This window comes from Candidatus Bandiella woodruffii, from assembly GCF_034359465.1.
GTDB lineage: Bacteria > Pseudomonadota > Alphaproteobacteria > Rickettsiales > Midichloriaceae > NDG2.
The window spans coordinates 668,077-725,247 of the sequence record NZ_CP110820.1; the positions used below are offsets into that span (position 1 = coordinate 668,077).

The following is a 57,171-nucleotide window of genomic DNA, read 5'->3' on the forward strand; positions in this document are numbered from 1 at the left end:
TAGAAGATTTTGCCCTAAACAAGGCAATAGCAAATATCAGAAAGCTTAGCAATAAGCTATTTGCAAGCAATGTTTCATTTGAATTAACAAAAGAAGTAATTGAAATGCTGTTAAAATTGATCTCTGCCTTCACACCTCATCTTGCAGCAGAATTATGGGAGAAAATAGGACATAAGCAAAGTTTACACGAACAAAGTTGGCCTATTGCTGATGCCGGACTTTTAGACAATGAAACTGCGAAGGTTGCTGTCCAAATCAACGGCAAGACCAGAGCACTAATCGAATTGCCGTATGATTGCTCAGAAGAACATGCTTTGGCATTGGTTAATGATACTGAATCACTCAATAAATACTTATCAGGTGTTCAAGTGAAAAAATTGATATACGTGAGCAACAAAATAATCAATTTCGTAGTTTAGTTAACGTTGGCAAAATTTTATAGACGACAGACAGCTTTAAAAAGCGTCTTTGAAAGTTGCTGCCGTCATTTTTGCAATTTTTTCACAAAAATAAAATTCGTTATAGTGAAGAGAATTATGTTGCCAATCACCAGACTTCCAAATGATAGAAAATGAAATTCCCCAATCCCTATTAAATTATACCTGAAGATATCAACAAAATGATAGATAGGATTGAACATAACGATTTTCTTCCAAAAATCAGGTAACGCGTTGACCGAGAAAAACACTCCCCCAAGATACACCATAGGCGTTAAAATAAAAGCTGGAACCCATGAAACATCATCAAAATTTCTTGCAAAAATCGCATTAACAATCCCAACAAGTGAAAAAAACATCGATATGAGGAATGCTATAAATAGTGCTATCAACGATGCATGAATATCAATCGGCTCAAAAAAATATGCGGTTGCAAGAACCATTACTCCATTGATAAGTCCGCGAAACACACCTCCCAAAGTAAATCCCAATATTATCATCCACGTTGGAATTGGCGCTATTAATAGTTCCTCTATATTTTTTTGGAATTTAGCACCAAAAAGGGAGAAGGATGTGTTGCCATACGAATTGTTAATTACAGCCATAACCACTAAACCCGGTACTAAATAATGTACATAGCTTACGCTCACACCAGATATTACCATTTCCCTGTCATCAAATAATATCTTCCCAAATATCAAAAAATATAGACTTGTAGTGATCATTGGTGGGATAAGTGTTTGCGGCCACATGCGCAGCATGCGTTTTATCTCTTTGCTAACTATTGTTTTTAGAGCTATAAATTTTTCCTTAATCTGCATGACCTAATTCACTATATTTAAAAATAATTCCTCTAGCCTATTACTCTGCGGCTGAATATTTTCAATTTCACCGCCTTGTGCGATAATATAAGCTATAACTTTGTTCAAGCTAGTCGTTTTATCTATTTTGACCTCAAACTTAGTGTTTGACAGTGGAGTTATATTGCAATCCATAAGTGGGATTCCCTGCTTTAGTTCGACAAGGTATTTTTTCTCTGGGTACGTATGAAAAATATTACTGAGGGAATCATTAACTATAATTTCACCCTTATTGATAATCGCTAAGCTGTCGCATAGCTTTTCAGCTTCCTCAAAATAATGGGTTGTTAAGATTATAGTTTTACCTTCTGCATTTAGGTTTTTTAGAATTGCCCAAATTTTCTGCCTCACTTCAATATCAACTCCAGCTGTTGGCTCGTCGAAGAATATGATCTGCGGGTCATGCATCAAGGCCCTTGCTATCATAAGCCTACGTTTCATCCCACCCGACAAAGCAACAGTGGTTTGCCCTCTTTTGTCCCATAAATCCAAACTTTTTAGATGCTTTTCTGCAATCTTTAATGCAGACTTTCTACCTATCCCAAAATATCCGGCTTGCGTTACTAAAACCTGTATAACACTCTCAAAAATTGCCAGATTGAACTCTTGTGGGACTATACCTACACACGCCCTGACAAATTCGTTATCACGTTCTAAATCTCTGCCCATAACCAGAATTTCTCCTGATGTTTTTTTAGTCAATGAAGATAATATCTCAACAAAAGTTGTCTTACCAGCACCGTTTTTTCCAAGTAATGCTAAAAATTGGCCTTTTTCCACATTCAAGCATATATTCTTTAGGGCCTGCCCACCATTCTGGTAAGTTTTTGATACCCCCTGCACACTTATAGCAAACACCTTTTTTTACCAATCCCTTTATTCAACATGGCTAAACTATACACTAAAATATATTTTTTGCATAAGTTTAAAATCAAGAGTTGGCAAATTTATAGGCGACAGAGAACTTGGAAAAGAGCGATGAATACAAGTGATGAGCATGAGGAGCGTACTATTTATACGTGATAAAATGCGAAGTCTGAAGTATTTTGAGGCCAATTTTTCAAGTTATCAGAGCATACCTCTGATGCTATAATCACCGACGAGACACAACTTCTTCAAATTCATCCTCTGTCATGGTTTTTACACCTAAACCTTGTGCTTTTTGCAACTTTGACCCTGGGTTCGCCCCAACAACTACTATATCTGTGTTTTTTGAAATTGAGGAAGTGACTTTAGCCCCAAATTTTTTAGCAATATCTTGCGCATCATCTCTGCTATATTTACTGAGTGTTCCTGTAAAAACCATAACCTTGCCATAAAGTTCTGATTCTATTGTAGCCTGAGTTTTGGTATGCCTTATGTTAACATACTGCAAAAGATTTTTCACCAATTGCTGGTTGTAACTATCTTGAGAAAATTCATGTAGGCTTCTAGCGATCACAGGGCCAATGCCGTCAATAGTTTCTAGCGTCTCTACACTATTGCATACCATAAGATTGCCTATTTCTTTAAAGTAATCAGCAATAATCTCGGCTGTAACAACACCAACATGCCTAATACCTAATGCGTAGATAAACCTGTGAAGCTCTATGTTCTTGGCCTTTTCAATTGCCTCCATTAAATTTTCAGCAGACTGTTCACCCCAACCATCCAGTTTCTCTAATACGTGACTTTGCAGACGGAATATGTCGCAGGGCGATTCCACCAACAACTCGGCATGAAACTGCGTTATAGACTGTCTGGACAAACCAACAATGTCAAAGGCTTCTTTTGAAACAAAATGGCATATTCTCTCTATTACTTGCGCCTCACATCTTATACCCCCGGTACACCTTTTGACAACGTCACCATCAATGCCTTCTATCAAGCTACCACAAACTGGACAATTTTGTGGAAAATTAAATTCACGAACATTATTTTTCCTCTGCTCTGCGTGCACTTGTACCACCTGTGGGATGACATCCCCAGACCTTTTGATTGACACAACGTCACCAATTCTTATGTCTTTCCTCAAAATTTCATCCTCATTATGAAGTGACGCTCTTGTGACCAATACCCCACCTAAATTTACCGGTTTTAACTTTGCAACTGGAGTGATGGCCCCAGTCCTACCTACCTGTACAAATATGTCCTCCACTTCTGTTTGAGCGTGCTCAGCAGGGAATTTATGTGCAAGTGCCCATCTAGGGGCACGGCTTATACTTCCCATTGCTTCTTGTAATTTTATGCTATTCACCTTGTAAACAAGGCCATCTATATCATAATTAAGTTCCGCTCTTTTCTTATACATCACCTCATAATACTCCATTATCTCTTCCTGTTGGCTGCAAATCTGCGTGTTGACGTTAACGAGGAATCCAAGTGATTTAAATCTGGACATCATCTCGCTTTGCGTGCCTATGCCTGAGATTCTTCCACCCCAAACAAAGTAACTCAGCCTTCTTTCTTTAGTAACATTTGGATCAAGTTGTCTTAAAGAACCAGAAGCAGCATTCCTAGGGTTGGCGAAAAGCGCCTTATTTTGCGCAGCACACATGCCATTTAAAACAAGGAAGTCTTGTTTACCCATGTAAACCTCTCCACGCACTTCAAATTCCTCTCTAGTAGGAACATTCAGAGGAAAGTCTGGCAGTGTTAGAATATTTTTTGTGATATCTTCTCCCACCTCGCCATCACCGCGAGTTGCGGCAACTTTTAATTCCCCATCCTTGTAACGCGCCGCAAAAGAGAGACCGTCTATTTTTGGTTCACAATAAAGTTCTACATTTTCAGTAGTTAATCTTCTGACCCTTAATAAAAAATCAGCAACTTCATCCGCTGTAAACGCGTTGCTAAGAGATAGCATAGGATATGTATGTTTTATTTTTCTAAAGCCTTTAGCTACCCCCCCACCCACAGTTTGAACTGAACTTAACTGTGGGTACAGCTCTTCAAGTTTCTGTAGTTCCTGCTTTAATTCATCATACTGTTGATCTGTGATAACAGGAGCGCTTTTTATATAATACAACTCATCATGCTTTTTAATTTCGTTCTTTAGCTTTTGCACCTTATTTTGTATTTCTAATATATCCACAACGACACTACGATATTTTTCTTATTTTTATAGAATAATCTATGTACAATATCAACAATAAACACCCTCGTCTAGCGTTGTAAATCCCATACTTTGCTCGTGGTTAGATCGGGTCACAGAATATTACCAAGGCTGATTAGGTTAAAATAAGGGCCATGGTTTGCGATTAGCTCCTGATGAGAACCTTCCTCAACCAAGCCCCCATCGCTAATCACAAATATCCTATCCGCATTTATTACAGTTGATAGCCTATGGGCAACAGTGATTGTAACCCTATTCTTAGATACTATACTTATCGCCTCTTTCACAATTGCTTCATTCTCATAGTCCAGCGAAGAAGTTGCTTCATCTAATAATAAAATCTCCGAGTTCTTTAGGATTGCTCTTGCAAGCGCTATCCTCTGTTTTTGCCCACCAGAGAGCATTATCCCCTTTTGACCCACAAAACTGTTGTATCTATGTGGAAGTTTAGAAGCAAATTCATCAACAGCAGCAATCTTAGCTGCATTTATAACCTCATCATAATTTGCTTGCGGGTTACCAAATAATATATTGTCATAAATTGTGCCGGAGAATATGGTGGGGTCTTGCGGAATATATGCAAACTTTCCTCTCAGGCTTTTTATATTTGCATTTTTTAAAGCAATATTATTGAACAATATTTCACCGTTATCTACATCATAAAACCTCATCAACAGCTGAAGAATAGTCGACTTACCGGCACCGGATTTGCCAACTATTGCTATTTTCTCATTTGCTTTTATGGTGAAACTCAAATTCTTCAGAACAAATATATCCTTCTTTGAAGGATAAGAAAAACTAACATTTCTGAACTCTATATCTTTAAAGCGTGTATTGTGCAAATCCAATGCGTTAGGAAGCTCTTTGATATCGGGTTTCAACTCAAGAAATGCAGCTGCTCTTTCACATGCCACTGCTGATTTAATTATCTCCCCAGATATCTCTGCAAGCCCACCTATAGAACCTGCACAAACCACAGCCAAAAAAACAAACGATGATAGCTCACCAGGTGACATTTGACCATTTACGACGTCATATCCCCCGTACCATAAAATTAACCCAACACCACAAAAAATCAAAAAAATAACTGCGAAAGTTAACAATGCCCTTGCCCTTGCTAGCCTCAGAGAAGTTGTTAAACCTGATTGTATACTTGCCTGGCACTTGTCTATCTCGCTCCTCTCACTGCAGTATGACTGAATTGTTTTTATTGAATGAATCGATTCTTCGCATACTGAGGTGAGCAAACCCTGTTGGATTTGGCTTTCTTTAGATAATTTCTTTATTTTTCTGCCGAATATAATTATAGGGATTACTATAATCGGCGTAAGCACAACTATGAACAATGTAAGCTTTGAACTCATTGAAACAAGCATAACACCAGCTCCTAAAAACATTACAAGGTTTCTAAGGGCCACCGACATATTACTTCCTATCAAATTTTGAATAATAAGCGTATCATTCTGGATTTGAGATAGAATATCTCCAGTCTTATTGACTTCAAAGTAAGCAGGGGATAACCACATAGAGTGAGCAAACATATCTTTCTTGATATTTGAAGCAACGTTTTCGCCAATTGATGCCGTAAAATAATATCTTGCTGCAGTACCAATGGCTAAGAGTAAAATCAAAGCATTTTGAAAAATAAAAAACTTTAAAAATTCTGGGTTTAATGAATTGGAAAAAAAATTATCGATAACGTAACTTAGGTATCTGCTAAAAACTAATATGGATGATGAAGTGACCGCTAAAGAAATCAGCATTATCAATACTTTTATTTTTTGTTTCTGCAGATATGGTTTTAAAAACTTTAAACTTGAAATTGATTGCATATTATCCTATTTAACTTCTATACTTACGAGTATATTATAAGCCACTGTGTATACTGATAGTATTTCGAAGATTGTTTGAAAATTAAAAACCAGAGACTGGGGTGCAATTACCTCCACGAAAAGCCAAAATTTCAAAAGCAATTCTTGAAAGACAATGAGTATACAAAGGAAGCTACCATTATTTTTAGTATATATTTATGTATATTTCACTACTTTTTTATAAATTCAGAAAAATATCTCTTCTGTGTTTTGGCCTGATGACACTTTTTTTTAACTCCCAGGTGTTTGCAGAACAGAACAATAGCAACTCTATAGCAGACGTAATTGAAAAGTTAACCCCCGCAGTTGTTAATATCTCAACAACACAACTAATAGAGGGGAAAAATAATGATAACATCCCGCAAGACTTGCCAGAAGAATTTTATAAGTTCTTTGAAGAGTTTAACAACAACAGGGAAGGATTTGATAACAAGCCAACAAAAGTGTTGTCTTTGGGATCAGGCTTTTTTATCGACGATAAAGGCCACATAGTAACTAATAATCATGTAATTGACAACGCAGAAGAAATTAACATAACCATCGGTGACAATGATGGAAAAGTATACAAAGCAAAAGTGATAGGCAAAGATAAAAAAACTGATTTAGCCTTATTAAAGATAGAGGTAAAAGAGAAACTCCCTTTTGTCCGTTTCGGAGATTCTGATAGGATAAGAGTCGGAGATTCTGTGATAGCAATAGGAAATGCATTTGGATTTGGCGGGACCGTAACTTCAGGTATTGTATCTGCCAAAGGTCGGCATTTAGACGGCATATTTTATGAAGAGTTCATTCAAACTGATGCTTCTATCAATAGAGGCAACTCAGGCGGTCCCATGTTTAACATGAATGGCGAAGTTATCGGCGTGAACACAGCTATAGTTTCCCCTAGTGGTGGAAATGTTGGTATTGGATTCGCCATACCTTCAAATACGGCAAAATCCATTATCAATCAGCTTATAAAAGGGGGAAAGATTCAACGTGGTTGGTTAGGCATACAATTTCTACCAATTAATCAAAAAATTGCCAAAGCATTTGGATTGGGAGATGACGTACGAGGAGCAATAGTTGTTGATGTACTAAAAGGAAGCCCAGCAGAAAAGGCTGGGATTAAGATGAGTGACATAATAGTTAAATTCAACGGCATCGCATTAGACAAAGCTAACAAGTTTCCAAAAGTTGTTGCAAGCGCTCCTGTGAATAAAAAGATTCCATTAGACGTAATCAGAAAAGGAAATATTGTGACTTTATATGTGAGCCTGGAGTTTCAAAAAAATGATGATCAAATAGTTAGCAAGAGAGCCGAAACAACGGTAGGCACTACTTCATATGGGATTAGCGTTGCAAATTTAACAAGCGAAATCAGAAAACATTATAATATTGATGAAAGTATAAAAGCAGGCGTCGTTATCACAAAACTTGACAAAAACTCAAATGCTTTTAAAAATGGGGCAAAAGAAGGTGATGTCATCATAACAATCAACCAAGATGAAGTGAATTCTGCCAAACAGTTTAAAACATTACTTACAAATATAAAATTAAGATCACCTAAAGGAGAGGCTGTGGCTATATTGTTTATTTCCAGAAAAAACAACAATTCTATTATGCCCATCCCTATAGAGTTGGATTAAATGACTATTTTGTAGATCACTAAAACCATCTTAAAGACAATAAGAAAAAAGTAAATCGCAAGCCTATAGGACACATACGGCTACCTTGAAAATTGGCGTTGTCATCTTCGTGCTCTTAGTGGTACGCCTAAGCAAGGGGAGTGTTTTAAAAAGGATAGGAAAGAAGAAAAGAATGTGATATAAGGAGAGGGAAGGAAAAAAAAGAAAGGGAAAAATGGAGAAAATAGAATGTAAATATTGCAAAGGGAAAGAGGTATCAAAAAATGGATATGCAAGGAAAAAGCAGAGATACAAATGTAAGAGTTGTAATAAAAACTTTACAGAAGGAGATGGTAGGAAGAATTGGAAATATGGTAATAAAGAGAGGAGCATGGTGATAAAGATGTATCTAAATAACTGCGGAATTAGGAGGATAGCTCACATATTAAATATCCCGTTAAGTACAGTATTTTATTGGATCAAACAAGCAGGGAAAGTAGTAGATGAGATGGTGACGAATCAAAAGATAGAGGGAGATAAGAGGCGTATAGAGATATTAGAGATGGATGAGCTATATACATACGTCAAAAAAAAGAGAATAAAACAAGAATATGGACTGCTGTCGATAGGGACAGATTCAAAACTGTTGCGTTTAAAGTAGGTTCAGGTGATAAAGAAAATTACGTAGATTTAGCTCGTGAGCTAGGAGAAAAATACCAAATTCGTTATATGTGTACAGATGGGTATGAGGTCTATTGTCATTATAAAATTGCTCAAATACATCTGCAGACAAAGTCTGAAACTTGTTTGGTTGAGAGCTTCAATTCCTCCTTAAGGGATATGCTTGCTAGATTAAATCGCAAGACTAAACGCTTTAGCGAGTGTTCTGAAATGCTAAGATTATCCCTTGTTTTATTTTTTAACAAAGCTTTAGCTCTTTCTATCTATTTATGAACACTCCCTAAGCAAGACCAAAATACTTATTTACAAATTGATCTTGAAAAACTATCCTACGACAAATAGTTTTTTAACCATATACAGCTAATGTATTACAAAAACAAAGAGCAAGATTGGCATGCCACAACCATATTATGCATAAGAAATGAAAAAGAGGTTGTGATTATTGGAGACGGACAAGTCAGCCTGGGTAGCACTGTGATAAAAAACACTGCCAATAAAATCAGAACGCTGGCAAAAGATAGTATTATAGCTGGATTCGCTGGCGCTACTGCAGACGCATTCACATTATTCAACAGGCTTGAAGAGAAGCTTGAAAAGCACTCTTATAACCTAATGAGGGCATCGGTAGAATTAGCGAAGGATTGGAGACTTGATAAATACTTAAGAAGACTAGAGGCAATGTTGATTGTGGCAGACAAAGATATTACACTAATTTTAACTGGCAATGGTGATGTCCTAGAACCAGAAGACGGCCTGGCAGCAATTGGGTCAGGTGGTAACTATGCTCTGTCAGCTGCCAAAGCTTTGGTGGATGTGAAGGATATGAAGTTAGAAGACATAGCCAAAAAGGCTATGAAAATCGCTGCTGATATCTGCATATACACCAACCATAATACCGTTATGAAAAAAATTACCAGATAATAAATTCGCTGATATAAACGCTAAAATAGACACGTTAATGAGTAGTAAAAATTTATATATTAAAACGCATGGCTGCCAAATGAATGTGTATGATTCATTGAAGATGGAAGCTTTGTTAAAACCCCACGGATTTAAAGTCACTCAAGAAGAGAAAGAGGCTGATCTAATCATTCTAAATACATGCCATATTAGAGAAAAAGCATCCGAAAAAGTATATTCTGAATTAGGCAAGATAACTAATAACCAATCGGGTAAGAAGCCAACTGTTATCGTAGCAGGCTGCGTTGCACAGGCAGAAGGAGAAAATATATTCAAACGCGCTAAGAACGTGGACATAGTTGTGGGGCCGCAGTCATACCATAATCTCCCCAAGCTCTTGGAAAAAGTGAAGCGCCAAGAAAAATGGGTAATAGATTTAGATTTTGATGAAGAAAACAAATTTGATAACGTAGATGTACCAGATTCTCCAAAGCATTCTTCCTTTCTGACTATTCAAGAGGGGTGTGATAAATTCTGTCATTTTTGTTGTGTACCCTACACTAGGGGCAAGGAATATTCACGAAAAATTGCAGAAATTTATAGAGAGGCTTTGGGGTTGGTATCAAATGGAGCCAAAGAGATCACATTGCTTGGGCAAAATGTAAATGCTTTCCACGGGGAAGATGAGAACGGCAATCCACGCAGTTTAGGGTGGTTGATTAAAAAACTAGCGAATATTGATGGATTAAAGCGTATAAGATATACAACTTCTCATCCGAAAGACATGGTGGATGAAGAACTATTCGAAGTGCACGGTGGTGAAACAAAAGTTATGCCATTTTTACATCTGCCGGTCCAATCTGGCTCTGACAAAATTTTAAAAAGCATGAATAGAAAGCACACAAAAGACTTGTACTTTAATATCATTGATAAATTTAGAAAATATAGACCAGACATAGCATTCTCTTCAGATTTCATTGTTGGATACCCAGGTGAAACAGATGCAGATTTTGAAGATACATTGGAATTGGTAAGGCATGTGAAGTATGCTCAATGCTACTCATTTAAATACAGCCCAAGACCAGGAACACCAGCTTCCATAATAACAGATCAAGTGCCAGAAGAAGTTAAGACAGAACGTTTAGCTGTATTACAGCACCTGTTGAGAGAACAACAATTAGAGTTCAATCAACAGTTCGTGGGGCTTGACTTAGAAGTGTTATTTGACAAACCAGGAAAGTATACTGGTCAGATCATAGGTAAATCGCAATATTTTCAATCTGTTGTAGTGAAAGGTGGGGAAGAGATTATTGGTAATATAAGCAAAGTTAGGGTGTTACAAGCAGGTGCCAGTAGCGTTGTTGGCGTTATTTAGCCCTTAAAAGTCTCTCCATCTAAATGATCTGAGTTTTAAACAATGGTTGTAAAGAAATAGGTTTGAACAAAGTCAATATAAAAAATTGTCAATGTCATAAAAGTTGCAGGCAGTGGAAATAACTGTATAATGACTATATATGGTAATATAAAAAGAGCTAAAGAATGCTCCAAGGCATGGGTATACGAAAGATTGCAAGAGTGTTGTCATCTCTATTTTTTTTACTCGTTGGGAGCGTTGAAAGATAAAATAAGGATAAATGTGATGGTTTGATTTAAGGAAGTTTGGACCATGGTCTAAAAAAATTAACAAAAAACTGGTTTCCCCAAGAATTCAAAAGATTTCTTTGAGGTGGGATATGGTAATTTTTAGCTTTTTATTGATTCTGCGAAGCGTGATTTTATGAGCTTAGGCAGTAAGAACCGTTAAACGTTTTAAATTAAAGCAGATAGCATTCATAAATTCAGCAAACTGATTTTTGGCAATTCCTATGTATCGCAATCGTTTATTATCTTGAGAAAACACCCTCTCAAACGGAGCCCTTATGGAAGTATAGTATCGATCAAGGTCAAAATTCTTTTGCTTCATATTGTTTTTCTTGATGGCGCAAAAATGAATACCTCTGCTTTTAGCTGCATTCTTTGCTGGTGCAACACAATACCCTTTGTCAGCATAAACTGCTCCACTATTTGGTAAAACATGCGCAACTCCCTTTGCATCGGTAACATTAGCAGGCGTTATAGCAACCTTGTTGATCATTCCGGATTGAATATCTACGCTTACATGTTTTTCTTATAGCCATACCAAAATTTACTACCACCCTTGCACCCTATTTTGGCTTGTTTATCATGTGCGACTTTAGGCAAGACTTCGTTGTTAAGTTTTTCATATTTTTGTTTTCTGGCTTCATCCCGCTCTTCCCATAAATTAGCTTTGGAGATCAAGTGACTTGCATCAACAAAAGTAAATACCTCGCTCATATATCCTTGAGATTTTAGTTGATCTCTAAAAATGGCAAAGATTTTTGATAACAAATTTGTTCCTATCTTTGAGCGGATTCTACTAAAAACGCTATAATCAGGTGTGGCTTCGGTTAAATCAAAATCACAAAACCACTTGGCTGCAACACTGTCACTCAAATATCTTTCTAGTTCACGATCTGACAAATCTTCCATAAACTGTAACAACAAGCATTTAAATAAACGTAAAACACCATATCCCTTATAATTAGCAGGAGATTCAATTCCCTTCAGCTCTTGCTCTACTGCCCCAAAATTAAACAGCTCCTTAAATTTGCGATATTGATGCTCACTACCAACCAATTGATCCAAACATACCATTATTATTTGATGCGCTGATGACATTTTTCTCTTCTTTATTCTGTAATCCACTCCACTATACCTTTCTTTATTCCATCTTGCAACACTCCCTCAAAATGTAGCCAGAGCTTAATCGTAAGATCGACAACTTCTTCAGATTTTGAAACTACCTTTGTTTTTCTGGTCATTCTTGCAATTCTGTGCCTTGTGTTTGAGTTATTGGACTCAATTGAGAGTGTATGTTGTTTGCCAACAACATGTTGATGGCGAGGTATAACCTCTGAATAAACAGACCAATCGTCTGTGTAATAAGTGCAATTATCTCTACTTATGATTTTCCACAATTTTCTAAAGGTTGTAACGTTACGCTTACCAACCACCCAGGCAACAACTCTCTTGAGCTCCCTACTATAGGCTTTCCATATCCATAATTTGTTTTTTTGAATCTACAAAATGCCACATCTCATCTATTTCAACTTCTCTCAATTCTTCCGGCACTGTTGGTCTTGGTATCTTTTTAGCATACAGTATTATCCACTTATATACGCTAGTATGAGCTACTTTAAATAATTTCCCTAGCCATCTAAAGCTACTTTTCCCCATGCTGTACAATAACACTGCCAGAGCCTTCATCTCTGGCGAACAGCCTCTTAATTTAGTGTTTGTAAAATTACATCCACACTCTTTGCATTTATACCTTTGCATACCCCTAATATTACCATTCTTAACGTATTTACTGCTACTGCATTTTTTACACTCTGTATTCATATTTCTATTTTCTTTGTTGCTCGCTATATTCATTTTAGCATCTTATCTATCTTATGGTAACACTCCCAAAAATTTATCAAAGTCAGAATTATAATTGTCATTGTCAGCAAGTTGTCCTTTTTTAATCATGTGCAAGAGCTCTATTCCTGCAATAGTCCTGGCGGCACTTCTAAAGGATTTGAAACCAAGCATCGGTCTAGTTCGTTTCTTTACAAATCTGTGATCGCCTTCTATCCTATTGTTTAGATATTTGTTATGCCTAATTTCTATTTGGGGTTCTGTCGCATCTGTTGAAACACATAAGAATTTTTGATATTCTGAAAGAAATAGTTGCTGGTAATAATGTTTAAAGTAGACCCAAAATTAATGAAGTATTTTAGATAGTGTCGTCATGAGATTTGTGGTATAATATGAAAGAAAAGATAAATCAGGAGTAAAAATGGATTTAGGGCTACATAGGCATGATATAACAGATAATATGTGGGATTTGATAAAGGATCATTTACCAGGAAGGGAAGGTACGTGGGGAGGTTTGGCACATAATAACAGAAGATTCATTAACGCAGTATTTTGGATATTAAGAACAGGTTCTCCCTGGAGAGATTTGCCTTCAGAATATGGAGGATGGAAAAATACACATAAAAGATTTTGCAGATGGAGAGACAAAAGGATATGGGAGGCTTTATTGGAGATATTTGTGAAAGAACCTGATATGGAATGGTTAATGATAGACGCAAGTCATAGTAAAGTGCATCCACATGCTTCAGGTGCAAAAGGCGGCAATCAAGATATGAGTCGTACAAAAGGGGGCTCAATACAAAGATTCACCTTGCCTTGGATTCACATGGTATGCCACTCAAAGTTATTATCACAAAAGGCTCAGAAGCTGATTGCAAGCAGGCTGTTAATCTTATTGAAGAGATGAAAGCTGAGTACTTACTAGCCGACAGAGGGTACGATGTTAATTACATAATTGACCATGCCCAAGAATTGGGCATGAGAGTTGTTATTCCTCCTAAAAAGAACAGAATCACCCAGAGAAAATACAATAAAGATTTATATAAAATAAGGCATATTGTAGAAAACACCTTTCTTCATCTTAAAAGATGGAGGGGAATTGCAACCAGATATGCTAAAAATTCAGCTTCTTTCCTTGCCGCAATTCAGATTAGATGTTTATCTCTTTGGCTTAAAATCTCATGACGACATTATCTAAGACTCTAAAAATTAAATCTCCTGTAAAAAAACGTTACACAAACGAAACTTCTGGAATTGAAGTTGAATACCAACATTCTCCACAACTGTTAATTCATTACGATATTATTGAGGATATAAACTACCACAGTCTTAAGTGTTTTGATGCCTCCAAGTTGCTTAGCACATCTTTTAAGGTCATCACTCCTTTTAATGTCGCGAAAATATATGTAAAAAATGAAGACGGTGGGTATTTTGAGATTGCTAAAGTCGAGATTCTGAAATCTGAAAACCAGTTGAATATTTTGAACACGACAGACCGTACGTTTAAAGTTGAATTAGATGCCAAAGTCATATTTAACCTGGCAGAAGCATTGAAGTATTCTGCTGTTTTATCAAATGAGGAAAAAAGAATCTTTGAAGAGGATTTTAAGCAACTGGGACAACACAAACTATATTTAACGATGCACTTTGCGTACAATGTTGATAAATACGACAACAGATCAGAAATATCCAGATTTTTTAATGCTCAAACTTTGAACTTTGCAATAAAATATGGAAACAACATGTTTGGGTGGACAGTAGATGGCGTAAGAGTGAGCGCAAACAATGCGAATCATCAAGTGGTTCTTACAAATTACACTCAATTGCTGGATTATATAAAAAAGGTATCTATATTGCATTCTAAAGATCCATCTGTCTTATTTTTTTTTGAAAGACAATAAGGAACTCATGTCACAGGTTGGGATGGCAAAAGATTCTTACCTAAAAATTCTAAAGGAGATTGCCAATACGCAGGACGACTCTAAAATTGCGATAAATATCGATGTGGATTTGAAAAATATAGAAAATCATAGCAGGCATAAAATAGGCAAAGTCAGATTCTCTGATTTAAAAAACAAACTTAAACAGAGAACAATGCCTAGTGGTTTAGCTAATCAAAACGGACGTTGAGAGTATACTCCGATAACTTGCAAAATTGGCGTCGTCATACTTCGGATTTCGCATTTCATCACGTACTTTTGTACGCTCCTCATGCTCATCACTCGTATTCCTAGCTCTTTTCCAAGTTCTCTGTCGTCTGTAAATTTACCACCCCTTGATTTACTAGAGGTATATAATAACTCCAATTTTTGAAATTAGCGTAGTATATTGGGTTGCTTTTGCATGATTTAGGGTATACAATCCGACGATAATTTTGCTTTTAACTACTGATATTTTAATGACCGAAGACAAAACAAGCTCCAAGCAACAGCAAAAGAAAACGCTCGGGTTAAGCGGCAAGCCACTGGGCCTTAAATTGCCCGCAGCCAAATTGGCTCCAGGAGAATTTGCTATAACAAAACAACAAAGAGGGAAAGGAGCTGGTACCGTTGTGGTTGTAACCAAAAGTAAATCAGCGAAAGATGGTGTCCCTTATGGCATGGAAGATGATAAGTTGACCTCTCAAGAAAAAGAAAATAGATTAAATGCCCTAAGACAAGCAGAAAAAACATGGGCATTGTCATCAGGTGATAAGAAAAACGAGCCAGAAGAAACGAAAACAGAAGCTGTAGAATCAGCTGATATCAAGGAAACCTCTTCAGAAGAAAATATTGTTGAACTTGCGAAACAAGAGGTTAAAACTCCTGATGAAGGTAATTCTGGATTGGATGTTAAAAATATAGAAAGCTTCCGGTCCAATGTTGACATTAGTAGCAATAAGTTGGTTGATCTTAACTATATCGACAGAAAAAAATCTGTTGGGTCCACGGCAAGCGTAGAGAAATCTGAAGAAAAAGGGGCAGACGCCAAAAAAACAACTGAGTTTAAAAGAAAGGGGGAGAAAGCAAATATTGTTATTGATGACACAGAAGAAGAGAAAAGAGGAGTTAAGAAGAAAAAAGGTGTGGATGCAAAGGACTTAAAAAAGTTTTCCCTAAGTCAGGTCTTTAGGCTGGAGCAAAATGAGGATGCAGTAGAAACAAGGGTTACAACAATTAGAAGAAATCCAAGGAATAAACACAAAGATAGTGGATCAACAAAACAGGAAAAAGTTTTTAGAGAAGTAAAGATACCAGAAGAAATTTCTGTTCAGGAACTTGCAAATAGGATGACAGAAAAGGTGGGGCTTGTAATTAAAACCTTGATGAAACTTGGCGTCGTCGCTACCATCAACCAAAGTATAGATGCGGATACTGCTGAACTGGTTGTGCAAGAGCTTGGGCATAAGCCGATTAGAGCGACAGATGTAGAGATGGAAAAAATTCTTTTTCATCAGGAAGAAGACTCAGAATCTTCATTAGAGCCAAGGGCTCCAGTTGTTACAATAATGGGGCATGTGGATCATGGAAAAACATCGCTGCTTGACGCTTTGCGCTCAACTGACGTTGCAGCTGGAGAGCATGGCGGCATCACACAACATATTGGAGCATATAAAGTTTCCCTAGGGCAAGGGCAATCCATCACTTTTTTAGATACCCCTGGACACGAAGCGTTCACCGCTATGAGAATGCGTGGGGCCAAAGTTACGGATATAGTCATCATAGTCGTTGCTGCTGATGATGGAATAAAAGAACAAACGATAGAAGCGATAAATCACGCAAAAGCAGCTCAAGTCCCTATAATTGTAGCTATCAACAAAATAGACAAACCAGGGGCTAATATAGAAAAAGTGAAAACTTCCTTATTTAATTACGAGTTGGTACCGGAAGATATGGGGGGAGACACCATGGTGGTACTCGTTTCTGCAAAAGAGAAAAAGGGGCTTGATGTGTTGGAAGAATCCATATTGATTCAAGCTGAGATGCTGGAACTAAAAGCAAATTATAACCGAAGAGCAGAGGGTGTGGTTATAGAGTCGAAGGTTGACAAAACCAAAGGTGCTTTGGCTACGTTGCTAGTGCAAAAGGGGACACTAAAAATTGGAGACATAGTAGTAATAAAAGACAAATATTGCAAAATAAGAGCGTTGATAGATGATAAAGGGCAAAGAGTTCCAGAGTCAATACCTTCCACTCCTGTTGAAGTTCTGGGGTTAGACCAAGCACCTGACGCTGGAGAAAAGTTTGTAGTTGTGGAGAATGAAAAAATAGCAAAAAAAATCGTTGAGTTTGAGGAATATAAAGAGGGCAAAAACATTAGTAAGAACGAAAACAAACTATCGTTTGAAACTTTGTTAAAAAATCAAGCAAATACCAATCTTAAGACTTTAAACATCACATTAAAAGCAGATGTTCATGGGTCATTAGAAGCAATCAAAAACAGCTTACAAAAGCTTTCAAATGAAGAAGTTGAAATCAAGATCGTTCATTCGTCTGTTGGTAGTATAATAGAATCGGACATGTCTCTTGCGAAGGTTACTAATTCAGTTGTTTTAGGGTTTAACGTTAGAGCTGACAGCAAAACAAAAAAAGCAGCCAATGATCTTGGTATAGAAATCAGGTATTATTCCGTGATATACGACCTAATTGATGAAGTGGAAGGGTTGATTAATGGACTAATATCCCCTGTACATAAGGAAAAAATCATAGGGTATGCTGAGATCAGACAAGTATTCAACATTACCAAATTTGGTAAAGTCGCTGGTTGTATGGTGACAGAAGGGACCATCAAAAGAAAAGCCTTTGCCAGATTGTTAAGGGATAACATTGTTGTATATGATGGTAAGTTGTCCGCTCTAAAAAGATTTAAAGATGACGCAAAAGAAGTTAAAGCAGGTTTTGAATGTGGTATGTCGTTTGAAAAATTTAATGACATTAAAGTCAATGACATATTTGAGGTTTACGAGACAGTAGAGGAGCCAAGAGCATGAGGTGCGTATATATACTCCGATAACTGCAAAAATTGGGAATAAACAATTAAACTGGCTATACTTTATAACCAGTATGTATAGCAACAACACCAAAAGACAATCTTCTGAAATTCACTGAATAATAACCGACATCTCGCATCATTTTAGCAAGTTCTTCTGGATGGTAAAATTGTCTAATACTTTCAACCAAGTAACGATACGAACTTTCTGAATGGGTTACTAATTTACCTATTTTAGGTATAAACTTAAATGAATAAGCATCATAAATACGCGACACAAAGCTGTTCTCTACTTTTGAAAATTCCAAACACAAAAATTTACCACCCGGCTTTAAAACTCTAAACGACTCTTCCAGAACATTATTAACGTGAGTCACATTTCTTATTCCAAAAGAGATGGTGCAATAATCGAAACTTTCATCTGCAAAGGGTAGTTCTTCAGCGTTTGCATGAACCCACTTTATGTCACGCGTATATCTTTTATTAAATTTATTGCCTATGTTGAATTTGCCATTCTTTAACATATTCTGGTTCAAATCACATACAGTTACGTTTTTTCCACCCATGTCTATGAATCTTCTAGCTATGTCACCAGTTCCACCTGCTAAATCAATAAGTTCTTTCCCATCAAAACTACCCACTTCTTTAATAAATGAATCTTTCCAGATTCTATGCAGGCCAAAGCTCATCAAGTCATTCATAATATCATATCTTTCAGCAACATTGCTAAAGACTTCTTGCACCTTTGGTTCTTTTTCCTCTTCCTTGACTTTTTGAAATCCGAAGTTTGTTTTCATTCTGACTAAAGCTATGGGCATTTGGCAGGAGTGAGAGGTTTCGAACCCCCAACCTCTGGTTTTGGAGACCAGCGCTCTACCAGTTGAGCTACACTCCTATCGCGTTGTACTGTCAAAGGTATAGCAAGTAAATTACATAAAATCAATAAACTGTTAACTATTCTACTCATTTAACTGGACAAAATGCTCCAATATAATTTATCATTACCTTAGATAATGTCGTCATGAGATTTTAAGCCAAAGAGATAAACATCTAATCTGAATTGCGGCAAGAAAAGAAGCTGAATTTTTAGCATATCTGGTTGCAATTCCCCTCCATCTTTTAAGATGAAGAAAGGTGTTTTCTACAATATGCCTTATTTTGTATAAATCTTTATCGTATTTTCTCTGGGTGATTCTGTTCTTTTTAGGAGGAATAACAACGCTCATGCCCAATTCTTGGGCATGGTCAATTATGTAATTAGCATCGTACCCTCTGTCGGCTAGTAAGTACTCAGCTTTCATCTCTTCAATAAGATTAACAGCCTGCTTGCAATCAGCTTCTGAGCCTTTTGTGATAATAACTTTGAGTGGCATACCATGTGAATCCAAGGCAAGGTGAATCTTTGTATTGAGCCCCCTTTTGTACGACTCATATCTTGATTGCCGCCTTTTGCACCTGAAGCATGTGGATGCACTTTACTATGACTTGCGTCTATCATTAATCATTCCATATCAGGTTCTTTCACAAATATCTCCAATAAAGCCTCCCATATCCTTTTGTCTCTCCATCTGCAAAATCTTTTATGTGTATTTTTCCATCCTCCATATTCTGAAGGCAAATCTCTCCAGGGAGAACCTGTTCTTAATATCCAAAATACTGCGTTAATGAATCTTCTGGGCACCGTCAAGTTAAAAAAGTTGAGGTGCAAAAGGTGTTGAGAGAAGAGGGAAAAAATAGTAAATTGGAGCAAAATAAAAAATAATAGAAAAACAATGGAAGAAAGAGCGAGCAGATACAGATATCCAATGGGCACCGTCAAGTTAATGGAGGTAAGGGCGTGACAGAGCATCTTTTTGAAAATTATGCAGCAGCTATGGATTGAGCGGCGTGATCCCAAATAGATTTAGCTTCGAAAAACATTTCTTTTTGCTTGCTAGAACTGTTAATATACCTGCCCACATCTACTGAAAATATGTTCCTTATTTTTCCCATCAAAGAAAGAGTTTGCTGTACCCCAGAAGGAGATTTGAATTTTATTAGGCATTTCTCTTTCCTGCGTGTTGGTTGGTGTGCATTTTCAACCCTATTATTTAATCCTTTATGGCGCCTATGCTCTGTTTTAGGGCACATTTCTTTTATAGGTTTGGTATAGCTTTTTAATTTATCTGTCACGATTACTCTGGGTACTGGATTTGATTGTAATAATCTTGATAAAAACCTTATCGCAGACTTTTTATTACGTCTGGTCTGTAGGAAGACATCTATCTCATATCCATCTTCATCTACAGCTCTCCACAAAATAAAATATTTACCGTTAATTTTAATGCTCATCTCATCCAAATGCCATTTATCCTTTACTTTCCTCTGCTTCTTCTTGATTATATCTAAAAACCTTTTTCCAAATTTAATACACCATGCTCTTATCGTTTCATGGCTTACTTCTATACCCCTTTATAACAACTCTTCTGCTACGTCTCTATAACTCAAATTAAATCTGTGGTACAACCAAACTGCATGTCCTATTATCACCATTGGATATCTGTATCTGCTCGCTCTTTCTTCCATTGTTTTTCTATTATTTTTTATTTTGCTCCAATTTACTATTTTTTCCCTCTTCTCTCAACACCTTTTGCACCTCAACTTTTTTAACTTGACGGTGCCTTTCCGTGCTTTTTCATTTCGTTACGTACTTATTTATACGCTCCTCATGCTCACGCTAAATTCCTTATAAATTCTTAAACTACTTTGGATATATATACTTAGACTACATTATTAGATTTACTTGCGCAATCCTTGATTGTAAATTTAAGTTTTATAATTGATATTATAAATATACAGATTCCCCACATCCGCATTTACCCTTCTCATTGGGGTTAATGAAAATAAAGCCAGATTTCACCTGTTCATCCACATAGTCAAGTGTGGTTCCAAAAATTTTCAACACAGTAGCGGGTGAGACAAAAACTCTCACCCCCTTGTCTGATATTTCTTCATCTAACGCCGCTTTTTCGTAAACATATTCAAACTTATATTTACTGCCAGAGCATCCGCCAGTTTCAATACTCACCCTTATTCCTATTGCACCATTTTTATCTTTTTCAATCAAGTGTTTGATGTGCGAAGCAGCAGACTGGGTAATTGAAATAATGCTTTTTTCAACTTTCATGCCTAGCCCTGTGAAAACATTTGTTTTATTTTGTCCACTATTAACATCATATTAGTACTATGAGAACCTTTGACTAGTATTATATCACGATCTTGTATATGGTTGCAAACAATGGAAGCAATGCCCTCCGCATTTGATGCGAATCCCTGTTTGTTTTTCGCGTTATCATACAAATGTTTCATCAAATCTCCTGCACAGAAGATTAAGTCAACTCCGTCAAGATTAATATTTCTATGAAATTCTATGGATTTTTCACCCAGTTCCTTCATGTCGCCAAGGATTGCAATAACACGATTATTTTCGCCTTTGCGTAAAACTGCATTTTGGATTGCAGCTTTAAGTGCAGCAGGACTTGAATTATAAGACTCGTCTATCAACGTAATATTATTGGATAAATTCCAAATTTGACCTCTGCCTGTAAAAGGCACAAATGTCGCAAGCGATTTCTGCGCTTTTTTTAAATCCACACCCAATAAAATAAGAGAAGCAAGTACTGCTAAAGAGTTATATATAAGGTGACTGCCCACAGCTTTATCAAATTCCTGTTGAATATGTTCCCCCATGCATTTTATATTTACCAGCACATTTCCGTTTTGCAATTTCTCAGTTCTTTCTATATAACAATCGGACTTTAACCCCTCTTCACCAAATGTTATCGTTTTTAACCCATACTTAGATGCTTGCTGATTTAAAATGTAATATGACTCGTTATTTGCATTTATTATGCCAATTCCAGAAGTCTTAACATGCTCAAATATTTCCGCTTTAGCGTATGCAATCTCATTTATTGAGCTAAAAAACTGCATATGCGCAGGTTGTACATTGACTATTATTGCAACATCAGGTCGAGCGATACTACTTAGATTCCTTATTTCTCCAGAGTGGTTCATTCCCATCTCTAGAATGCAGAAATCACTATCAACCGGAGCTTGTATGAGTGACAGTGGGAGTCCGTAATGATTGTTTAAATTCTGTGGAGAGGCATAAACCTTGCCACATTCAGATAATGCCAATTTCAACATTTCTTTTGTACTGGTCTTTCCAAGACTACCGGTAACGCCGATGACCTTACCTGTCAAAGAATTTCTGCGATAAATTGCCATCTTGTTTATGGCATCCGCCACATTATCCACTAAAATAACTTTATGGGCGTCTTTCTCTTTTATGTCGAATACTTCCTCATCCACTATGCATAAGCTAGCCCCTTTATTCAAAGCTTCATTTGCAAACCTGTTACCATTAAAGTTTTCCCCCTTAAGGGCAAAGAACATATCACCTTGCTTAATATTTCTGGTATCTTTTGAGGCGCCAGTGATATCAGCCAATGTCTGGCTAATCTCCTGTCCCAAAGCCTGTACAAGCTCCTCTTGCCTCCACAAAATCTTCTTCATTGGCTAAAAAAGCATTTTAAAGGGCGTTGACAATTTTTTATAGTTTAGGCTTTGCTAGGCTTGTTGCTTAAGTCTCTTTTTTCTTTAATCCTAGCAGCTTTACCAACTAGTTCCCTCATATAGTATAACTTCGCTCTTTTAACTTTACCTCTGCGAATTACTTCTATTTTTGTCACTAATGGTGAATAAAGAGGGAACGTTTTTTCAAAGCACATTCCTCCACTAATTTTTTTCACTTTAAAGGTAGAGCCTAACCTACTCTTGCTTCGTCCAAGACAAACTCCCTCAAAAAGCTGAATACGCTCGTTGCCTTCGTCTATAATTTTATTGTGGACAATTATTGTATCACCTGGTCTAAAGTCAGGTATATGCTTATCCTTGGTCAATACAGCAATTTGCTTTTCAATATATTGCTCAGCTAGGTTCATTTTTTACTCCTTTTAAGTATTTATTCCATAAATCAGGCCTAATATCTCTGGTTTTTTCTTCGGCCTTATTTATTCTCCACTCTTTTATTTTATTATGATTTCCTGAAGTCAACACTTCTGGAACTTTATTAGATCTCCACACAACAGGCTTTGTGTAATGCGGATATTCTAAAAGGCTTTCATAACAACCATCTCCAAAGCTTTCTTCTTTTAGCGAATTCTCGTTGCCTAAAACTCCAGGCAACAACCTTAAACAACAATCTATAAAGGCAAAAGAAGCTATGTCACCAGAAGATAAAACATAGTCTCCTACGCTTACCTCCATTACCTTATACTCGTTTATCACCCTTTCGTCAACACCTTCAAAACGTCCACATAAAATATTTATACCTTCTGCAGATTGAATAAAAAATTTTGCCATTTTTTGGTTAAACAACTTGCCTCTAGGTGAAAGATAAACTATTGGGAAGCTGTTGGGTAAAAAAAACTTCTCTATTGCTTCACCCAATACGTCAGCTCTTAACACCATCCCTCCTCCACCTCCATAAGGAGGTGAATCCACAGTTTTATGTTTGTTTGAGGCAAAGTCTCTAATGTTTTTGGTGCTAATATCCCATAATCCAACTTCCAATGCTTTGCCTGGGATGGAACACTTGAGGGGACCGGGGTATATTTCTGGGAATAATGTCAGTATATTTACATGCCACATTTTAGATTATACTTTCAATCATTAATTTAGCTATATCTATCTAAATGAAATCTTTGTAATTTTCTCCAAGCCTGAGGTATCTATCAAAAAAATTTATCTCACCAACAAACTTTTCTTGAAAAGGATAGAAAAAAGTCGAACTTTTGTTGCAATGCTCCACCTCCAACAGGTCGCCAGCCCCAAAATTATGCATTACTCTTGCCCACCCTATATGATCATTCTCCAATGAGTTAACCGCAAAATTTTTAATAAAATTTCCATAAGACACAATGTTATTAAAATCTATTTCAGATATTCTTATGCAAAAAGTTAAGTTTTTGAGTTTTGCTGCTTGGTCCCTGTTTTCGATACCATCAATTTTAACTATAAATTCACTATTACCACTTTGCTTAACTTGTGCTTTATATTCTTGCTCAGAGTTGTCAAACAGGACGAAGCTATTTCTTTTAAAGGACAAACCAAAAGAACACTCCCTCACTTTTATCTCACCTTTTACACCATAAGGCTTTACTTGATTGAAGATGGGAATGTTATAATTCCCACCAAGGTCTAAAGGCGTGCCTATGATGTTCAATTTTTTTTATCAGATGATTTTTTTGAAGCAGACTCTTTACTTTTTAAAATAGGTTTGGCTTGAATAAGTTCTTTTTTCTCCAGGAATTTAACCACTCTATCTGTTGGTTGAGCCCCAACCGATAACCAGTGCTTTATCCTCTCCTGATTCAAGATAATTCTATTATTATCTTCTTTGGCAAGCATAGGGTTATATGTTCCTACTTTTTCTAGAAATCTTCCATCTCTTGGCGCGTCTGCATTAGCTACAACTACTCTATAATACGGTTTCTTTTTAGCTCCAGCTCTTGCTAGTCTGATTTTGACTGTCATAAAATTCATTTTATTAAATTAATACAGAGTATATACATAAAAAAAGCCCATCTGTAAAGACAAGAAATTAGGAGTTGCGAACAAGGACAGTAACTATAAGCAATAGCTTTAATTTTAGCACTACTTTAAAGGGCAAAGTGTGGTAGCGAAGTAGTGATAAGTCTAAAGGGCACCGTCAAGTTAAAAAAGTTGAGGTGCAAAAGGTATTGAGAGAAGAGGGAAAAAATAGTAAATTGGAGCAAAATAAAAAATAATAGAAAAACAATGGAAGAAAGAGCGAGCAGATACAGATATCCAATGGTGATAATAGGACATGCAGTTTGGTTGTACCACAGATTTAATTTGAGTTATAGAGACGTAGCAGAAGAGTTGTTATAAAGGGGTATAGAAGTAAGCCATGAAACGATAAGAGCATGGTGTATTAAATTTGGAAAAAGGTTTTTAGATATAATCAAGAAGAAGCAGAGGAAAGTAAAGGATAAATGGCATTTGGATGAGATGAGCATTAAAATTAACGGTAAATATTTTATTTTGTGGAGAGCTGTAGATGAAGATGGATATGAGATAGATGTCTTCCTACAGACCAGACGTAATAAAAAGTCTGCGATAAGGTTTTTATCAAGATTATTACAATCAAATCCAGTACCCAGAGTAATCGTGACAGATAAATTAAAAAGCTATACCAAACCTATAAAAGAAATGTGCCCTAAAACAGAGCATAGGCGCCATAAAGGATTAAATAATAGGGTTGAAAATGCACACCAACCAACACGCAGGAAAGAGAAATGCCTAATAAAATTCAAATCTCCTTCTGGGGTACAGCAAACTCTTTCTTTGATGGGAAAAATAAGGAACATATTTTCAGTAGATGTGGGCAGGTATATTAACAGTTCTAGCAAGCAAAAAGAAATGTTTTTCGAAGCTAAATCTATTTGGGATCACGCCGCTCAATCCATAGCTGCTGCATAATTTTCAAAAAGATGCTCTGTCACGCCCTTACCTCCATTAACTTGACGGTGCCTATAAAACTCATCTAAAATTTTAGTTTATCTACGATCTTATTATAATCGTAAATATTTTCAATGTTTCCGAGTGTTGTTAGAGTTATATTGTTTTTTGACAATATTTTTTTTGCCATATTTGTTAAAGATTGAACGGAAACTTTATTTATTTCGTTTAATATTTCATCGTTGCTTATATACCTGCCAAACATTGCAAAGCTATTGCTAATTTTTTTAGCCCTTGCAGAAGTGCACTCCATAGACATTAATATGCCGGATATCATCTGCGCCTTAGCTCTATCAATTTCTTTATCGTTGATGTTTTTGGTCAGATAATGAAGCTGTTCTGTTAACAAATCAATCATAAGGTTGATGTTTTTAGAGTCTAAAGCTGCATAAACTCCAAAAACTCCGCAATCACTATAGCTGCTTGAGAAAGAAGATATGTTATACACTAGCCCCTTTTTTTCACGAATTTCTTGAAACAAGCGAGAGGACATGCCTCCACCTAAAATCACAGAAAGTATCTGAGAATCGTAAAAATTATCATCAAGGTAAGATACTCCTTCAAACCCCAATAGAAATTGAGCCTGCTCAAGAGGTTTTTTAACATGAAGTTCTCCACCAATATATTTGCCAAGTTTGTACTGATTTGTTTCGTTTGAGTTGAAGTCCTGAAATTTTTGCTCAATTAAACCATGAAAAGCGGCGACATCAAAATTACCAGCAGCGGAAACAATTGTGTTTTTTGTGGAATACTGATTTTTAAAGTAATTAACCAGTTCCTCTCTTGTTAAATTTTTGATAAACTCTTCTGTTCCTAAGATAGAGCGTCCCAAAGGCTGATTACCAAAAGCTGCTTCCTGAAAATAATCAAAGACAATATCGTCGGGAGTATCACGTGTCATGTATAGCTCCTGCAATATAACCTCTCTTTCTCTCTCTAATTCCTCCGCGTCAAAAGTGGAATTAAGGAAAATATCGGTAAGTATGTCGATTGCTTTAGATAGGTCATTCTTCAAAACTTTGGCATAGTAAACGGTGGCTGTTTTGGAAGTGTATGCGTTAAACTGTCCGCCTATCATGTCAAATTCTTCGGCTATGTTGGTTGCGCTTCTGGTATTTGTACCTTTAAAAGCCATGTGTTCTAGAAAATGTGAGATTCCATTATTTCCTTCGGTCTCGTTCCTGCTACCATTCTTTACTAAGATATTAATAGTAACGCTCTCCACCTCCTGTATTTTGTCTGTAGCGATAACCAACCCGTTTTCTTTTACAATCGAACTAATAGATGTCATAAAATAATTCAAATATAACTTTGATTCATATACTCCATTCACCTCAAAACAAGCATTTTGCCGCGCACTTTTATACGCTCATCGTTCACATTTTTTGCTCTTTTTTAAGCTACCTGTTGTTTATAAATTTTCCAATTCTTAATTTACTAAAGGTATACTATAAATTTATTTATATATAATCAAGCGAATCAAGCGAAAGAATATGCTTAAAGTATTTTTAAAGTTGAATTGGAAGCCTGGCCAAAAGGTCAAAGCAACGTTGATACAGTAATAAGGTTATGGGTTGTTCTTCTTATTTCGTAAAAAAGTTGGAATTTCAAAAATGCTGCTAGCTTTGTTGTTTGACGTTTCTTTGTCTGAGTGGGGGGTTCGAGAGTCTACCTTGTCTTCTTCCTCTTTACCCCGATCATCTAAGAAGTCAAAATAGTTTACTTTTTCTAAAACTGTATCCTCTTGGCTATTGTTGCTCGTATCTGAATGAAAACGAAAAGAGCTTTGTTTAAAATCTTTGATATTGTTTTGATCGTAGCTATTACTGCTGATTTTTTCTTCTACATTCTCATCTGGAGCTTGCTCTGAGAAGCTTATTGGTTGGTTGGTCACTTGTTGTTTTTGCTCAATTACCACCTCTTTTTTTACTTGGTTCTCCGAAAATGATATTGTTCCAGATTTACTGAGCAAATTGTTGTTGATTGTTTTTGGTATATGGACATCTATCCCAGTCGCCACAACAGAAACTCTTAATTTGCCTTCTAGGTTCGCATCAAATGCTGAACCGAAAATGATGTTTGCATCTGAGTCAACTTCCTCTTTGATTCTGTTTGCAGCTTCGTCAACTTCAAATAAGGTCATATCCATTCCGCCAGTGATGTTAATCAAGACACCTCTTGCCCCTTTCATTGAAGAGTGGTCAAGAAGTGGATTGGATATAGCCGCTTCTGCCGCTTTAATTGCCCTGTTTTCTCCATCTGCTTCGCCAGTTCCCATCATTGCTTTACCCTTTTCATTCATAACAGTATGTATATCGGCAAAATCCAGGTTGATAAGACCTGGCTTAGTTATTAGATCTGTAACTCCCTTTACACCGGCATGTAGCACTTCATCAGCCATTTTGAAAGCATCTGCGAAAGTTGTCTTTTCGTTAGCCAATCTAAACAAGTTTTGGTTTGGTATAACGATAAGAGTGTCGACGTATTTTTGTAGTTCTTCTAATCCTTCTTCAGCCACTTTCATTCTTCTTGCGCCTTCAAAGTGGAATGGTTTTGTTACTACGCCAACTGTTAGGATGTTGCGTTCTTTTGCAAGTTTTGCCACTACCGGAGCTCCACCAGTTCCAGTGCCACCTCCCATTCCCGCAGTAATAAACACCATGTTAAACTTTTCTAATATTTCTATTATCTCATCAGAAGATTCTTGCGCTGCAACTTCGCCCATTCCAGGGTTGGAGCCAGCACCAAGCCCTTTTGTTGATGCTATCCCAAATTTTATTTTATTGCCTGCCAACGAATTTTCAAGTGCTTGAGCGTCGGTGTTAGCGGCGAAAAAATCCACTCCCTCAAGATTTGCTGAAATCATGTTATTTACTGCGTTAACACCACCACCTCCCACTCCAAAAACAGCTATTTTAGGTGTTAACTCTGTTGTAGTTGGAATGCTAATTTTAATACTCATGTTTACTGTATTTTACGAAATGATATAAATTTTTGTATTTATATGTATAAATAATACAGGCCCTGTTTATTTGCAAATATATTTCTCGTATTGTTTTACAATCTGTAAAAATAAATGAAAATAACAATTGACTTCACATGAAAAACGTTTATAAGTAGCTGTACTGATCGATTTATTTGAAATTGTGAATATAGAATTTTTAAGACGGTGGTAATCATTTAGGCTTAGGCCTAAATTTACACAAAACTTGAGAGTTTGATCCTGGCTCAGAGTGAACGCTAGTGGCGTGCTTAACACATGCAAGTCGAACGGATTTTATTTGTGCTTGCATAAATAAAATTAGTGGCAAACGGGTGAGTAATACATGGGAATCTTCCTTGTAGTACGGAATAACTATTAGAAATAGTAGCTAATACCGTATATTGCTGAGAAGTGAAAGATTTATCGCTACAAGATGAGCCCATGCAAGATTAGCTAGTTGGTAAGGTAATGGCTTACCAAGGCTACGATCTTTAGCTGGTTTGAGAGAATGACCAGCCACACTGGAACTTAGACACGGTCCAGACTCCTACGGGAGGCAGCAGTGGGGAATATTGGACAATGGGCGAAAGCCTGATCCAGCGACGTCACGTGAATGATGAAGACCTTAGGGTTGTAAAGTTCTTTTAGTGGAGAAGATAATGACGGTATCCACAGAAAAAGTCCCGGCTAACTTCGTGCCAGCAGCCGCGGTAATACGAAGGGGGCAAGCGTTACTCGGAATTATTGGGCGTAAAGCGTGCGCAGGCGGTTTTATACGTTGAAAGTGAAAGCCTTTGGCTCAACCAAAGAATTGCTTACAAAACGGTAAGACTAGAGTATTAGAGAGGATAGAGGAATTCCTGATGTAGGGGTGAAATCCGTAGATATCAGGAAGAATATCGAAGGCGAAGGCATCTATCTGGCTAAATACTGACGCTGTTGCACGAAAGCGTGGGGAGCAAACAGGATTAGATACCCTGGTAGTCCACGCAGTAAACGATGAGTGCTAGATGCTAGAATTTAATTTTAGTGTCGAAGCTAACGCATTAAGCACTCCGCCTGGGAACTACGATCGCAAGGTTAAAACTCAAAGGAATTGACGGGGACCCGCACAAGCGGTGGAACATGTGGTTTAATTCGATGCTACGCGAAAAACCTTACCAAGTCTTGACATGATAGTCGTATGGCTAAGAAACTAGCCAGTCAGTTCGGCTGGACTATCACAGGTGTTGCATGGCTGTCGTCAGCTCGTGTCGTGAGATGTTGGGTTAAGTCCCGCAACGAGCGCAACCCTTATCTTTAATTGCCAACAGGTAATGCTGGGAACTTTAGAGAAACTGCCAATGGAGAATTGGAGGAAGGTGAGGACGACGTCAAGTCAGCATGGCCCTTATGACTTGGGCTACACACGTGTTACAATGGTAGTGACAATATGATGCAATAGGGCGACCTGGAGCAAATCGATAAAAGCTACCTCAGTTCGGATTGTACCCTGCAACTCGGGTGCATGAAGTCGGAATCGCTAGTAATCGCAGATCAGCACGCTGCGGTGAATACGTTCCCGGGTCTTGTACACACTGCCCGTCAAGCCATGGGAGTTAAATTTTTCTTAAGTGAATGAGCTAACTGCAAAGAGGCAGTTTACCAAGAAGAATTTGATGACTGGGGTTAAGTCGTAACAAGGTAGCCGTAGGGGAACCTGCGGCTGGATTACCTCCTAAAAGACAAATCGATAGGTTAGACCTATCAAAAACAAATTCTTAATTACCACCGTCTTATAAATTCTATATGTCACTTTTCATATTTTTTCATAGTCTCTTAGCAAATTGTAGAAGTTCTTATTTGCGATTTTTATACATCTTTTTTTGTAATTATTGCCCAGAATTTAGGTTATTTGAATGTAACTTATTGGAGTTGTCAAAGTTAAAAATGGGTATGATGAATAGAGTATACCTCTCGTAAAGGCACCGTCAAGTTAAAAAAGTTGAGGTGCAAAAGGTATTGAGAGAAGAGGGAAAAAATAGTAAATTGGAGCAAAATAAAAAATAATAGAAAAACAATGGAAGAAAGAGCGAGCAGATACAGATATCCAATGGTGATAATAGGACATGCAGTTTGGTTGTACCACAGATTTAATTTGAGTTATAGAGACGTAGCAGAAGAGTTGTTATAAAGGGGTATAGAAGTAAGCCATGAAACGATAAGAGCATGGTGTATTAAATTTGGAAAAAGGTTTTTAGATATAATCAAGAAGAAGCAGAGGAAAGTAAAGGATAAATGGCATTTGGATGAGATGAGCATTAAAATTAACGGTAAATATTTTATTTTGTGGAGAGCTGTAGATGAAGATGGATATGAGATAGATGTCTTCCTACAGACCAGACGTAATAAAAAGTCTGCGATAAGGTTTTTATCAAGATTATTACAATCAAATCCAGTACCCAGAGTAATCGTGACAGATAAATTAAAAAGCTATACCAAACCTATAAAAGAAATGTGCCCTAAAACAGAGCATAGGCGCCATAAAGGATTAAATAATAGGGTTGAAAATGCACACCAACCAACACGCAGGAAAGAGAAATGCCTAATAAAATTCAAATCTCCTTCTGGGGTACAGCAAACTCTTTCTTTGATGGGAAAAATAAGGAACATATTTTCAGTAGATGTGGGCAGGTATATTAACAGTTCTAGCAAGCAAAAAGAAATGTTTTTCGAAGCTAAATCTATTTGGGATCACGCCGCTCAATCCATAGCTGCTGCATAATTTTCAAAAAGATGCTCTGTCACGCCCTTACCTCCATTAACTTGACGGTGCCTGTTTGAGTTATTGGACTCAATTGAGAGTGTATGTTGTTTGCCAACAACATGTTGATGGCGAGGTATAACCTCTGAATAAACAGACCAATCGTCTGTGTAATAACTGCAATTATCTCTACTTATGATTTTCCACAATTTTCTAAAGGTTGTAACGTTACGCTTACCAACCACCCAGGCAACAACTCTCTTGAGCTCCCTACTATAGGCTTTCCATATCCATAATTTGTTTTTTTGAATCTACAAAATGCCACATCTCATCTATTTCAACTTCTCTCAATTCTTCCGGCACTGTTGGTCTTGGTATCTTTTTAGCATACAGTATTATCCACTTATATACGCTAGTATGAGCTACTTTAAATAATTTCCCTAGCCATCTAAAGCTACTTTTTCCCATGCTGTACAATAACACTGCCAGAGCCTTCATCTCTGGCGAACAGCCTCTTAATTTAGTGCTTGTAAAATTACATACACACTCTTTGCATTTATACCTTTGCATACCCATAATATTACCATTCTTAACGTATTTACTGCTACTGCATTTTTTACACTCTGTATTCATATTTCTATTTTCTTTGTTGCTCGCTATATTCATTTTAGCATCTTATCTATCTTATGGCAACACTCCCCTTTATTCCATCTTGCAACACTCCCTATATATACTCCGATAACTTGAAAAATCGGAAACGTGGCGTAATGAATCCCCAGGCTATTTAGATTCAACTTTTGACGAAGGAACTATATGTTTATGATTTATCGTTGGGCTCAGGCTCTATGGGCACTGCATATAACTCCAATCTCGAATTAATCAGCTTATAGCCCAGATCTTGAGCGATTTTCTCCTTAATCCTTTGTAATTTCAAACTTTCAAATTCAATGATGTCACCTGTATGAATGTTAATCAAATGATAATGTTCATTTGATTTGTTAAACTCTTCGTACCTGGCTTTGCCGTCACCTATCTCTAGTTTTTTTATAAGCCCATATTGTTCAAACAGGTTTAACGTTCTATAAACTGTAGCCAAACTAATCTTGGAGTCTATAGCGTTTGCTCTTATATACAACTCCTCAACATCTGGATGATCCGTGGAAAGAGATAAGACTTCAGCTATCACTTTTCTTTGGCTTGTTAGCTTTAAGTTTTTTTCGATACAAGCTTTTTCTATATTGTTCATATATTTAGATATTACTGACTATACACTCTCTTAGTTTTTTTATCCCATACCCTTTGGTACAGCTTACATTGACCATACTCTCTATGAACTTAAATTTATTCAAATTATGTTGAATTTCAATATCCAGTTTCGTTATCTCTGTTTTATTTAACTTATCAATTTTATTAACAACCAATATAACGCTTATTCCGATATTATTTAAAAAATCCAGCAATACTTCATCTTCAGTTTTAATGCCACGCCTCGCATCTGTGATGAAAATTAATTTTTTTAAGTTTGCTCGATTTATTAAATAATCTTTGATCAGATGCCCAAGATCTTCAACCAAATGTTTTGCCCTTTTGGCATAGCCATGCCCTGGCAAATCAACCAACATAAGCCTTTCAGCTAATTTAAAGTAATTAATTTTAATTGTGCTCCCTGGAGTATTTGAAGTTCTAACCAGTTTTTTTCTATTCACAAGGGCATTAATTACACTGGATTTCCCTACGTTTGATCTGCCTAAAAATGCTATTTCAGGCAGATTTGTCTTAGGATGCTTGCCAATATCTGTAACACTGTAAAAAAACTCACAATCTTTTTGGAATAAGTCCGCTTTCATTAACGATAACGACCAATACTATTACATTTTGCAATTCAAGTCATAATATTACATATATCACTAAATAGCAAAATATTGGTTATTATACACCTCAAGTTAAATTAAGAATTAACAAAAAAAGCGATGAATATAAGTGATTAGCATGGGAAGTGCCTAATAATACATAATGAAGTGCCCCAATCCGGAATATTTTAAGGTCAACTTTTAAAAGACGCAGAGTATACAATAGAGTCTGTTGTTGATGTACGAAAGATGTGCTAATCTCGGCCTATATTAAAACTACTCTTTTCATGACAAAAATAATCGGCATTCTCAATTACAACGCAAATTCATTTTCAGATGGTGGCATGTATAATAGGGTGGATACTGCCATTGCAAAGATGGAAAGTTTATTTCAGCAAGGTGCAGATATTGTTGATATAGGCGCTAGTGCAACTTCTTACGGAGCAAATCTCTTGTCAGAGGACCAGGAAATAAAAATTTTGGCATGCCTGTTAAATCAAATTGATTGCAAAAATATAAGCATAGACACTTATCACTATAGCACAATGAAATATGCCATTGATTTAGGTGTAAGTTATATCAATGATGTGACTGGTGGAAAGGACAAGAGAATCTTGGAGTTAATGGCTGCCAACCCACAGGTGAATTATATTTGTATGTACAGTTTAGTACTGCCAGCCGATAGGGATATTCGAATAAAATCTGTCGATGAAATTTATAACTGGATTGCAAACAAGATAGCTGAATGCATAAAATACGGAATATTGAATGAGCGTATTATAATTGACCCAGGCATTGGTTTTGTTACCAATGTCAACCAGTCACTTGAGGTAATACGTAATGTGGAGGAACTTAAAAAGTTTGGGGTCAAAATCTGTATCGGCCATTCGAGAAAATCCTTTTTTGGAGCGATGACAAACCAACCGCCACAAGACAGAGATATAGAAACAACAGCAGCATCTGTTTATATGTTGTCAAAAAAGGTAGATTATGTCAGAGTGCATAACGTGGAGATGCACAAAAGAGCATTCAAAGTTTTTGCCAATTTATTAAGTTAATTAAACAGTCAGTCTATGTCAGAGTTACTTTTTGAAATTTATTCAGAAGAAATCCCAAGCGAAATGCAGGAGTACGGGGCTAAAAAGCTGTACGATATGATAAGTACAAAGTTAGAGGAGTTATTTGATCATAAAATTATTGGTCAATATTTCTTTACTCCAAGAAGGATTGGGTTTTATATCGAAAGTATACCAACAATACTGCAAGCAAAGATTGAGGAGGTAAGAGGTCCTAAAATTCAGGCCCCTAAAAACGCCATAGATGGGTTTTTAAAAAAATATAACCTAACGGAGACTTCAGAGCTTGTAGAAAAAAATGGATACTACCATTTTTTGCAAAAAATGGAGGGGAAAAGTACACTTGAGTTGTTACACCAATTACTAGAAGAAGTTGTTGCAACATTCCCTTGGCCTAAATCAATGAAATGGGCCAATTACCAAATCAAATGGATTAGACCGATCCACTCTATATTATGCGTATATGGAGGCAAAGTTATACCGGTCAAGTACGGGCATATAACTGCAAGTAACATCACAACTGGGCGTTGGATGTTAAATGAAGCGATGATTCAGGTCAATTCTTTCTCGGAGTACCAAACAAACCTGCAAAAAGCAGAAGTAGAAATTTTTCAGGAACAAAGAATAAATTCAATAAAAAAGCAGGTCGAACAAAAGATAGCGAACCTCAATGTTAGTATGATCGAAGATCATGATCTTTTGCATGAAGTAGCAAATTTGGTTGAATCTCCATACGTAGCAATTGGGAAGATAGATAGCAAATTCATGCAATTGCCAAAAGAAGTGCTGGTCACAACGCTTAAATTCCACCAAAAATATCTGATGATGGAATGTGGAAACAAGGAGCTGGCACCATACTTCATTATAGTTTCCAATATTATGACCGACGATGGCCTGCAAACTGTAATTACAGGGAACGAAAAAGTGCTAAAAGCACGGCTTTCTGATGCTGAATTCTTCTATACACAAGACACAAATACAAAACTTATCGATAAATTTCAAGCATTAAAAAAAGTTACATTTCACCATGAAATAGGTAGCTATTACGACAAAATTCAACTCATCAAACAAGTAGCTGTGGATTTAGCTAAGCAATTGCAAGTTGATCAAAGCCTGGTCGAACACACAACTCTGTTAATTAAGTCAGACTTGGTTACAGATATGGTCAAAGAGTTACCAGAATTACAAGGGATTGTTGGATATTATTACGCATTAAAAGATGGGGAGACAAAAGAAGTAGCAGCTGCGATCAAAGAACATTATCTGCCTCAGGGACCTAGTGACCCAGTTGTTACATCCAACTTAAGCATCCTCATGGCTTTAGCTGACAAGATGGTCACATTAAATTCCATGTTTAAGATTGGCATCAAGCCAACAGGATCAAAAGACCCGTTTGCTCTGCGTCGAGCTGCAATTGGAATTATCAGGATTATATGCGCTAATCAATTAAGTTTGAAAGTTCATGATATGCTAAGAAGTGATGTAATCAATTTCATTTTGGATAGAGTCGAAATCTTGGAAAAAGAAATAGGCGAAGGAAAAAATGCATATTTAATAGACTTGTGCTACATTAAAGAAGCGTTAATAACCAGATCTTAGGGGAAAGCCAGAGGAGTGATAACTAAAGGAAAAAACATTGTCTCGTCCAGATTAATAGGAGAACATCATGAGCAAAGAACTACTTAATTTAAAAAACGTTGGGAAAGCCATGCTACGCGATTTAGAGTTACTCGGCATTACTTCAGTACAACAGCTTAAAACTCAAAATCCTGATAGTCTATATGAGAGAATACAAAAAATCACTGGGACAAAGCATTATCCATGCGTATGGGATGTTTTTGCAGCTATTATCCACGAGGCCAACACAGGTGAAAAACTGCCATGGTGGCATTTTAGCAAGATCAGAACAGAGTGTTAGCCAAAGATAGATATAAAATTGCCCTGCTCACTTAGGAAATTATTGTTATCCTCAAAATGTACCCAGAGCTTAATCGTAAGATCGACAACTTCTTCAGATTTTGAAACTACCTTTGTTTTTCTGGTCATTCTTGCAATTCTGTGCCTTGTGTTTGAGTTATTGGACTCAATTGAGAGTGTATGTTGTTTGCCAACAACATGTTGATGGCGAGGTATAACCTCTGAATAAACAGACCAATCGTCTGTGTAATAAGTGCAATTATCTCTACTTATGATTTTCCACAATTTTCGGTTCTGTCGCATCTGTGAAAATTCAGGGCACCGTCAAGTTAATGGAGGTAAGGGCGTGACAGAGCATCTTTTTGAAAATTATGCAGCAGCTATGGATTGAGCGGCGTGATCCCAAATAGATTTAGCTTCGAAAAACATTTCTTTTTGCTTGCTAGAACTGTTAATATACCTGCCCACATCTACTGAAAATATGTTCCTTATTTTTCCCATCAAAGAAAGAGTTTGCTGTACCCCAGAAGGAGATTTGAATTTTATTAGGCATTTCTCTTTCCTGCGTGTTGGTTGGTGTGCATTTTCAACCCTATTATTTAATCCTTTATGGCGCCTATGCTCTGTTTTAGGGCACATTTCTTTTATAGGTTTGGTATAGCTTTTTAATTTATCTGTCACGATTACTCTGGGTACTGGATTTGATTGTAATAATCTTGATAAAAACCTTATCGCAGACTTTTTATTACGTCTGGTCTGTAGGAAGACATCTATCTCATATCCATCTTCATCTACAGCTCTCCACAAAATAAAATATTTACCGTTAATTTTAATGCTCATCTCATCCAAATGCCATTTATCCTTTACTTTCCTCTGCTTCTTCTTGATTATATCTAAAAACCTTTTTCCAAATTTAATACACCATGCTCTTATCGTTTCATGGCTTACTTCTATACCCCTTTATAACAACTCTTCTGCTACGTCTCTATAACTCAAATTAAATCTGTGGTACAACCAAACTGCATGTCCTATTATCACCATTGGATATCTGTATCTGCTCGCTCTTTCTTCCATTGTTTTTCTATTATTTTTTATTTTGCTCCAATTTACTATTTTTTCCCTCTTCTCTCAATACCTTTTGCACCTCAACTTTTTTAACTTGACGGTGCCATAATTTCCTAAGTGAGCAGGGCAATTTTATATCTATCTTTGGCTAACACTCTGGATTTTTTTAGTGGTGCCCAGAGACGGAATTGAACCGCCGACACAAGGATTTTCAGTCCTTTGCTCTACCGACTGAGCTATCTGGGCAATAATGAGTGGTCGTTTATAGATATCTGGCGACCCCTACGGGATTCGAACCCGTATTGCCACCGTGAAAGGGTGGAGTCCTAAACCATTAGACGAAGGGGTCTCTATCAAGTACTGGAGATTATATATATTTGCACATAAATTCAACATTTTTTTCATATAATTCCAAAAATACTTGGGAGTGTTGCCATAAGATAGATAAGATGCTAAAATGAATATAGCGAGCAACAAAGAAAATAGAGATATGAATACAGAGTGTAAAAAAGGCACCGTCAAGTTAAAAAAGTTGAGGTGCAAAAGGTATTGAGAGAAGAGGGAAAAAATAGTAAATTGGAGCAAAATAAAAAATAATAGAAAAACAATGGAAGAAAGAGCGAGCAGATACAGATATCCAATGGTGATAATAGGACATGCAGTTTGGTTGTACCACAGATTTAATTTGAGTTATAGAGACGTAGCAGAAGAGTTGTTATAAAGGGGTATAGAAGTAAGCCATGAAACGATAAGAGCATGGTGTATTAAATTTGGAAAAAGGTTTTTAGATATAATCAAGAAGAAGTAGAGGAAAGCAAAGGATAAATGGCATTTGGATGAGATGAGCATTAAAATTAACGGTAAATATTTTATTTTGTGGAGAGCTGTAGATGAAGATGGATATGAGATAGATGTCTTCCTACAGACCAGACGTAATAAAAAGTCTGCGATAAGGTTTTTATCAAGATTATTACAATCAAATCCAGTACCCAGAGTAATCGTGACAGATAAATTAAAAAGCTATACCAAACCTATAAAAGAAATGTGCCCTAAAACAGAGCATAGGCGCCATAAAGGATTAAATAATAGGGTTGAAAATGCACACCAACCAACACGCAGGAAAGAGAAATGCCTAATAAAATTCAAATCTCCTTCTGGGGTACAGCAAACTCTTTCTTTGATGGGAAAAATAAGGAACATATTTTCAGTAGATGTGGGCAGGTATATTAACAGTTCTAGCAAGCAAAAAGAAATGTTTTTCGAAGCTAAATCTATTTGGGATCACGCCGCTCAATCCATAGCTGCTGCATAATTTTCAAAAAGATGCTCTGTCACGCCCTTACCTCCATTAACTTGACGGTGCCGTATTTACTGCTACTGCATTTTTTACACTCTGTATTCATATTTCTATTTTCTTTGTTGCTCGCTATATTCATTTTAGCATCTTATCTATCTTATGGCAACACTCCCAAGAACTTTTTACAACAGATTTTAGATGAATACTTGATACATTCGTTGAATGTTGCTAGATTGACCTTAAAATATTTCATCACCCTATGTCTTTTGAAGATAGACTGAACAAAATAATAAATAGATATAACAGCTTAAACGACATACTGTCAGATCCAACTAAAATTTCATCTCAAGATTTTGCAAAAATTGCCAAGGAGCATTCTGATCTGTCTGAAATAAATCTCGAGGCAATAGAATATCTAAATAACGTTGTGATGCTTAAAGAAGCAGACGAAATATTATCCAATAAAAATGCAGATAAGGAGCTGAAAGACTTGGCAAATGATCAGAAAAAAGAAGCCAAAGCCAACCTGGCAAAAATAAAAGAACAACTTCAAGTCATGCTACTTCCTAAAGATAGTGCAGATGAAAAAGGAAGTATAATAGAAATAAGAGCCGGCACAGGTGGTGACGAAGCTGCACTTTTTGCCGCAGTGTTATTTAGAATGTACCAGAAGTACGCAGAAAAAATGGGCTGGAAGTTTGAGATATTGTCACTCTCTGATAGTACCCTTGAAGGGTATAAGGAAGCCATAGCTCAGATTAGCGGCAAAGGCGTTTATAAAAGGCTTAAATATGAATCTGGGGTACATAGAGTGCAAAGAGTACCAGCCACGGAAGCAAACGGACGCATACATACTTCAGCGGCAACTGTTGCAGTTTTGCCAGAAGCTGAGGACATAGACTTAAAAATTGAGGAAAAGGACATAAGAATCGATGTTTACAGATCAAGTGGAGCGGGTGGGCAGCACGTTAATACAACTGATAGTGCCGTTCGAATCACCCATATTCCAACCGGGATCGTGGTTGTGCAATCGGAAAAATCACAACATCAAAACAGAGCAAAAGGACTAAAAATACTAAAATCAAGGTTATATGAATTGGAGCGAAGTAAAAAAGATCTGGAGAGATCAGAACTAAGAAAAGGGCAAGTTGGAACTGGCGATAGGTCTGAAAGGATAAGAACCTATAATTACCCACGAAACAGAGTCACGGATCACAGGGTCAATGTGACTATGTATAACTTGGAGGAAGTGGTTGCAGAAGGTAAGCTAGAACCTTTTATCGACGCTTTGATTGCTGATGATCAAGCAAAAAAACTTGCGCACGATGAGTTTGGTAATGATAGATAGTAGCCTAAAAAAAGACTATTTACCTGGGTTGCTCTTGGGGCTGTTATCTGTTTTAATGCTTGTAAGCATATTCTCAATGTATTCCGTATCTGGAGGGGTTGTAGCCCCCATAGTAACTAAGCAACTCTATATCTCTGCCCTTTCTCTGTTCATGATGTTTGTTTTCTCTAAGATTAATCTAAAATTAATATTCCGGAGTTCATACGATGTTTATCTGGTTATCTTATGCGCCCTTGTGGTAACAGAGTTTTTAGGCCATATCGGAATGGGGGCGAAGAGGTGGATAAATTTAGGAATAATCAATATTCAACCCTCTGAGTTTATGAAAATTGGGCTAATCTTAGCACTCGCCCATTATTTTTATAATTGCCATGTTGATAGCATTGTAAAAACAAGGTTTTTGCTGTCTCCTGCGATTTTAGTTTTATTGCCAAGCATTCTGATAATGAAACAACCGAATTTAGGTACAGCCATGATTATTATATCAACAGCTGCAACCATATTTTTTTTAGCTGGGGTAAGGGTAAGAGTATTTGTTTGTTTAGGGGTGATAACGCTTGTTAGCATGCCTATTATTTGGAGATTTTTGTATGACTATCAAAAAACCAGGGTTCTGACTTTTTTAGACCCAATGCACGACAAATTAGGAGCAGGATACAACATAATTCAATCGATAATTAGCATAGGTTCTGGAGGTGTATTCGGCAAAGGTTTCTTAAAAGGTTCTCAGAATCAATTGGATTTCTTGCCAGAAAATCATACAGACTTTATATTTGGCTTAATAGCTGAGGAAGGTGGTTTTGTTTTATGCTTAGCTTTGTTTCTGATTTATTTCGCAATAACTTTGATTTTATACCTTATGAGCGTGCGATGTGATTTTCAATTCCATAGATTGGTTATCCTTGGTTTCGCCTCGTTATTATTTTTCCATGTTTTTATCAACATAGGCATGATATCTGGCTTATTACCAGTAGTTGGCGTGCCATTGCCATTCCTATCATATGGTGGTTCAAATTTCATCGCTATGATGATTGGCGTAGGCCTGGTATTGAATTGCTATACCAACAAAAAAGTTACTCTCAAGACGGCACCGTCAAGTTAATGGAGGTAAGGGCGTGACAGAGCATCTTTTTGAAAATTATGCAGCAGCTATGGATTGAGCGGCGTGATCCCAAATAGATTTAGCTTCGAAAAACATTTCTTTTTGCTTGCTAGAACTGTTAATATACCTGCCCACATCTACTGAAAATATGTTCCTTATTTTTCCCATCAAAGAAAGAGTTTGCTGTACCCCAGAAGGAGATTTGAATTTTATTAGGCATTTCTCTTTCCTGCGTGTTGGTTGGTGTGCATTTTCAACCCTATTATTTAATCCTTTATGGCGCCTATGCTCTGTTTTAGGGCACATTTCTTTTATAGGTTTGGTATAGCTTTTTAATTTATCTGTCACGATTACTCTGGGTACTGGATTTGATTGTAATAATCTTGATAAAAACCTTATCGCAGACTTTTTATTACGTCTGGTCTGTAGGAAGACATCTATCTCATATCCATCTTCATCTACAGCTCTCCACAAAATAAAATATTTACCGTTAATTTTAATGCTCATCTCATCCAAATGCCATTTATCCTTTACTTTCCTCTGCTTCTTCTTGATTATATCTAAAAACCTTTTTCCAAATTTAATACACCATGCTCTTATCGTTTCATGGCTTACTTCTATACCCCTTTATAACAACTCTTCTGCTACGTCTCTATAACTCAAATTAAATCTGTGGTACAACCAAACTGCATGTCCTATTATCACCATTGGATATCTGTATCTGCTCGCTCTTTCTTCCATTGTTTTTCTATTATTTTTTATTTTGCTCCAATTTACTATTTTTTCCCTCTTCTCTCAATACCTTTTGCACCTCAACTTTTTTAACTTGACGGTGCCTCCAGTATAAACAGCATGAACTAAAATCTGTGAAACAAGCAATCTTTAATACGCGACACAAATTGACAGAGTTTAATAACACGCTGCAAGAAAATGACAGCGTTGAAGATATGGAGGCACTGGAAAAGGAAATAGGAGTTATAGAAATACGGCTAAGCAATTACAATGAAGAGCTACAACAACATAACCAAGAATTGTTAGAGCTCACAAAAGAATTTGATGGATTGTCAGTTGACAGTAGATTCGAATATAAAACATACTCAGCTTTTTTTAAGTATAATACAAATAAGTTAGAGTTAGGGATTAAAGAATTGAACCAGAAACTTTCAAGAGTAGCAGAAGAAATTTTGATGATGGAAAGATCGATTGAAGAAAAGAAAAAATATTTAACAGAATTAGAAGAAGAATTGGGTTTTGTTATGACTGAGTCCCAAAATGACGAAGCTGTGCAAATGGATTACACAACTGAGACGGCAGACCTTTTATTAGAATCTACAGAAGGAAAGCAAGAATGGTTATGTACACCAAGGAAAACACCCACAATAAATCTTAGTCTTAATCTAGATAATGTCGTCATGAGATTTTAAGCCAAAGAGATAAGCATCTAATCTGAATTGCGGCAAGGAAAGAAGCTGAATTTTTAGCATATCTGGTTGCAATTCCCCTCCATCTTTTAAGATGAAGAAAGGTGTTTTCTACAATATGCCTTATTTTATATAAATCTTTATTGTATTTTCTCTGGGTGATTCTGTTCTTTTTAGGAGGAATAACAACTCTCATGCCCAATTCTTGGGCATGGTCAATTATGTAATTAACATCGTACCCTCTGTCGGCTAGTAAGTACTCAGCTTTCATCTCTTCAATAAGATTAACAGCCTGCTTGCAATCAGCTTCTGAGCCTTTTGTGACAATAACTTTGAGTGGCATACCATGTGAATCCACGGCAAGGTGAATCTTTGTATTGAGCCCCCTTTTGTACGACTCATATCTTGATTGCCGCCTTTTGCACCTGAAGCATGTGGATGCACTTTACTATGACTTGCGTCTATCATTAACCATTCCATATCAGGTTCTTTCACAAATATCTCCAATAAAGCCTCCCATATCCTTTTGTCTCTCCATCTGCAAAATCTTTTATGTGTATTTTTCCATCCTCCATATTCTGAAGGCAAATCTCTCCAGGGAGAACCTGTTCTTAATATCCAAAATACTGCGTTAATGAATCTTCTGTTATTATGTGCCAAACCTCCCCACGTACCCTCCCTTCCTGGCAAATGATCCTTTATCAAATCCCACATATTATCTGTTATATCATGCCTATGTAGCCCTAAATCCATTTTTACTCCTGATTTATCTTTTCTTTCATATTATACCACAAATCTCATGACGACACTATCTAGAATGTGCACCAAACAAACATCAAGACAATAGCAATCTTTCCACGGCCAGAACTGAGAGTGATTTAATTAATGAAGATCCCAACAATTACTGCCAAAAAACACTTAGCTATGATGAGTGACGCAACTAATATACCTCTGGTAAATCAACAAATTTATAGACGACAGAGAACTTGGAAAAGAGCTAGGAATATACTCCGATAACTTGAAAAATTGGTGTTATTTGCTTATATCTTTAAGCCAGCCGTTGTTTAATAAATGGCTAGCCGCTTGATAAAAAGTTACAGTGTCAAAGAGCTGGGTTTTGTTCACTTTATTTTCTTTTTGGTTGTTGGCTTGGTCAATATTATAACTCCAAACGAACTTTTTGGGCCCAAGCACAGTTAACGTATTCCCGCTATATAAGCCAAGTTTTTGATAAGTACTAATAAAAGCTCTGTTTGCTTTAAACTTTAAAATATCTTTCCCAAAAAATTTGCTTTTATATTCAACGTCAAGTAATCCAAGAAGCGTGGGGGCAATGTCAATTTGACTCGCTAAGTCATCAATTATTTTTGGCTTGATTATCTTTGGTGCATATATAAACAGCGGAATATGGTATCTGTCCACTGGTATATGCACTTTACCAGCACTGCCTGCGCAATGGTCAGCAACAATAATAAAGATTGTATTATCAAACCACGGTTTTTGTTTTGAGCGCTCCATTAATTGCTTTATTGCATAATCTGTATACTTAACTGCCCCAGCTCTTCCAGTCCCAGGTAGAATGTCAATTTTACCATCAAGATATGTATATGGCCTGTGGTTGGAGGTTGTCATCACCAAAGAGAGGAAAGGTTGTTTGGCTTTGTGGGATTTATCAGCCTCTTTTATAAATTTATTGAACAAATCCTCATCGCTTACTCCCCAAACATTTGAAAATGTTATCTCTTCTTGCGCAAAATCTGTGCGATCAATAGTTTTAAAATTATTATTCGCAAAAAAGTAGTTCATGTTGTCGAAATACCCAAAACCACCATAAATAAATTTGTTATCGTATCCCTCTTTTTCAAAAACATATCCCAAAGAGAATAAATTCTCATTGCTAGGACGTCTTAAAATTGAATTACCTGGAAGGGGCGGGATTGATAATGAAATTGCCTCAAGACCTCGCACTGTTCTTGTCCCAGTGGCATAAAAGTTATTGAAAAATAAGCTCTTAGCAACTAAACTATCAAGAAATGGGGTGATCCCTTCCCTATTACCAAAATACCCCATGAACTCTGCACTGAGGCTTTCCACAACAATTAGTGCTACGTTGTGTTTTTTTGACTTATTACCATTTGTTGAGGTGATTATCCTTGTAATATCGTTTGTGTCATTGGAAAGAAACTTGGCATTACCAGACGAGATTTGTTGGCGTAAATTTTTCAATACAGATTCTTGATCATAACTGAGGTAAAATTTATCATAGTCCAAAGTATTATTTTTAAATGCACTAAACAACCCATCTAAACCATTATATGCTAAATTTGTTGCATAAGCGTTACCGTCAAATTTCTTGTCTATCACATCTTTGGGATTAAAGTGATATGCCCCCATTAAACATAAAACAACAATTAATGATAAGTTTAAGACGAAGAGTTTTGATGTTCTAAAACGTTCAAACTTCCTGGCTATAGATTTTGCGACATAATAGAAAATCGGCACAAGGAAAACCAATGTAACTAAAATTTTGATGAGAGGATAAGACTCGTATATATTCCCAACCAGCTCTCTTTGATAAACCAGATAGTCAACAGCAATGAAATTAAACCTCACCCCAAATTCATCCCAAAAGAAGTACTCTGCAACCATTGTGAATAGAAGAGCGTAGATAAAGGTATAAACCACTGCCTTAAATATAAGAAAAGCGTACTTATTTGCGCGAATAAATCTTGGGATTAGTAGGTATAAAAAGGATAGTGGAACCGCTACATAAAAAAATGAGGCCAAATCACTAATTGCCCCAAAAGTAAAAATCTCAAACAACTGCCCCCAAGTGCAATTTAGCTGATCAAGATGGCAACTATGCCATGCAAGAATGCATCTTGAAAGTGTCATTATAACAAAATAAGGTACTGCAAAGTATGATAAAAATGAGAAATATTGTGAATGTCTTTGCATGATCGGGTTGTTTTTTAGATCAACTGTTGCAGTTCACCACTTTCATACATCTCCCTCACAATATCACACCCACCTATGAATTGGGCTTTAATGTAAAGTTGTGGAATTGTTGGCCAATCTGAATAATCTTTGATGGCCTGCCTCAAATCATCATCTTCCAAAATGTTTATGCCGACGAATTTCACTTTTAATATGTTTAATATATTCACGACTGTAGCCGAAAATCCGCAAGCAGGAGCTTCAGGCGTTCCTTTCATAAACAACACAACCTCATGTTCGTTTAGAACTTGTGTAATTGCTTCGTGTAAGTTGTTATTCATTTTATTCCTTTTTGATGTATGTTTTTATTGAAAGAGCATGTAGGTCTGCACCCAACCATTCTTTTAACACTTTATGGACAAGCCTATGTTGCTCTATTTTTGATAGACCACTGAATTCTTCGGTTGTAATTTTGAGCTCGTAGTGATTGTTGTCCCCAACTGTATCCGTCAGTTCAAGATCGGCGTTAGGGAAATTGCTCTTAATTGCGCTATAGAGAGTATTATGATCAATTGGCATACTACTTTGCCCTTTCCAAATATTTCAATTCCTTAATATCCACCACAATTTTATCTCCCTCATTGATGAATGGAGGCACCATAATTCTTGCACCATTCTCTAAAACTGCTGGTTTATATGAAGAAGCTGAGGTCTGTCCTTTCACAACAGGTTCGCATTCTTTCACCACAACTTCTGCTGTGGACGGTAAAGAAGCAACTAGGGGTTCGCCATCATGAGTCTCTAAAATCACAACCATTCCCTCTTGTAAAAAAGATGCCTGCTCACCAAGCAGTGATTGAGGAACTGTTCTTTGTTCATATGTTTCTTGATCCATCAGAACCAACCCATCTCCTTCTTCGTACAGGAATTGATGCGGTTGTTGGTCCAGCTTTATTCTCTCTACATCTTCTGAGCTTCTGAACCTGTGGTTCATTTTTGTGCCCGTTTTAATTTCTTTCATCTCAACTTGGATGTAAGCCCCTCCTTTGCCAGGTTGGGTATGCATGGTTTTTGAAACGACCAAATATCTGTTATCATGAAATATAACGTTTCCTATTCTGATATCATTTGCACTGATTTTCATTTATACCATCCAGTATTTTTCTCGCTTTTAACATAAAATTTAAAAATATACTATATCTTGTTTTGGTAAACTTTCAGGGAGTGTTTTAAAAGGGATAGGAAAGAAGAAAAGAATGTGATATAAGGAGAGGGAAGGAGAAAAGAAAGGGAAAAATGGAGAAAATAGAATGTAAATATTGCAAAGGGAAAGAGGTATCAAAAAATGGATATGCAAGGAAAAAGCAGAGATACAAATGTAAGAGTTGTAATAAAAACTTTACAGAAGGAGATGGTAGGAAGAATTGGAAATATGGTAATAAAGAGAGGAGCATGGTGATAAAGATGTATCTAAATAACTGCGGAATTAGGAGGATAGCTCACATATTAAATATCCCGTTAAGTACAGTATTTTATTGGATCAAACAAGCAGGGAAAGTAGTAGATGAGATGGTGACGAATCAAAAGATAGAGGGAGATAAGAAGCGTATAGAGATATTAGAGATGGATGAGCTATATACATACGTCAAAAAAAAGAGAATAAAACAAGAATATGGACTGCTGTCGATAGGGACAGATTCAAAACTGTTGCGTTTAAAGTAGGTTCAGGTGATAAAGAAAATTACGTAGATTTAGCTCGTGAGCTAGGAGAAAAATACCAAATTCGTTATATGTGTACAGATGGGTATGAGGTCTATTGTCATTATAAAATTGCTCAAATACATCTGCAGACAAAGTCTGAAACTTGTTTGGTTGAGAGCTTCAATTCCTCCTTAAGGGATATGCTTGCTAGATTAAATCGCAAGACTAAACGCTTTAGCAAGTGTTCTGAAATGCTAAGATTATCCCTTGTTTTATTTTTTAACAAAGCTTTAGCTCTTTCTATCTATTTATGAACACTCCCAACTTTCATTATCATTGAAAAGATGACCGAGAGAGCTATAAAAATTACTGTGACTAATATTGATATGTAATTAGAAAAGTGAACTCCAAAGAAGCCCAAAATCATTTTTGCTCCAATGTAAACAAGCATACCCCCTATTCCATACTTCAAGTATTTAAACTTCTGAATTGCGTTAGACATAACAAAATACATAGACCTGAGGCCTAAAATTGCCAAGATATTTGAACTAAATGCTATAAATGGGTCCTTAGTAATTGCAAGCACAGCAGGGACTGAATCCATTGCGAACACCAAGTCTGCTTTTTCAATCATTAGCAATGCAAGCGCTAAAGGTGTGATGAATAATTTTTTATCTTTATGAAAATATAACACCCCTCCTTTATTGTCTTGACTATAATTAAAGTATCTTTTGGTTATCCTGATGACCAGATTGTCATCCATAGTAGATGAATCGTAGGAGTTCATAAATGGCAGTTTATAGCCACTATATATCAACAAGAAACCAAATAATAAAAACACCCATTCAAACATGTTGATAATATAAAAACCACATGTAAGCATCAATAGTCTTAATACTATCGCACCTAAACCCCCTATAAATAACACTTTGTGTTGGAACCTTGGCTCTATATCAAAATACTTAAAAATGAGAATAAAAACAAAAACATTATCAACACTCAGAGAAAGCTCAATACAATATGCCGCAACAAACTCCACCGCCATATCAACACCAGCATGAAGGTATATCACACTCCCTATAGTTGCCGCCAACATAACCCACAACGATGATAACGCCAATGCCTTTAACATGCTGAGCTGTTTTGAATTCCTTGAAGCAACGCCTAAATCAACAAATACAGATAGCACTAAAATTGCTATCAAGGAGACCCAATAATAACTTGGAAACATAAAAGTTGGCTACTAAATTAACATATTACTTATAACCTAAATCCTTCAAGAGCCGAGTCTTCAAAACAGAAGTAAGCGCTTTACCCACACCATCGCACAGATGGCAAAGTTTGAAGCCTTCTGAAATTTTAGAACCAAACTCTTGAAATATGTATAGCATAGACTGGTTACCCAATAACTCTAATAGCTAACCCTGTTGAACGCAAGATCATTTAGAATTTTTATCTTCTGCATCTTTAACTTCCTCAAACTCAGCATCCACTACTTTTTCATCTTCATGGGAAGGTTGACTACTCTCTGCTTGTGGGGCGGATTGCTGCTCGTTCCCATAAACATGCTGCCCTATCTTCATTGCAGCTTGGTTTAGAGCTTCAACTTTACTATTGATGTCATCAACATTTTCCGCTTCCATCGCTGTTTTTAGGCTCTTAATTATATTCTCCACCTCTTCTTTTTCCGCCTGCGGAATTTTATCTCCGAAATCCTTTAAACTTTTTTCGGTCGAATATATTAGGGAATCAGCTTTGTTTCTTGCCTCTATTATCAACTTTTTCTCCTCATCCTTACTTGCATTCTCTTCTGCATCCTTGATCATTTTTTTAATTTCATCATCCGATAAACCACCAGAAGACTGTATAGTAATTTTTTGCTCTTTACCTGTACCTTTGTCTTTTGCTGAAACGTGAAGTATCCCATTTGCATCCACATCAAAAGTCACTTCAATTTGCGGCAACCCTCTGGGAGCTGGAGCAATTCCTTCAAGATTAAATTGACCAAGCATTTTATTATCTGATGCCATTTTTCTTTCCCCTTGAAAGACCCTAATGGTAACAGCGTGTTGATTATCTTCAGCAGTGGAAAAGACCTGGCTTTTCTTGGTTGGGATAGTACTATTCCTTTCTATCAAAGGCGTCATAACGCCTCCCAAAGTTTCGATTCCTATTGTAAGTGGCGCCACATCAAGTAAAACTATGTCTTTCATGTCCCCACTTAATACAGCCCCTTGAACAGCAGCGCCTATTGCAACAACTTCATCAGGGTTAACACCTTTATGTGGCTCTTTACCGAAAAATTCTTTCACTTTTTCTATGACTTTCGGCATCCTTGTCATGCCACCAACCAAAACCACATCATGAATATCGGACGCAGACAGGCCAGCGTCTTTTAAGGCTGCTTTGCATGGTTCTATGCTTCTTGTGATTAGGTCATCCACCAAATTTTCGAACTTAGCTCTTGTGATTTTTACATTTAAATGCTTTGGTCCTGATGCATCCGCTGTAATATATGGAAGGTTAACATCTGTTTCCAGTGCGTTAGAAAGTTCGATTTTAGCTTTTTCTGCAGCTTCTTTTAGCCTTTGTAGGGCTAATGGGTCTTTCATCAGATCAACCCCGCTACTTTTTTTAAACTCTTCACATAAGTATTCCAACAATTTCAAATCAAAGTCTTCACCACCCAAGAAAGTATCACCATTAGTTGCCTTAACTTCAAAGATCCCATCACCTATCTCAAGAATTGACACATCAAAGGTTCCCCCACCAAGATCATAAACAACAATAGTTTTATTCACATCTTTGTCAAGCCCATAGGCAAGAGCTGCAGCTGTTGGTTCATTTATAATTCTTAAGACGTCAAGCCCAGCTATTTTGCCAGCATCTTTAGTTGCCTGTCTTTGAGAGTCATTAAAGTATGCTGGAACGGTAATCACTGCTTTCGTGACTTTTTCCCCCAAATAATCTTCGGCTGTTTCTTTCATTTTTTGCAGAATCATCGCACTAATTTGGCTGGGAGCATATTTATCGTTCTTCACTCCAACCCATGCATCTTTATTTCCGGCTTCTATAATCTTATATGGAACTTTTTTTGCCAGCTCTTTTGTTTTTGGGTCTGAGAAGTTACGTCCTATTAACCTTTTTACCGCAAAAATTGTGTTTTCTGGGTTTGTGACAGCCTGTCTTTTAGCTGCTTGCCCAACTAGCTTTTCCCCCTTTTCAGTAAAAGCAACTATAGAAGGAGTGGTTCTTGCGCCCTCTGAGTTTTCAATAACTTTTGGGTTGCTGCCATCCATGATAGCTACACACGAATTGGTGGTACCTAAGTCTATGCCTATTGTTCTGCTCATGATAATATTTCTAATTATTGACTTATACGTCCTTATATAGGAAGAAAATTTTTTAGAACAAGATCGGAGAGCAAAAATTTTATTAAATCAATGTGCTGATATTATACGAGAGCGAAAGGCTTGCCATTTGCGATTTCAAAACTTCTTTCTTTACAAATTGTCCAAAACTCAGGCCATCTAAATTCAACTCTTGATGGAGGGACTAATTAACTTTTCACTCACTATCCTATTTCAGACATAAAACCTTTGCATACAACCTTTGAGACAAATTTACTGATGTTTAACAATCTCTTCAATTCTCATCAGTTCATTATATTTGCAAACTCTGTCGGTTCTTGAAATTGAACCAGTTTTTATATACTGGCTACTTGTTGCCACAGCGAGATGTGCTATAGTAGTATCTTCTGTTTCTCCAGACCTATGAGATATAATGTTGGTGAAGTTGTTGCTTGCAGCCAAATCTATACTTTTGAGGGTTTCTGTCATGGTTCCTATTTGGTTGATTTTAATCAATATTGCATTGGCTAGGTGTTCGTCAATTCCCTGCTGTAATTTCTTGGGGTTTGTGACGAACAAATCGTCTCCTACTATTTTTATTTTTTGCCCAAGTCTCTGTGTGATCATCTTCCATCCTTCAAGATCGGTTTCTGATAATGGGTCTTCAATCGATATTATTGGATATTTACTGCAAAGTTCTTCATAAAACTTTATCAGTTCAAGATTTGTCAACTGCACGCCCTCGGACTTTAGTTGATATCTACCGTTTTGATATAATTCATTGGCAGCAACGTCCAGAGCTAAACACACATCTTTTTCCAATTTATACCCAGCGACTTCGATTGCCTGCACAATTAAATCAAGTGCTGCATTTGTTGATTTTATATCTGGCGCAAAGCCCCCTTCGTCGCCGGTATTCACCTTGTAACCACCTATTTTCAATATCCCCCTTAGACTGTGAAAAATCTCGCAAGCCACTTTTAAGTTTTGATTGATATCAGTATATTTCACTGGGACTATCATAAATTCTTGTATATCCAAGCCATTGTCAGCATGGACACCTCCATTAATTATGTTCAGCATGGGCTTTGGTAGCGTGAAGCGATTGTTAGTGGTAAGTGTTTGGAACAGGTGTTTACCCATTACAGAGGCTCTTGCCTTGGCAAAAGCTATGGAAATTGAAAGTATTGTGTTCGCTCCTAAAGCAGACTTGTTAACTGTGCCATCCAGATCAATTAAAAACTGGTCTAGCTCTTCTTGGGATTGAAATGAAAAATTCAACATGTGTGGGCCAAGCTCTTCATTTATAAGGTTTACTGCTTTTAGAACGCTTTTTCCGTGATATCCTTCATCACCATCTCTCAACTCAAGAGCTTCATGCATCCCCTTAGATGCTCCACTTGGGATAGAAGCTCTGCCAAAATAAGAATTGTTTAAGGTCAAATCTGTCTCTATAGTAGGCAAGCCTCTACTGTCAAAGATTTGCCTCGCTTTTATGCCCGTTATTTTCATATTTTCTCATAATCAATTGGCTGCGAGGCCGAGGCCAGAATCGAACTGGCTCGTGGCGGATTTGCAATCCGCTGCATTACCACTTTGCTACTCGGCCGATGAACGAATACCCTATTCTAAATCTGAAAAATCGTCAAGAGTAATTATTTTGGGAGTGTTGCCATAAGATAGATAAGATGCTAAAATGAATATAGCGAGCAACAAAGAAAATAGAGATATGAATACAGAGTGTAAAAAATGCAGTAGCAGTAAATACGTTAAGAATGGTAATATTAGGGGTATGCAAAGGTATAAATGCAAAGAGTGTGGATGTAATTTTACAAACACTAAATTAAGAGGCTGTTCGCCAGAGATGAAGGCTCTGGCAGTGTTATTGTACAGCATGGGGAAAAGTAGCTTTAGATGACTAGGGAAATTATTTAAAGTAGCTCATACTAGCGTATATAAGTGGATAATACTGTATGCTAAAAAGATACCAAGACCAACAGTGCCGGAAGAATTGAGAGAAGTTGAAATAGATGAGATGTGGCATTTTGTAGATTCAAAAAAAACAAATTATGGATATGGAAAGCCTATAGTAGGGAGCTCAAGAGAGTTGTTGCCTGGGTGGTTGGTAAGCGTAACGTTACAACCTTTAGAAAATTGTGGAAAATCATAAGTAGAGATAATTGCACTTATTACACAGACGCTTGGTCTGTTTATTCAGAGGTTATACCTCGCCATCAACATGTTGTTGGCAAACAACATACACTCTCAATTGAGTCCAATAACTCAAACACAAGGCACAGAATTGCAAGAATGACCAGAAAAACAAAGGTAGTTTCAAAATCTGAAGAAGTTGTCGATCTTACGATTAAGCTCTGGGTACATTTTGAGGATAACAATAATTTCCTAAGTGAGCAGGGCAATTTTATATCTATCTTTGGCTAACACTCTGATAAGTTTTAAAATCGCAAATAACAAGCTTCGTGCTTACACGCGAGCCCCCAGGTTTGCATTCACTCTTTCTATTGGTATTTACCATCAAATCTGTAAAGGTTTTTCACTAAAATTTATGAATTTGAGCAGACTTTTATGTACTGATTTCCTAGCTTCACTTTACTTCAGCCTATTTTGACGGACAGACTTAATACTTATACCCAGAAGCATAACTCATAACATATTTTTTAAGTGGGGAAACGTTTTTTATAATTTGTATACCAGCTCTCCTTAGTAGCTGAATTGGAAGGAAATCAGAGGCAAAAATGCCGTTTATGTTGTGCGTGCTACTGATCATCAAATTGATATCAAAATCTCTTTGTAGGCTATACCTAGAAAGCATACGCTTAGAACCTATGTCCAGCCCCAGGCTTATATTCTCATTAATGAGTTGAGCTAAGAGTTGTATGTCTCTAAGCCCAAGGTTTAATCCCTGTCCCGCAATTGGGTGGATACTATGCATGGCATCACCACAAAGCGCGGCTCTAGACTCTGTATATTTTTTTGCATATATTAGGTGAAGGGTGAAATACGCAATACTGGAAGCCAGCTTTATATCTCCTAAGCAATCACCCAGCCTTTCCTTCACAATATATTCAATATCACGACCTGATTTTGAAGCTAATAGCCTACCTGTACCGCCACTACCCGTTATTATAATACCAGATTTATGCCCACCAACTCGAGGCAACACTGCAAAAGGACCTGTTGTCAACAGCCTTTCAACTGCAACGCCCCTATGATCAACTTCGTGCTCTATATCACATATAATCACATCTTGATTATAATTGATGTTTTTGGTTTCAATGCCCAGAATTTTTCTGGTTTTGGAATGTTTCCCCTCTGATACAAGTAATAAGTCACACAATAATGTAGTTCCATCAGATAAATGTAATTGATTGTGATGGGGACTGTAAATTATACTATTGATTTCTACGTTTTTATATAGAGTTATATTTTGATGCCGTTGAACTTCTGCGATTAGGGCTTTTGCTATAATTCTCTCATCGAGCATACAGCCAAAATCGTCCCGACCTATCTCTTTGGGGTCAAAGATCAATTGCTCATGATTGTTGTGATCTCCGATCAATATTTTGTTAATTGGTTGAGCATGCTCCTTTAAGACCTCTAAAATACCAGCTTTTTCAAAGATGTCCAAAGATGCAGCAGCTATTGCAAATAATCGGCTAGGCAATTGGCCTAGGATTTCTGGTGGATTATATACCCCAAATCTTTTGTTGTCATGCCCTCTTTTTTTGCCAATTCCCAAAACGTTCCGAGCATATATGTCAGTATTATTCAAAACAGCAACACTCAACCCACTTTTAGCCATTAAACACGCGAACGTAAGCCCTATACATCCAGCACCACTTATAATAAGATCATATTTCATTTTAAGCACCTGAAGTGTGGCATACAGACGACAGATGACCGCAAAAAAAGCTGGGAATATGAGTGATTAGCATGATGAGGTTATAAAAGTACGCAATGAAGCGCGAAGTCCCAAATATTTTGAGGCCAATTTTTAAAGTTAGCGGAGTATAATACATTTCATATCCAATAAATTTCCCTCATATTATATTATTACGGTAACAGTGCATAGTAAATTTTGCGTCCTACTTCCCGATATCATTAATTCAATTAAAATAGCAAATATAGCAAAATTTATCGAGCTAAACATATGAAAGAATTCGATGAAGTAAGGTTTCCTGAAGACATATCTTATGGAGCAACTGGAGGACCGGAATATTTTACAAACATTATCTGCACAACAAACGGCAAGGAGTATAGAACCTTAAACGGAACAAATTCAAAAATGCGTTATAACATATCATATGCTGTTAAAACTTCTTTACAGATGGAAAAGTTGGTGACCTTCTTTAGAGCAAGGAGAGGGAGAGCAGTTGGCTTTAGATTGAAAGATTGGTGTGATTATAAAGCAGAGATGCAGTTACTAGGGATTGGAGATGGTATTAACAAAGCTTTCCAACTAAAAAAGATATATAAAAGTGAGGAGAGCACATATGAAAGGATCATCTACAAACCAGTTATAAGCACTGTGATTATCTATGTTAACAATGAGGAATATACTGGTGGTGTTGAAGTGAATCACCAATCTGGCGAAATAAAGTTTGAATCTACAGTTGGACTTGGGGACAAAATTTTCGCAACTTTTGAATTTGACTTACCTGTGAGATTTGATATTGATCATTTACCAATCTCAATCGACGAACACAATACATATTCCAGCAAAAACATAAATTTAGTTGAAATCAGGCTATGAGAAAGGTTAATAATTACGAAAGCAAACGTGTGTTTGGGTATTTCATCTGTTGGCATGTTTTACTCGAAAACGGTATAGAGCTTTGCCTAACAGATTGTGAGCATGACATTGAAGTAGATGAGGTAAAATATCTTGCAAAAAGTTTGTTAAGCTACACGGAGATAAGAAAAAATGCTGAAATGTTAGAGGACACTAATGAAATTACTGGAATTATCGACAACAAATTGATAAAAGAAGCTGACATCTTAAATGGGAAATTCGACAACGCTCTGCTGTCAATTTATTTAACCAATAATCAAAATTTAGAGCAAATTTTATTAAAATAGGGGCGATAAGAATACATCAACACAACCAGTTTTACGCTTCTATAATCTCACTTTCTGACAAGCTAAACTCTAATATAACTCAGTTCTTTTCTCCCTACTGCCGGGCAAAGTTTTGTGATGATAGGTGTGGACTAAGCAAAGATGCTTATACAAAACAGGGGCAAATAACAACGCTGATCAGCAAAAATTCTTTTTTGGGAGTGTTGCAAGATGGAATAAAGAAAGGTATAGTGGAGTGGATTACAGAATAAAGAAGAGAAAAATGTCATCAGCGCATCAAATAATAATGGTATGTTTGGATCAATTGGTTGGTAGTGAGCATCAATATCGCAAATTTAAGGAGCTGTTTAATTTTGGGGCAGCAGAGCAAGAGCTGAAGGGAATTGAATCTCCTGCTAATTATAAGGGATATGGTGTTTTACGTTTATTTAAATGCTTGTTGTTACAGTTTATGGAAGATTTGTCAGATCGTGAACTAGAAAGATATTTGAGTGACAGTGTTGCAGCCAAGTGGTTTTGTGATTTTGATTTAACCGAAGCCACACCTGATTATAGCGTTTTTAGTAGAATCCGCTCAAAGATAGGAACAAATTTGTTATCAAAAATCTTTGCCATTTTTAGAGATCAACTAAAATCTCAAGGATATATGAGCGAGGTATTTACTTTTGTTGATGCAAGTCACTTGATCTCCAAAGCTAATTTATGGGAAGAGCGGGATGAAGCCAGAAAACAAAAATATGAAAAACTTAACAACGAAGTCTTGCCTAAAGTCGCACATGATAAACAAGCCAAAATAGGGTGCAAGGGTGGTAGTAAATTTTGGTATGGCTATAAGAAAAACATGTAAGCGTAGATATTCAATCCGGAATGATCAACAAGGTTGCTATAACGCCTGCTAATGTTACCGATGCAAAGGGAGTTGCGCATGTTTTACCAAATAGTGGAGCAGTTTATGCTGACAAAGGGTATTGTGTTGCACCAGCAAAGAATGCAGCTAAAAGCAGAGGTATTCATTTTTGCGCCATCAAGAAAAACAATATGAAGCAAAAGAATTTTGACCTTGATCGATACTATACTTCCATAAGGGCTCCGTTTGAGAGGGTGTTTTCTCAAGATAATAAACGATTGCGATACATAGGAATTGCCAAAAATCAGTTTGCTGAATTTATGAATGCTATCTGCTTTAATTTAAAACGTTTAACGGTTCTTACTGCCTAAGCTCATAAAATCACGCTTCGCAGAATCAATAAAAAGCTAAAAATTACCATATCCCACCTCAAAGAAATCTTTTGAATTCTTGGGGAAACCAGTTTTTTGTTAATTTTTTTAGACCATGGTCCAAACTTCCTTAAATCAAACCATCACATTTATCCTTATTTTATCTTTCAACGCTCCCTTTTTGGATGAGGCCAGGCAGGAAAGCGCTTTTTACTATAATGATGGGATAATTAAGTTTTTATCTGGGACGAATAAGGGTATAAGTTATGATATCATCAATTTTAAGGACAAAATTGTCCAAGTTATGCTGCCACCTCTGCAACAGCTTAATGTAAATGATCAATACGAGATTACCGCTGGGTGCGACAAAAGCTTTACTAAGTGCGTCAAAAAGTTTAATAATGCAATTAACTTCCGCGGAGAACCACACATATCAACCGTGATAAAAAATTTATAACCTCAACTCTGTTTTAACAAGTCTTCTTCCACGTCTATGCTAATGTTAGGATCGTCAACTACAGCCACTTTAATTTTCATGCCATTTTCCAAAGCTCGTAACTGCTCTAAACTTTCTTGTT

General features: G+C 36.7%; 63 protein-coding genes, 4 tRNA genes, 1 rRNA gene and 3 pseudogenes (2 of these 71 cut by a window edge). 29 read left to right on the forward strand and 42 right to left on the reverse strand.

Going from position 1 to position 57,171, the window contains the following annotated elements; all coding sequences use genetic code 11:
* Positions 1–419, forward strand: the end of a protein-coding gene (leuS, locus tag Bandiella_RS04130; RefSeq protein WP_323732505.1) for a leucine--tRNA ligase. It extends 2,110 nt beyond the left edge of the window; the window shows 419 of its 2,529 coding nt (coding positions 2,111–2,529); its start codon lies off the left edge, out of view; the stop codon is at positions 417–419.
* Positions 420–484: 65 nt separating this feature from the next.
* Here the strand turns inward: leuS and Bandiella_RS04135 are convergent, their stop codons facing one another.
* The 4 genes from Bandiella_RS04135 to Bandiella_RS04150 form a co-directional block, all read right to left on the reverse strand.
* The gene (locus Bandiella_RS04135) at positions 485–1,258 is read right to left on the reverse strand and encodes an ABC transporter permease (RefSeq protein WP_323732506.1); all 774 of its coding nucleotides are present in this window, start codon (positions 1,256–1,258) and stop codon (positions 485–487) included.
* A gap of 3 nt (positions 1,259–1,261) precedes the next feature.
* A complete protein-coding gene (locus Bandiella_RS04140; protein ID WP_323732507.1) occupies positions 1,262–2,155 on the reverse strand; it encodes an ABC transporter ATP-binding protein in 894 nt (297 codons plus the stop codon).
* A gap of 235 nt (positions 2,156–2,390) precedes the next feature.
* Positions 2,391–4,370, reverse strand: coding sequence for an NAD-dependent DNA ligase LigA (ligA, locus tag Bandiella_RS04145; RefSeq protein ID WP_323732508.1), 1,980 nt, complete (start codon positions 4,368–4,370; stop codon positions 2,391–2,393).
* 113 nt (positions 4,371–4,483) lie between these two features.
* Positions 4,484–6,223: an ABC transporter ATP-binding protein gene (locus tag Bandiella_RS04150; RefSeq protein WP_323732509.1), complete on the reverse strand. Its 1,740-nt coding sequence runs from the start codon at positions 6,221–6,223 to the stop codon at positions 4,484–4,486.
* Between the two features lie 197 nt (positions 6,224–6,420).
* On the opposite strand from Bandiella_RS04150, the gene Bandiella_RS04155 reads away from it, so the two are divergent.
* From Bandiella_RS04155 to miaB, 5 genes are all read left to right on the forward strand, one after another.
* Positions 6,421–7,890, forward strand: a complete 1,470-nt coding sequence (locus tag Bandiella_RS04155; RefSeq protein WP_323732510.1) for a Do family serine endopeptidase — start codon at positions 6,421–6,423, stop codon at positions 7,888–7,890.
* Between the two features lie 214 nt (positions 7,891–8,104).
* The gene (locus Bandiella_RS04160; RefSeq protein WP_323732511.1) at positions 8,105–8,530 is read left to right on the forward strand and encodes an IS1/IS1595 family N-terminal zinc-binding domain-containing protein; all 426 of its coding nucleotides are present in this window, start codon (positions 8,105–8,107) and stop codon (positions 8,528–8,530) included.
* Positions 8,479–8,823, forward strand: a complete 345-nt coding sequence (locus Bandiella_RS07540) for an IS1 family transposase (protein WP_407651278.1) — start codon at positions 8,479–8,481, stop codon at positions 8,821–8,823. The genes Bandiella_RS04160 and Bandiella_RS07540 overlap by 52 nt, the downstream gene beginning before the upstream one ends.
* Positions 8,824–8,913: 90 nt before the next feature.
* On the forward strand, positions 8,914–9,471 hold the full coding sequence (gene hslV / locus Bandiella_RS04165; protein ID WP_323732512.1) for an ATP-dependent protease subunit HslV: 558 nt from the start codon (positions 8,914–8,916) through the stop codon (positions 9,469–9,471).
* 37 nt (positions 9,472–9,508) lie between these two features.
* Positions 9,509–10,825: a tRNA (N6-isopentenyl adenosine(37)-C2)-methylthiotransferase MiaB gene (gene miaB, locus Bandiella_RS04170; RefSeq protein WP_323732513.1), complete on the forward strand. Its 1,317-nt coding sequence runs from the start codon at positions 9,509–9,511 to the stop codon at positions 10,823–10,825.
* Positions 10,826–11,233: 408 nt separating this feature from the next.
* Here miaB and Bandiella_RS04175 read toward each other — a convergent pair whose 3' ends face one another.
* From Bandiella_RS04175 to Bandiella_RS04195, 5 genes and pseudogenes are all read right to left on the reverse strand, one after another.
* Positions 11,234–11,584: a transposase gene (locus tag Bandiella_RS04175; RefSeq protein WP_323732514.1), complete on the reverse strand. Its 351-nt coding sequence runs from the start codon at positions 11,582–11,584 to the stop codon at positions 11,234–11,236.
* Positions 11,585–11,604: 20 nt separating this feature from the next.
* Entirely contained in the window at positions 11,605–12,216 is a 612-nt protein-coding gene (locus Bandiella_RS04180) for a transposase (protein WP_323732477.1), read from the reverse strand.
* On the reverse strand, positions 12,201–12,590 hold the full coding sequence (locus Bandiella_RS04185) for an IS1 family transposase (protein WP_323733404.1): 390 nt from the start codon (positions 12,588–12,590) through the stop codon (positions 12,201–12,203). The genes Bandiella_RS04180 and Bandiella_RS04185 overlap by 16 nt, the downstream gene beginning before the upstream one ends.
* Positions 12,553–12,945, reverse strand: a complete 393-nt coding sequence (locus Bandiella_RS04190) for a transposase-like zinc-binding domain-containing protein (protein WP_323732428.1) — start codon at positions 12,943–12,945, stop codon at positions 12,553–12,555. The genes Bandiella_RS04185 and Bandiella_RS04190 overlap by 38 nt, the downstream gene beginning before the upstream one ends.
* Positions 12,946–12,963: 18 nt before the next feature.
* Positions 12,964–13,182, reverse strand: a pseudogene (locus Bandiella_RS04195) (DDE-type integrase/transposase/recombinase); the annotation flags it as partial.
* Positions 13,183–13,351: 169 nt separating this feature from the next.
* Between Bandiella_RS04195 and Bandiella_RS04200 the strand changes: the two are divergent.
* From Bandiella_RS04200 to infB, 4 genes are all read left to right on the forward strand, one after another.
* A protein-coding gene (locus Bandiella_RS04200) for an IS5 family transposase (RefSeq protein WP_323732404.1) occupies positions 13,352–14,115 on the forward strand; the annotation gives its coding sequence in 2 pieces (ribosomal slippage) (positions 13,352–13,724 and positions 13,724–14,115; 765 coding nt in all).
* Positions 14,112–14,831: a hypothetical protein gene (locus tag Bandiella_RS04205; RefSeq protein ID WP_323732515.1), complete on the forward strand. Its 720-nt coding sequence runs from the start codon at positions 14,112–14,114 to the stop codon at positions 14,829–14,831. The genes Bandiella_RS04200 and Bandiella_RS04205 overlap by 4 nt, the downstream gene beginning before the upstream one ends.
* A 7-nt stretch (positions 14,832–14,838) precedes the next feature.
* Positions 14,839–15,060, forward strand: a complete 222-nt coding sequence (locus Bandiella_RS04210) for a hypothetical protein (protein WP_323732516.1) — start codon at positions 14,839–14,841, stop codon at positions 15,058–15,060.
* A 268-nt stretch (positions 15,061–15,328) separates the two neighbouring features.
* Positions 15,329–17,899 (forward strand): translation initiation factor IF-2, encoded by a 2,571-nt coding sequence (gene infB / locus Bandiella_RS04215; RefSeq protein WP_323732517.1) that lies wholly within the window; start codon positions 15,329–15,331, stop codon positions 17,897–17,899.
* Positions 17,900–17,954: 55 nt separating this feature from the next.
* On the opposite strand, the gene ubiE is transcribed toward infB, so the two are convergent.
* From ubiE to rpsP, 10 genes and pseudogenes are all read right to left on the reverse strand, one after another.
* Positions 17,955–18,695, reverse strand: coding sequence for a bifunctional demethylmenaquinone methyltransferase/2-methoxy-6-polyprenyl-1,4-benzoquinol methylase UbiE (gene ubiE / locus Bandiella_RS04220; protein ID WP_323732518.1), 741 nt, complete (start codon positions 18,693–18,695; stop codon positions 17,955–17,957).
* A gap of 22 nt (positions 18,696–18,717) precedes the next feature.
* A tRNA-Trp gene (locus Bandiella_RS04225) sits at positions 18,718–18,793 on the reverse strand.
* Positions 18,794–18,917: 124 nt separating this feature from the next.
* Positions 18,918–19,573 (reverse strand): annotated as a pseudogene (locus tag Bandiella_RS04230) (IS5 family transposase); the annotation flags it as partial.
* Positions 19,574–19,758: 185 nt separating this feature from the next.
* The gene (locus Bandiella_RS04235; protein ID WP_323733405.1) at positions 19,759–20,343 is read right to left on the reverse strand and encodes an IS6 family transposase; all 585 of its coding nucleotides are present in this window, start codon (positions 20,341–20,343) and stop codon (positions 19,759–19,761) included.
* Between the two features lie 379 nt (positions 20,344–20,722).
* On the reverse strand, positions 20,723–21,064 hold the full coding sequence (locus Bandiella_RS04240) for a HesB/IscA family protein (RefSeq protein ID WP_323732519.1): 342 nt from the start codon (positions 21,062–21,064) through the stop codon (positions 20,723–20,725).
* A 2-nt stretch (positions 21,065–21,066) separates the two neighbouring features.
* Entirely contained in the window at positions 21,067–22,455 is a 1,389-nt protein-coding gene (locus Bandiella_RS04245) for a UDP-N-acetylmuramoyl-tripeptide--D-alanyl-D-alanine ligase (RefSeq protein WP_323732520.1), read from the reverse strand.
* 44 nt (positions 22,456–22,499) lie between these two features.
* Positions 22,500–22,883 (reverse strand): 50S ribosomal protein L19, encoded by a 384-nt coding sequence (gene rplS / locus Bandiella_RS04250; RefSeq protein WP_323732521.1) that lies wholly within the window; start codon positions 22,881–22,883, stop codon positions 22,500–22,502.
* A complete protein-coding gene (gene trmD / locus Bandiella_RS04255; protein WP_323732522.1) occupies positions 22,870–23,592 on the reverse strand; it encodes a tRNA (guanosine(37)-N1)-methyltransferase TrmD in 723 nt (240 codons plus the stop codon). The genes rplS and trmD overlap by 14 nt, the downstream gene beginning before the upstream one ends.
* 40 nt (positions 23,593–23,632) lie before the next feature.
* Positions 23,633–24,166: a ribosome maturation factor RimM gene (locus Bandiella_RS04260; RefSeq protein ID WP_323732523.1), complete on the reverse strand. Its 534-nt coding sequence runs from the start codon at positions 24,164–24,166 to the stop codon at positions 23,633–23,635.
* Positions 24,163–24,477 carry a 30S ribosomal protein S16 gene (rpsP, locus tag Bandiella_RS04265; RefSeq protein WP_323732524.1) on the reverse strand — a complete coding sequence of 105 codons (315 nt, stop codon included), beginning with the start codon at positions 24,475–24,477 and terminating at the stop codon, positions 24,163–24,165. Before rpsP ends, Bandiella_RS04260 begins: the two co-directional genes overlap by 4 nt.
* Positions 24,478–24,861: 384 nt before the next feature.
* Here rpsP and Bandiella_RS04270 point away from each other — a divergent pair, with 384 nt between their 5' ends.
* A complete protein-coding gene (locus Bandiella_RS04270; protein WP_323733405.1) occupies positions 24,862–25,446 on the forward strand; it encodes an IS6 family transposase in 585 nt (194 codons plus the stop codon).
* Positions 25,447–25,510: 64 nt separating this feature from the next.
* Here the strand turns inward: Bandiella_RS04270 and Bandiella_RS04275 are convergent, their stop codons facing one another.
* Complete coding sequence (locus tag Bandiella_RS04275) at positions 25,511–26,776, reverse strand: M16 family metallopeptidase (RefSeq protein ID WP_323732525.1); 1,266 nt, start codon at positions 26,774–26,776, stop codon at positions 25,511–25,513.
* Between the two features lie 276 nt (positions 26,777–27,052).
* A complete protein-coding gene (ftsZ, locus tag Bandiella_RS04280) occupies positions 27,053–28,447 on the reverse strand; it encodes a cell division protein FtsZ (protein ID WP_323732526.1) in 1,395 nt (464 codons plus the stop codon).
* Between the two features lie 243 nt (positions 28,448–28,690).
* On the opposite strand from ftsZ, the gene Bandiella_RS04285 reads away from it, so the two are divergent.
* Positions 28,691–30,189, forward strand: a 16S ribosomal RNA gene (locus Bandiella_RS04285).
* A gap of 458 nt (positions 30,190–30,647) precedes the next feature.
* Positions 30,648–31,232, forward strand: coding sequence for an IS6 family transposase (locus Bandiella_RS04290; RefSeq protein ID WP_323733405.1), 585 nt, complete (start codon positions 30,648–30,650; stop codon positions 31,230–31,232).
* Here Bandiella_RS04290 and Bandiella_RS04295 read toward each other — a convergent pair.
* From Bandiella_RS04295 to yihA, 5 genes are all read right to left on the reverse strand, one after another.
* Complete coding sequence (locus tag Bandiella_RS04295; protein ID WP_323732527.1) at positions 31,211–31,456, reverse strand: IS1 family transposase; 246 nt, start codon at positions 31,454–31,456, stop codon at positions 31,211–31,213. The genes Bandiella_RS04290 and Bandiella_RS04295 overlap by 22 nt on opposite strands.
* The gene (locus Bandiella_RS04300) at positions 31,405–31,536 is read right to left on the reverse strand and encodes a hypothetical protein (protein WP_323732528.1); all 132 of its coding nucleotides are present in this window, start codon (positions 31,534–31,536) and stop codon (positions 31,405–31,407) included. Before Bandiella_RS04300 ends, Bandiella_RS04295 begins: the two co-directional genes overlap by 52 nt.
* A complete protein-coding gene (locus tag Bandiella_RS04305) occupies positions 31,485–31,877 on the reverse strand; it encodes a transposase-like zinc-binding domain-containing protein (RefSeq protein ID WP_323732529.1) in 393 nt (130 codons plus the stop codon). Before Bandiella_RS04305 ends, Bandiella_RS04300 begins: the two co-directional genes overlap by 52 nt.
* Before the next feature lie 151 nt (positions 31,878–32,028).
* Positions 32,029–32,457: a Fur family transcriptional regulator gene (locus Bandiella_RS04310; protein WP_323732530.1), complete on the reverse strand. Its 429-nt coding sequence runs from the start codon at positions 32,455–32,457 to the stop codon at positions 32,029–32,031.
* 4 nt (positions 32,458–32,461) lie between these two features.
* Complete coding sequence (yihA, locus tag Bandiella_RS04315; RefSeq protein WP_323732531.1) at positions 32,462–33,058, reverse strand: ribosome biogenesis GTP-binding protein YihA/YsxC; 597 nt, start codon at positions 33,056–33,058, stop codon at positions 32,462–32,464.
* A gap of 290 nt (positions 33,059–33,348) precedes the next feature.
* Between yihA and folP the strand changes: the two genes are divergently transcribed.
* The 3 genes from folP to Bandiella_RS04330 all read left to right on the forward strand — a co-directional run bounded on the left by folP (position 33,349) and on the right by Bandiella_RS04330 (position 36,055).
* Entirely contained in the window at positions 33,349–34,119 is a 771-nt protein-coding gene (folP, locus tag Bandiella_RS04320; RefSeq protein ID WP_323732532.1) for a dihydropteroate synthase, read from the forward strand.
* A gap of 15 nt (positions 34,120–34,134) precedes the next feature.
* On the forward strand, positions 34,135–35,736 hold the full coding sequence (gene glyS / locus Bandiella_RS04325) for a glycine--tRNA ligase subunit beta (protein WP_323732533.1): 1,602 nt from the start codon (positions 34,135–34,137) through the stop codon (positions 35,734–35,736).
* 67 nt (positions 35,737–35,803) lie between these two features.
* Positions 35,804–36,055 carry a helix-hairpin-helix domain-containing protein gene (locus Bandiella_RS04330; protein WP_323732534.1) on the forward strand — a complete coding sequence of 84 codons (252 nt, stop codon included), beginning with the start codon at positions 35,804–35,806 and terminating at the stop codon, positions 36,053–36,055.
* Here the strand turns inward: Bandiella_RS04330 and Bandiella_RS04335 are convergent.
* The 4 genes from Bandiella_RS04335 to Bandiella_RS04350 form a co-directional block, all read right to left on the reverse strand.
* Complete coding sequence (locus tag Bandiella_RS04335; RefSeq protein ID WP_323732535.1) at positions 36,052–36,357, reverse strand: IS1 family transposase; 306 nt, start codon at positions 36,355–36,357, stop codon at positions 36,052–36,054. The genes Bandiella_RS04330 and Bandiella_RS04335 overlap by 4 nt on opposite strands.
* 66 nt (positions 36,358–36,423) lie before the next feature.
* A complete protein-coding gene (locus Bandiella_RS04340; protein WP_323733405.1) occupies positions 36,424–37,008 on the reverse strand; it encodes an IS6 family transposase in 585 nt (194 codons plus the stop codon).
* A gap of 281 nt (positions 37,009–37,289) precedes the next feature.
* Positions 37,290–37,365, reverse strand: a tRNA-Phe gene (locus Bandiella_RS04345).
* A gap of 27 nt (positions 37,366–37,392) precedes the next feature.
* Positions 37,393–37,468 (reverse strand) — tRNA-Glu (locus tag Bandiella_RS04350).
* Positions 37,469–37,945: 477 nt separating this feature from the next.
* Between Bandiella_RS04350 and Bandiella_RS04355 the strand changes: the two are divergent.
* The 3 genes and pseudogenes from Bandiella_RS04355 to rodA all read left to right on the forward strand — a co-directional run.
* Positions 37,946–38,431, forward strand: a pseudogene (locus Bandiella_RS04355) (IS6 family transposase); the annotation flags it as partial.
* Between the two features lie 244 nt (positions 38,432–38,675).
* Positions 38,676–39,764, forward strand: coding sequence for a peptide chain release factor 1 (gene prfA, locus Bandiella_RS04360; protein WP_323732536.1), 1,089 nt, complete (start codon positions 38,676–38,678; stop codon positions 39,762–39,764).
* On the forward strand, positions 39,715–40,866 hold the full coding sequence (gene rodA, locus Bandiella_RS04365; protein WP_323732537.1) for a rod shape-determining protein RodA: 1,152 nt from the start codon (positions 39,715–39,717) through the stop codon (positions 40,864–40,866). The genes prfA and rodA overlap by 50 nt, the downstream gene beginning before the upstream one ends.
* Before the next feature lie 36 nt (positions 40,867–40,902).
* On the opposite strand, the gene Bandiella_RS04370 is transcribed toward rodA, so the two are convergent.
* Positions 40,903–41,487, reverse strand: a complete 585-nt coding sequence (locus Bandiella_RS04370; RefSeq protein ID WP_323733405.1) for an IS6 family transposase — start codon at positions 41,485–41,487, stop codon at positions 40,903–40,905.
* 245 nt (positions 41,488–41,732) lie between these two features.
* Between Bandiella_RS04370 and Bandiella_RS04375 the strand changes: the two genes are divergently transcribed.
* Entirely contained in the window at positions 41,733–42,290 is a 558-nt protein-coding gene (locus Bandiella_RS04375) for a hypothetical protein (RefSeq protein WP_323732538.1), read from the forward strand.
* On the opposite strand, the gene Bandiella_RS04380 is transcribed toward Bandiella_RS04375, so the two are convergent.
* The 5 genes from Bandiella_RS04380 to efp all read right to left on the reverse strand — a co-directional run bounded on the left by Bandiella_RS04380 (position 42,277) and on the right by efp (position 46,368).
* Positions 42,277–43,040, reverse strand: a protein-coding gene (locus Bandiella_RS04380; protein ID WP_458693264.1) for an IS5 family transposase whose coding sequence is annotated in 2 segments (ribosomal slippage) — positions 42,277–42,680 and positions 42,680–43,040 — 765 coding nt in all. Because the reading frame shifts where the segments join, the coding sequence is not laid out codon by codon here. The two genes, Bandiella_RS04375 and Bandiella_RS04380, sit on opposite strands and share 14 nt — an antisense overlap.
* A gap of 279 nt (positions 43,041–43,319) precedes the next feature.
* Complete coding sequence (locus Bandiella_RS04385; RefSeq protein WP_323732540.1) at positions 43,320–44,936, reverse strand: LTA synthase family protein; 1,617 nt, start codon at positions 44,934–44,936, stop codon at positions 43,320–43,322.
* Between the two features lie 323 nt (positions 44,937–45,259).
* Positions 45,260–45,565 carry a Grx4 family monothiol glutaredoxin gene (gene grxD, locus Bandiella_RS04390; RefSeq protein WP_323732541.1) on the reverse strand — a complete coding sequence of 102 codons (306 nt, stop codon included), beginning with the start codon at positions 45,563–45,565 and terminating at the stop codon, positions 45,260–45,262.
* A gap of 1 nt (position 45,566) precedes the next feature.
* A complete protein-coding gene (locus Bandiella_RS04395; RefSeq protein WP_323732542.1) occupies positions 45,567–45,803 on the reverse strand; it encodes a BolA/IbaG family iron-sulfur metabolism protein in 237 nt (78 codons plus the stop codon).
* A gap of 1 nt (position 45,804) precedes the next feature.
* Positions 45,805–46,368: an elongation factor P gene (gene efp, locus Bandiella_RS04400; protein WP_323732543.1), complete on the reverse strand. Its 564-nt coding sequence runs from the start codon at positions 46,366–46,368 to the stop codon at positions 45,805–45,807.
* A gap of 152 nt (positions 46,369–46,520) precedes the next feature.
* Between efp and Bandiella_RS04405 the strand changes: the two genes are divergently transcribed.
* Complete coding sequence (locus Bandiella_RS04405; RefSeq protein WP_323732544.1) at positions 46,521–46,946, forward strand: IS1/IS1595 family N-terminal zinc-binding domain-containing protein; 426 nt, start codon at positions 46,521–46,523, stop codon at positions 46,944–46,946.
* Complete coding sequence (locus Bandiella_RS07545) at positions 46,895–47,239, forward strand: IS1 family transposase (protein ID WP_407651266.1); 345 nt, start codon at positions 46,895–46,897, stop codon at positions 47,237–47,239. The genes Bandiella_RS04405 and Bandiella_RS07545 overlap by 52 nt, the downstream gene beginning before the upstream one ends.
* On the opposite strand, the gene Bandiella_RS04410 is transcribed toward Bandiella_RS07545, so the two are convergent.
* The 4 genes from Bandiella_RS04410 to Bandiella_RS04425 form a co-directional block, all read right to left on the reverse strand.
* Positions 47,230–48,156, reverse strand: coding sequence for a TerC/Alx family metal homeostasis membrane protein (locus Bandiella_RS04410; RefSeq protein WP_323732545.1), 927 nt, complete (start codon positions 48,154–48,156; stop codon positions 47,230–47,232). The genes Bandiella_RS07545 and Bandiella_RS04410 overlap by 10 nt on opposite strands.
* Before the next feature lie 208 nt (positions 48,157–48,364).
* Positions 48,365–50,278, reverse strand: a complete 1,914-nt coding sequence (dnaK, locus tag Bandiella_RS04415) for a molecular chaperone DnaK (RefSeq protein WP_323732546.1) — start codon at positions 50,276–50,278, stop codon at positions 48,365–48,367.
* Between the two features lie 270 nt (positions 50,279–50,548).
* On the reverse strand, positions 50,549–51,787 hold the full coding sequence (gene eno / locus Bandiella_RS04420; protein ID WP_323732547.1) for a phosphopyruvate hydratase: 1,239 nt from the start codon (positions 51,785–51,787) through the stop codon (positions 50,549–50,551).
* A 25-nt stretch (positions 51,788–51,812) separates the two neighbouring features.
* Positions 51,813–51,884, reverse strand: a tRNA-Cys gene (locus Bandiella_RS04425).
* A gap of 87 nt (positions 51,885–51,971) precedes the next feature.
* Between Bandiella_RS04425 and Bandiella_RS04430 the strand changes: the two genes are divergently transcribed.
* Together Bandiella_RS04430 and Bandiella_RS04435 are read left to right on the forward strand one after the other, a co-directional pair.
* Positions 51,972–52,193 carry a transposase-like zinc-binding domain-containing protein gene (locus Bandiella_RS04430; RefSeq protein ID WP_323732548.1) on the forward strand — a complete coding sequence of 74 codons (222 nt, stop codon included), beginning with the start codon at positions 51,972–51,974 and terminating at the stop codon, positions 52,191–52,193.
* A gap of 119 nt (positions 52,194–52,312) precedes the next feature.
* Positions 52,313–52,717: an IS1 family transposase gene (locus Bandiella_RS04435; protein ID WP_323732549.1), complete on the forward strand. Its 405-nt coding sequence runs from the start codon at positions 52,313–52,315 to the stop codon at positions 52,715–52,717.
* Positions 52,718–52,913: 196 nt separating this feature from the next.
* Here the strand turns inward: Bandiella_RS04435 and Bandiella_RS04440 are convergent, their stop codons facing one another.
* Positions 52,914–54,158, reverse strand: coding sequence for an FAD-dependent monooxygenase (locus tag Bandiella_RS04440; RefSeq protein WP_323732550.1), 1,245 nt, complete (start codon positions 54,156–54,158; stop codon positions 52,914–52,916).
* A 288-nt stretch (positions 54,159–54,446) separates the two neighbouring features.
* On the opposite strand from Bandiella_RS04440, the gene Bandiella_RS04445 reads away from it, so the two are divergent.
* From Bandiella_RS04445 to Bandiella_RS04465, 5 genes are all read left to right on the forward strand, one after another.
* Positions 54,447–55,049: a DUF2460 domain-containing protein gene (locus tag Bandiella_RS04445; protein WP_323732551.1), complete on the forward strand. Its 603-nt coding sequence runs from the start codon at positions 54,447–54,449 to the stop codon at positions 55,047–55,049.
* The gene (locus Bandiella_RS04450) at positions 55,046–55,375 is read left to right on the forward strand and encodes a baseplate hub domain-containing protein (RefSeq protein ID WP_323732552.1); all 330 of its coding nucleotides are present in this window, start codon (positions 55,046–55,048) and stop codon (positions 55,373–55,375) included. The genes Bandiella_RS04445 and Bandiella_RS04450 overlap by 4 nt, the downstream gene beginning before the upstream one ends.
* Positions 55,376–55,499: 124 nt before the next feature.
* Positions 55,500–56,222 carry a transposase gene (locus Bandiella_RS04455; protein ID WP_323732553.1) on the forward strand — a complete coding sequence of 241 codons (723 nt, stop codon included), beginning with the start codon at positions 55,500–55,502 and terminating at the stop codon, positions 56,220–56,222.
* A 20-nt stretch (positions 56,223–56,242) separates the two neighbouring features.
* A complete protein-coding gene (locus Bandiella_RS04460; RefSeq protein WP_323732514.1) occupies positions 56,243–56,593 on the forward strand; it encodes a transposase in 351 nt (116 codons plus the stop codon).
* Between the two features lie 115 nt (positions 56,594–56,708).
* Positions 56,709–57,050, forward strand: a complete 342-nt coding sequence (locus Bandiella_RS04465) for a phage BR0599 family protein (RefSeq protein WP_323732554.1) — start codon at positions 56,709–56,711, stop codon at positions 57,048–57,050.
* Between the two features lie 2 nt (positions 57,051–57,052).
* On the opposite strand, the gene kdsB is transcribed toward Bandiella_RS04465, so the two are convergent.
* Positions 57,053–57,171 carry the final stretch of a 3-deoxy-manno-octulosonate cytidylyltransferase gene (gene kdsB / locus Bandiella_RS04470; RefSeq protein ID WP_323732555.1) on the reverse strand. Its footprint extends 589 nt past the window's final position, so 119 of the gene's 708 nt are visible here — the last part of the coding sequence; its start codon lies beyond the right edge, outside the window; the stop codon is at positions 57,053–57,055.

Coding starts and splice junctions, on each gene's coding strand:
- Bandiella_RS04135 (WP_323732506.1), bottom strand. CDS start 1,258: ATGCAGATTAAGGAAAAATTTATAGCTCTAAAAACAATAGTTAGCAAA.
- Bandiella_RS04150 (WP_323732509.1), bottom strand. CDS start 6,223: ATGCAATCAATTTCAAGTTTAAAGTTTTTAAAACCATATCTGCAGAAA.
- Bandiella_RS04155 (WP_323732510.1), top strand. CDS start 6,421: ATGTATATTTCACTACTTTTTTATAAATTCAGAAAAATATCTCTTCTG.
- Bandiella_RS04160 (WP_323732511.1), top strand. CDS start 8,105: ATGGAGAAAATAGAATGTAAATATTGCAAAGGGAAAGAGGTATCAAAA.
- hslV (WP_323732512.1), top strand. CDS start 8,914: ATGTATTACAAAAACAAAGAGCAAGATTGGCATGCCACAACCATATTA.
- miaB (WP_323732513.1), top strand. CDS start 9,509: ATGAGTAGTAAAAATTTATATATTAAAACGCATGGCTGCCAAATGAAT.
- Bandiella_RS04175 (WP_323732514.1), bottom strand. CDS start 11,584: ATGATCAACAAGGTTGCTATAACGCCTGCTAATGTTACCGATGCAAAG.
- Bandiella_RS04190 (WP_323732428.1), bottom strand. CDS start 12,945: ATGAATATAGCGAGCAACAAAGAAAATAGAAATATGAATACAGAGTGT.
- Bandiella_RS04205 (WP_323732515.1), top strand. CDS start 14,112: ATGACGACATTATCTAAGACTCTAAAAATTAAATCTCCTGTAAAAAAA.
- Bandiella_RS04210 (WP_323732516.1), top strand. CDS start 14,839: ATGTCACAGGTTGGGATGGCAAAAGATTCTTACCTAAAAATTCTAAAG.
- infB (WP_323732517.1), top strand. CDS start 15,329: ATGACCGAAGACAAAACAAGCTCCAAGCAACAGCAAAAGAAAACGCTC.
- ubiE (WP_323732518.1), bottom strand. CDS start 18,695: ATGAAAACAAACTTCGGATTTCAAAAAGTCAAGGAAGAGGAAAAAGAA.
- Bandiella_RS04240 (WP_323732519.1), bottom strand. CDS start 21,064: ATGAAAGTTGAAAAAAGCATTATTTCAATTACCCAGTCTGCTGCTTCG.
- Bandiella_RS04245 (WP_323732520.1), bottom strand. CDS start 22,455: ATGAAGAAGATTTTGTGGAGGCAAGAGGAGCTTGTACAGGCTTTGGGA.
- rplS (WP_323732521.1), bottom strand. CDS start 22,883: ATGAACCTAGCTGAGCAATATATTGAAAAGCAAATTGCTGTATTGACC.
- trmD (WP_323732522.1), bottom strand. CDS start 23,592: ATGTGGCATGTAAATATACTGACATTATTCCCAGAAATATACCCCGGT.
- rpsP (WP_323732524.1), bottom strand. CDS start 24,477: ATGACAGTCAAAATCAGACTAGCAAGAGCTGGAGCTAAAAAGAAACCG.
- Bandiella_RS04275 (WP_323732525.1), bottom strand. CDS start 26,776: ATGACATCTATTAGTTCGATTGTAAAAGAAAACGGGTTGGTTATCGCT.
- ftsZ (WP_323732526.1), bottom strand. CDS start 28,447: ATGAGTATTAAAATTAGCATTCCAACTACAACAGAGTTAACACCTAAA.
- Bandiella_RS04305 (WP_323732529.1), bottom strand. CDS start 31,877: ATGAATATAGCGAGCAACAAAGAAAATAGAAATATGAATACAGAGTGT.
- Bandiella_RS04310 (WP_323732530.1), bottom strand. CDS start 32,457: ATGAACAATATAGAAAAAGCTTGTATCGAAAAAAACTTAAAGCTAACA.
- yihA (WP_323732531.1), bottom strand. CDS start 33,058: ATGAAAGCGGACTTATTCCAAAAAGATTGTGAGTTTTTTTACAGTGTT.
- folP (WP_323732532.1), top strand. CDS start 33,349: ATGACAAAAATAATCGGCATTCTCAATTACAACGCAAATTCATTTTCA.
- glyS (WP_323732533.1), top strand. CDS start 34,135: ATGTCAGAGTTACTTTTTGAAATTTATTCAGAAGAAATCCCAAGCGAA.
- Bandiella_RS04330 (WP_323732534.1), top strand. CDS start 35,804: ATGAGCAAAGAACTACTTAATTTAAAAAACGTTGGGAAAGCCATGCTA.
- Bandiella_RS04335 (WP_323732535.1), bottom strand. CDS start 36,357: ATGCGACAGAACCGAAAATTGTGGAAAATCATAAGTAGAGATAATTGC.
- prfA (WP_323732536.1), top strand. CDS start 38,676: ATGTCTTTTGAAGATAGACTGAACAAAATAATAAATAGATATAACAGC.
- rodA (WP_323732537.1), top strand. CDS start 39,715: ATGATCAAGCAAAAAAACTTGCGCACGATGAGTTTGGTAATGATAGAT.
- Bandiella_RS04385 (WP_323732540.1), bottom strand. CDS start 44,936: ATGGTTGCAGAGTACTTCTTTTGGGATGAATTTGGGGTGAGGTTTAAT.
- grxD (WP_323732541.1), bottom strand. CDS start 45,565: ATGAATAACAACTTACACGAAGCAATTACACAAGTTCTAAACGAACAT.
- Bandiella_RS04395 (WP_323732542.1), bottom strand. CDS start 45,803: ATGCCAATTGATCATAATACTCTCTATAGCGCAATTAAGAGCAATTTC.
- efp (WP_323732543.1), bottom strand. CDS start 46,368: ATGAAAATCAGTGCAAATGATATCAGAATAGGAAACGTTATATTTCAT.
- Bandiella_RS04405 (WP_323732544.1), top strand. CDS start 46,521: ATGGAGAAAATAGAATGTAAATATTGCAAAGGGAAAGAGGTATCAAAA.
- Bandiella_RS04410 (WP_323732545.1), bottom strand. CDS start 48,156: ATGTTTCCAAGTTATTATTGGGTCTCCTTGATAGCAATTTTAGTGCTA.
- dnaK (WP_323732546.1), bottom strand. CDS start 50,278: ATGAGCAGAACAATAGGCATAGACTTAGGTACCACCAATTCGTGTGTA.
- eno (WP_323732547.1), bottom strand. CDS start 51,787: ATGAAAATAACGGGCATAAAAGCGAGGCAAATCTTTGACAGTAGAGGC.
- Bandiella_RS04430 (WP_323732548.1), top strand. CDS start 51,972: ATGAATATAGCGAGCAACAAAGAAAATAGAGATATGAATACAGAGTGT.
- Bandiella_RS04440 (WP_323732550.1), bottom strand. CDS start 54,158: ATGAAATATGATCTTATTATAAGTGGTGCTGGATGTATAGGGCTTACG.
- Bandiella_RS04445 (WP_323732551.1), top strand. CDS start 54,447: ATGAAAGAATTCGATGAAGTAAGGTTTCCTGAAGACATATCTTATGGA.
- Bandiella_RS04450 (WP_323732552.1), top strand. CDS start 55,046: ATGAGAAAGGTTAATAATTACGAAAGCAAACGTGTGTTTGGGTATTTC.
- Bandiella_RS04460 (WP_323732514.1), top strand. CDS start 56,243: ATGATCAACAAGGTTGCTATAACGCCTGCTAATGTTACCGATGCAAAG.
- Bandiella_RS04465 (WP_323732554.1), top strand. CDS start 56,709: ATGGTCCAAACTTCCTTAAATCAAACCATCACATTTATCCTTATTTTA.